This is a genomic window from Roseivirga sp. UBA1976 (assembly GCF_002336325.1).
GTDB lineage: Bacteria > Bacteroidota > Bacteroidia > Cytophagales > Cyclobacteriaceae > Roseivirga > Roseivirga thermotolerans.
In genome coordinates this window covers 1-40,564 of sequence record NZ_DDDQ01000169.1, presented here as the reverse complement: position 1 = coordinate 40,564, position 40,564 = coordinate 1, and the positions used below count along the sequence as shown (strand labels likewise).

Annotated in this window: 40 protein-coding genes; 12 read left to right on the top strand and 28 right to left on the bottom strand. The window is 44.6% G+C overall.

Going from position 1 to position 40,564, the window contains the following annotated elements; all coding sequences use genetic code 11:
- The 7 genes from gatA to B3763_RS17715 form a co-directional block, all read right to left on the bottom strand.
- Positions 1 to 1,386: Asp-tRNA(Asn)/Glu-tRNA(Gln) amidotransferase subunit GatA (gatA, locus tag B3763_RS17745; RefSeq protein ID WP_286748216.1), on the bottom strand; the 1,386-nt coding region annotated here is incomplete at its 3' end.
- 6 nt (positions 1,387 to 1,392) lie between these two features.
- A complete protein-coding gene (locus tag B3763_RS17740) occupies positions 1,393 to 1,593 on the bottom strand; it encodes a Sec-independent protein translocase subunit TatA/TatB (RefSeq protein WP_189629318.1) in 201 nt (66 codons plus the stop codon).
- 257 nt (positions 1,594 to 1,850) lie between these two features.
- The gene (locus tag B3763_RS17735) at positions 1,851 to 3,053 is read right to left on the bottom strand and encodes a murein hydrolase activator EnvC family protein (protein WP_286748215.1); all 1,203 of its coding nucleotides are present in this window, start codon (positions 3,051 to 3,053) and stop codon (positions 1,851 to 1,853) included.
- Entirely contained in the window at positions 3,037 to 3,810 is a 774-nt protein-coding gene (locus tag B3763_RS17730) for a DUF4292 domain-containing protein (protein WP_286748214.1), read from the bottom strand. The genes B3763_RS17735 and B3763_RS17730 overlap by 17 nt, the downstream gene beginning before the upstream one ends.
- Entirely contained in the window at positions 3,788 to 5,527 is a 1,740-nt protein-coding gene (locus tag B3763_RS17725) for a tetratricopeptide repeat protein (RefSeq protein ID WP_286748213.1), read from the bottom strand. The genes B3763_RS17730 and B3763_RS17725 overlap by 23 nt, the downstream gene beginning before the upstream one ends.
- Before the next feature lie 33 nt (positions 5,528 to 5,560).
- Entirely contained in the window at positions 5,561 to 7,045 is a 1,485-nt protein-coding gene (locus B3763_RS17720) for an oligosaccharide flippase family protein (RefSeq protein WP_286748212.1), read from the bottom strand.
- A 102-nt stretch (positions 7,046 to 7,147) separates the two neighbouring features.
- Positions 7,148 to 7,933 (bottom strand): enoyl-CoA hydratase/isomerase family protein, encoded by a 786-nt coding sequence (locus B3763_RS17715; RefSeq protein ID WP_286748211.1) that lies wholly within the window; start codon positions 7,931 to 7,933, stop codon positions 7,148 to 7,150.
- Between the two features lie 165 nt (positions 7,934 to 8,098).
- Here B3763_RS17715 and B3763_RS17710 point away from each other — a divergent pair, with 165 nt between their 5' ends.
- The gene (locus B3763_RS17710) at positions 8,099 to 9,550 is read left to right on the top strand and encodes an NADP-dependent isocitrate dehydrogenase (protein WP_286748210.1); all 1,452 of its coding nucleotides are present in this window, start codon (positions 8,099 to 8,101) and stop codon (positions 9,548 to 9,550) included.
- Positions 9,551 to 9,603: 53 nt separating this feature from the next.
- On the opposite strand, the gene B3763_RS17705 is transcribed toward B3763_RS17710, so the two are convergent.
- The 5 genes from B3763_RS17705 to B3763_RS17685 all read right to left on the bottom strand — a co-directional run bounded on the left by B3763_RS17705 (position 9,604) and on the right by B3763_RS17685 (position 12,712).
- Positions 9,604 to 10,662: an adenylate/guanylate cyclase domain-containing protein gene (locus B3763_RS17705; protein ID WP_286748217.1), complete on the bottom strand. Its 1,059-nt coding sequence runs from the start codon at positions 10,660 to 10,662 to the stop codon at positions 9,604 to 9,606.
- 26 nt (positions 10,663 to 10,688) lie between these two features.
- On the bottom strand, positions 10,689 to 11,048 hold the full coding sequence (locus B3763_RS17700) for a nuclear transport factor 2 family protein (RefSeq protein WP_286748209.1): 360 nt from the start codon (positions 11,046 to 11,048) through the stop codon (positions 10,689 to 10,691).
- A gap of 120 nt (positions 11,049 to 11,168) precedes the next feature.
- Entirely contained in the window at positions 11,169 to 12,131 is a 963-nt protein-coding gene (locus B3763_RS17695; RefSeq protein ID WP_286748208.1) for a sodium-dependent bicarbonate transport family permease, read from the bottom strand.
- A 33-nt stretch (positions 12,132 to 12,164) separates the two neighbouring features.
- Positions 12,165 to 12,455, bottom strand: coding sequence for a hypothetical protein (locus B3763_RS17690; RefSeq protein WP_286748207.1), 291 nt, complete (start codon positions 12,453 to 12,455; stop codon positions 12,165 to 12,167).
- The gene (locus B3763_RS17685) at positions 12,452 to 12,712 is read right to left on the bottom strand and encodes a hypothetical protein (RefSeq protein ID WP_189629329.1); all 261 of its coding nucleotides are present in this window, start codon (positions 12,710 to 12,712) and stop codon (positions 12,452 to 12,454) included. Before B3763_RS17685 ends, B3763_RS17690 begins: the two co-directional genes overlap by 4 nt.
- Before the next feature lie 87 nt (positions 12,713 to 12,799).
- Here B3763_RS17685 and B3763_RS17680 point away from each other — a divergent pair, with 87 nt between their 5' ends.
- Positions 12,800 to 13,723, top strand: a complete 924-nt coding sequence (locus B3763_RS17680; RefSeq protein WP_286748206.1) for a LysR family transcriptional regulator — start codon at positions 12,800 to 12,802, stop codon at positions 13,721 to 13,723.
- On the opposite strand, the gene B3763_RS17675 is transcribed toward B3763_RS17680, so the two are convergent.
- The 5 genes from B3763_RS17675 to B3763_RS17655 all read right to left on the bottom strand — a co-directional run bounded on the left by B3763_RS17675 (position 13,720) and on the right by B3763_RS17655 (position 16,531).
- Complete coding sequence (locus B3763_RS17675; protein WP_286748205.1) at positions 13,720 to 14,025, bottom strand: SemiSWEET family sugar transporter; 306 nt, start codon at positions 14,023 to 14,025, stop codon at positions 13,720 to 13,722. The two genes, B3763_RS17680 and B3763_RS17675, sit on opposite strands and share 4 nt — an antisense overlap.
- Positions 14,026 to 14,092: 67 nt before the next feature.
- The gene (locus tag B3763_RS17670) at positions 14,093 to 14,734 is read right to left on the bottom strand and encodes a hypothetical protein (RefSeq protein ID WP_286748204.1); all 642 of its coding nucleotides are present in this window, start codon (positions 14,732 to 14,734) and stop codon (positions 14,093 to 14,095) included.
- Positions 14,735 to 14,929: 195 nt separating this feature from the next.
- Positions 14,930 to 15,535 carry a short chain dehydrogenase gene (locus tag B3763_RS17665; protein ID WP_286748203.1) on the bottom strand — a complete coding sequence of 202 codons (606 nt, stop codon included), beginning with the start codon at positions 15,533 to 15,535 and terminating at the stop codon, positions 14,930 to 14,932.
- 23 nt (positions 15,536 to 15,558) lie between these two features.
- Positions 15,559 to 16,212, bottom strand: a complete 654-nt coding sequence (locus tag B3763_RS17660) for a type II secretion system protein GspG (RefSeq protein ID WP_189629334.1) — start codon at positions 16,210 to 16,212, stop codon at positions 15,559 to 15,561.
- Positions 16,151 to 16,531, bottom strand: a complete 381-nt coding sequence (locus tag B3763_RS17655) for a GyrI-like domain-containing protein (RefSeq protein WP_286748202.1) — start codon at positions 16,529 to 16,531, stop codon at positions 16,151 to 16,153. The genes B3763_RS17660 and B3763_RS17655 overlap by 62 nt, the downstream gene beginning before the upstream one ends.
- Before the next feature lie 286 nt (positions 16,532 to 16,817).
- Between B3763_RS17655 and katG the strand changes: the two genes are divergently transcribed.
- Positions 16,818 to 19,055 (top strand): catalase/peroxidase HPI, encoded by a 2,238-nt coding sequence (gene katG / locus B3763_RS17650; protein ID WP_286748201.1) that lies wholly within the window; start codon positions 16,818 to 16,820, stop codon positions 19,053 to 19,055.
- Between the two features lie 693 nt (positions 19,056 to 19,748).
- Here the strand turns inward: katG and B3763_RS17645 are convergent.
- The 6 genes from B3763_RS17645 to B3763_RS17620 all read right to left on the bottom strand — a co-directional run bounded on the left by B3763_RS17645 (position 19,749) and on the right by B3763_RS17620 (position 25,615).
- Positions 19,749 to 20,534, bottom strand: coding sequence for a WG repeat-containing protein (locus B3763_RS17645; RefSeq protein ID WP_286748200.1), 786 nt, complete (start codon positions 20,532 to 20,534; stop codon positions 19,749 to 19,751).
- A gap of 141 nt (positions 20,535 to 20,675) precedes the next feature.
- A complete protein-coding gene (locus B3763_RS17640; RefSeq protein WP_189629338.1) occupies positions 20,676 to 21,998 on the bottom strand; it encodes a dihydrolipoamide acetyltransferase family protein in 1,323 nt (440 codons plus the stop codon).
- A gap of 75 nt (positions 21,999 to 22,073) precedes the next feature.
- Positions 22,074 to 23,321: a competence/damage-inducible protein A gene (locus tag B3763_RS17635; RefSeq protein ID WP_286748199.1), complete on the bottom strand. Its 1,248-nt coding sequence runs from the start codon at positions 23,319 to 23,321 to the stop codon at positions 22,074 to 22,076.
- 1 nt (position 23,322) lies between these two features.
- The gene (locus B3763_RS17630; RefSeq protein ID WP_286748197.1) at positions 23,323 to 24,498 is read right to left on the bottom strand and encodes a trans-sulfuration enzyme family protein; all 1,176 of its coding nucleotides are present in this window, start codon (positions 24,496 to 24,498) and stop codon (positions 23,323 to 23,325) included.
- Between the two features lie 84 nt (positions 24,499 to 24,582).
- The gene (locus tag B3763_RS17625) at positions 24,583 to 25,191 is read right to left on the bottom strand and encodes an alpha-ketoglutarate-dependent dioxygenase AlkB family protein (protein WP_286748196.1); all 609 of its coding nucleotides are present in this window, start codon (positions 25,189 to 25,191) and stop codon (positions 24,583 to 24,585) included.
- 106 nt (positions 25,192 to 25,297) lie between these two features.
- Positions 25,298 to 25,615 (bottom strand): hypothetical protein, encoded by a 318-nt coding sequence (locus B3763_RS17620; RefSeq protein WP_286748195.1) that lies wholly within the window; start codon positions 25,613 to 25,615, stop codon positions 25,298 to 25,300.
- Between the two features lie 141 nt (positions 25,616 to 25,756).
- Between B3763_RS17620 and B3763_RS17615 the strand changes: the two genes are divergently transcribed.
- The 5 genes from B3763_RS17615 to B3763_RS17595 all read left to right on the top strand — a co-directional run bounded on the left by B3763_RS17615 (position 25,757) and on the right by B3763_RS17595 (position 31,172).
- The gene (locus B3763_RS17615; RefSeq protein ID WP_189629343.1) at positions 25,757 to 26,539 is read left to right on the top strand and encodes a DUF6503 family protein; all 783 of its coding nucleotides are present in this window, start codon (positions 25,757 to 25,759) and stop codon (positions 26,537 to 26,539) included.
- Positions 26,540 to 26,848: 309 nt separating this feature from the next.
- Positions 26,849 to 27,328 carry a nucleoid-structuring protein H-NS gene (locus tag B3763_RS17610; protein ID WP_286748194.1) on the top strand — a complete coding sequence of 160 codons (480 nt, stop codon included), beginning with the start codon at positions 26,849 to 26,851 and terminating at the stop codon, positions 27,326 to 27,328.
- Positions 27,329 to 27,335: 7 nt separating this feature from the next.
- Complete coding sequence (locus B3763_RS17605; protein WP_229838555.1) at positions 27,336 to 27,917, top strand: hypothetical protein; 582 nt, start codon at positions 27,336 to 27,338, stop codon at positions 27,915 to 27,917.
- Entirely contained in the window at positions 27,914 to 28,750 is an 837-nt protein-coding gene (locus B3763_RS17600) for a hypothetical protein (protein ID WP_229838556.1), read from the top strand. The genes B3763_RS17605 and B3763_RS17600 overlap by 4 nt, the downstream gene beginning before the upstream one ends.
- On the top strand, positions 28,737 to 31,172 hold the full coding sequence (locus tag B3763_RS17595) for a leucine-rich repeat domain-containing protein (protein ID WP_286748193.1): 2,436 nt from the start codon (positions 28,737 to 28,739) through the stop codon (positions 31,170 to 31,172). Before B3763_RS17600 ends, B3763_RS17595 begins: the two co-directional genes overlap by 14 nt.
- Before the next feature lie 174 nt (positions 31,173 to 31,346).
- On the opposite strand, the gene fabF is transcribed toward B3763_RS17595, so the two are convergent.
- Complete coding sequence (gene fabF / locus B3763_RS17590) at positions 31,347 to 32,588, bottom strand: beta-ketoacyl-ACP synthase II (RefSeq protein ID WP_286748192.1); 1,242 nt, start codon at positions 32,586 to 32,588, stop codon at positions 31,347 to 31,349.
- Positions 32,585 to 33,178: a TetR/AcrR family transcriptional regulator gene (locus B3763_RS17585; RefSeq protein WP_286748191.1), complete on the bottom strand. Its 594-nt coding sequence runs from the start codon at positions 33,176 to 33,178 to the stop codon at positions 32,585 to 32,587. Before B3763_RS17585 ends, fabF begins: the two co-directional genes overlap by 4 nt.
- Positions 33,179 to 33,403: 225 nt before the next feature.
- On the opposite strand from B3763_RS17585, the gene B3763_RS17580 reads away from it, so the two are divergent.
- On the top strand, positions 33,404 to 33,949 hold the full coding sequence (locus tag B3763_RS17580) for a DsrE family protein (protein WP_286748190.1): 546 nt from the start codon (positions 33,404 to 33,406) through the stop codon (positions 33,947 to 33,949).
- Here the strand turns inward: B3763_RS17580 and B3763_RS17575 are convergent.
- Positions 33,946 to 35,799: a glycosyltransferase gene (locus B3763_RS17575; protein ID WP_286748189.1), complete on the bottom strand. Its 1,854-nt coding sequence runs from the start codon at positions 35,797 to 35,799 to the stop codon at positions 33,946 to 33,948. The two genes, B3763_RS17580 and B3763_RS17575, sit on opposite strands and share 4 nt — an antisense overlap.
- A 106-nt stretch (positions 35,800 to 35,905) precedes the next feature.
- Between B3763_RS17575 and B3763_RS17570 the strand changes: the two genes are divergently transcribed.
- Positions 35,906 to 36,442, top strand: coding sequence for a DsrE family protein (locus tag B3763_RS17570; RefSeq protein WP_189629351.1), 537 nt, complete (start codon positions 35,906 to 35,908; stop codon positions 36,440 to 36,442).
- A 36-nt stretch (positions 36,443 to 36,478) separates the two neighbouring features.
- Here the strand turns inward: B3763_RS17570 and B3763_RS17565 are convergent, their stop codons facing one another.
- Entirely contained in the window at positions 36,479 to 37,516 is a 1,038-nt protein-coding gene (locus B3763_RS17565) for a zinc-dependent alcohol dehydrogenase family protein (protein ID WP_286748188.1), read from the bottom strand.
- Between the two features lie 86 nt (positions 37,517 to 37,602).
- Here B3763_RS17565 and B3763_RS17560 point away from each other — a divergent pair, with 86 nt between their 5' ends.
- Together B3763_RS17560 and B3763_RS17555 are read left to right on the top strand one after the other, a co-directional pair.
- Entirely contained in the window at positions 37,603 to 38,253 is a 651-nt protein-coding gene (locus tag B3763_RS17560; RefSeq protein ID WP_189629353.1) for a DUF4412 domain-containing protein, read from the top strand.
- Between the two features lie 24 nt (positions 38,254 to 38,277).
- Entirely contained in the window at positions 38,278 to 38,715 is a 438-nt protein-coding gene (locus tag B3763_RS17555) for a cytochrome B (protein WP_189629354.1), read from the top strand.
- Between the two features lie 305 nt (positions 38,716 to 39,020).
- On the opposite strand, the gene B3763_RS17550 is transcribed toward B3763_RS17555, so the two are convergent.
- A complete protein-coding gene (locus B3763_RS17550; RefSeq protein ID WP_286748187.1) occupies positions 39,021 to 40,472 on the bottom strand; it encodes a M20 family peptidase in 1,452 nt (483 codons plus the stop codon).
- Between the last annotated feature and the right edge of the window lie 92 nt (positions 40,473 to 40,564).

Genomic DNA, 40,564 nt, shown 5'->3' with positions numbered 1-40,564 from the left:
GAAAAGTTTTTCTTCCTCAAAAGCCGCTCCCATAATTTGCATCCCTATTGGTAAGTTTTTAGCATCATTGCCCATAGGAACGGAAATGGCCGGCAACCCACAAATAGAGGCCTGTACTGTGAACAAATCGGCCATGTACATAGCCAATGGACTAGCGTGACTCTTGTGTTCAAAAGCCGTGGTGGGGGTAGTGGGAGTAATTATGAAATCTACCTTTTGCAGTATTGCTTCCGTGGCCTCTTTAATGAGGCGTCTTAGTTTCTGCGCCTGCGTAAAATAAGCATCGTAATAGTCGGCACTTAACACAAAAGTGCCGAGCATGATCCTTCGCCTTACTTCGTCTCCAAAGCCCTCCGTTCTCGAGTTTTTATACATGGCTTCCAAATCGTTGGAGGTACCACTTCTTAAGCCATAGTGAGCTCCATCGTAACGAGCAAGATTGGTGCTGGCTTCGGCCGTTGTAAGTATGTAATAAGTGGGTAGTATATATTCGGCAAAAGGAAAACTTTCTTCTACTAATGAATGACCTTCTTTTTCTAACTCACGCACCCAGTTTTTATAAGCCTCTTGTATTTCGGGCTGTAGTCCGTTGTGGTCAAACAGTTCGGGGAAATAGGCAATTCGATAAGTACCGTGAGGTTGTGCATTACTATATTGGGCAACCTGACGCGATGAACTGGTAGCATCTTTTTCGTCTCTACCGGCTATGGCTTCCAGTATGCGGGCATTATCTTCAACAGACCTGGAAAATATGCCTATGGTATCGAACGATGAGGCGTAGGCCAGAAGCCCCCAGCGGGAAATACGAGAATAAGTGGGTTTTAAACCATAGATGCCACAAAAGGCAGCGGGCTGTCTTACCGAGCCTCCGGTGTCGGTACCGAGTGCTACATGACACATGTTGGCGGCTACGGCAGCAGCTGAGCCCCCTGATGAGCCTCCTGGAACACGCGCGGGATCTACAGGGTTTTTGGCAGGGCCATGGGCTGAATTTTCATTGGAAGAACCCATACCAAACTCATCGCAGTTTTGCCTGCCAATGAGTATTGCGTCTTGTTGGAGTAATCGCTCAACAGCAGTTGCGGAGAACTGAGATTCGAAACCCTTAAGGATGTGGCTGGCCCCCGATACTTCATGGTCTTTGTAGCATATGAGGTCTTTGAGGCCAAAAATTAAGCCGACCAACGGGCCGGCTGTTTTTAGCTCAATTTTTTTATCTAACTCGCGCGCCCGTTGTTTGGCTTCTTCTGCATATACCTCTACAAAGGCGTTGAGTTGTTTATCTCGCTCAATGTTGGTCAGGTAGTAGTCTACCAACTGTGAACAAGTTATTTTTCCAAGCGAAAGGTCTTCCTGAATCTCATCCAGTCGATGATATTCCTTCATTGAAACCTATTGCTTATCGATTTCCTTACCTGCTTCGTCTACTTCTTTCTTAATCTCCTTGGTAGCATCTTTAAATTCTCTGATGCCTCGGCCAAGGCCACGTGCCAAATCAGGTATCTTTTTGGCACCAAACAAAAGAAGCACGATAAATAAGATGACAAAGATTTCGGGTCCTCCCGGCATTCCTAGCGCTAAAATTGTTTCCATGGACATAAATTTCAATTCGTCAAAGATAGGCAAAAACTATGATTCTAAGCCTAGAAAACCAACTACTTTAATGGTAGTTCCTGATTTTTGCTGACAGATGGCCTAAAAAATACGATAGACTACTTACTTAGGTCGTATGATGTATGTTTCTACGGTCTACTATCATTTAGTCTTCGCAAATAGCTGTGAACAGACCGCTTGTGGCCGGGAGAGTTCTATCCGATCTAAGTAACTCACTCACAAATATGATATGCGGCTTAAGGCTTATTGTTTTTACGCTGCAACCAGGTTTCGGGGTTAACTGTTCCATTGGTGGCATTGATGCGGAACTTCATTTCCGACACATTTTCATTGTTGGTGAGAACTTGCCCTAATACATCTCCTGCCTGCACCTGCTGATCTTTTTTGACGGTTACAGCTTTTAGTTTTGAGTATGAGGTAAAGTAATCGCCATGCTGGAGTATAACGGTGATTCCCTGACCCGGAATAGACATTACGCCAATTACTTTGCCAGGAAAAACGGCCTTGACGGTTGCATTGCTTGAGGTTTGTATGTCTATGCCTTTGTTATTGATTTCTACTCTTTTGAGTGTAGGGTGGGCGTGTAGTCCGTATTTCGAAGAAACAAAGCCTTCATCTACCGGCCAGGGGAGTTTGCCTCGCTGTTGTTCGAAAGCCGTACTCAGGGCTTTCATGTCTACGTTGGCCAGGGCAGCAGCTCTTCTTTCGGCTTCTATTATATCTTCTATGCGGCTGGTGAGTTCGCGTTCGGATTCCCGTTGTTTCTCAAGTTCTTTTTTAATGCGGCTCTCTTGCTGCTCCAGTTGGGCGATAAGCTTCTTTTGCTCCAACTGCAAGCCTTGTAGTTTTTGATTTTCGCTCAACTCATCATTCAAGAGGGCTTGTTTTTGTTCTTTTTGTCGAGCCACCTCAGCTATTTGCTCATTGAGGTTTTGCTGAACAATCTCAATTTGCCGAACCTGTTTTTTACGCGCATCTCCATATTGCCTTATGTAGCGCATGCGCATGAAAAGCTGGTTGAATGTACTGGAGGAGAACAAAAACGTGAGTTGATTAAAGCCGGAACTGGTTTTTTGTGTGGCGTAAATCATTTGGCCATATTCTTTTTTTAAAGCCTGAAGATCCCTTTCCATAGCATTGACAATGCTTTGATTTTCGGCAATTTCAGCATCGAGTAGGTCTACCTCAGAATTAATGGCCTTAATGAGGGAGGCACGCGAAGAGATTTGATTGTTTAGAGCCTTGAGTCTACCCAAAGAGGTGCTTCTTTTTTCGGTAGTCTGATTTAGTATTTTTTCGTTTTCCTTAATTTTTCGCAGTATCTCTGCTTTCTGTTTTTCGAGTTTATCACGCTCATTTTGAGCCAATAAGGTATTGCTCCAGCTCAAGGCCAGCACAAAAAACAGAGTAAGTAAAACAGACTTATTGGCGCTTCTCATATCGGTCTGGGATATTGAAAGGAAAGCTAAGCGATTCGTCTTCAATTTTCACACGGTTGTGTTCAATGTCAATTTCGGCCTCCTGTTTTTTGCCGTCCTGATAGTAGGTGAGAATCATAAGGGCTTTGTAAGCAAAAGGCTTGCCTTCTAAGGGTTTGAAGTCGCCATATTTGAGTTCCAGTGTGTTGTCATTTCTAAGTGTGGTGGCAAACACATTTTCCAGTCTTCTGTTTTTTGAACTTACCATATTGCTAACCCTCAAATCTCTTACGCGCTGAGTGACATAGAAATTGTTGTTTTTTTCTACAATGTCATCGTTTTTGGAAAGTGGTACGGGTAAATCACCAATAATTATGGCCTGAAAAAGAGAGTAGCTAAACTCAAACTGAAACTGTTCGCTTAGTTGCTCAAAACTATAGGCATATATGTTTCGGTTTATTCTGTCCAGAATAATCACAGAGTCGCGCGTAATTTGCCCTCTAGCCCCCTCGATACCCACTCCATTGCTCAGTGTGAACCAAATAAGGCTGTCTCTCTTAATGCGTATGTTGGCGGTAGCTTTGGTTTTATCTTCCTGATTTTTGTACCTGATTTTGGAGCGGGTAGAAATATATTCGTAGTCAATTTCTTCTATAGTAAGCACCTCTCTGGGTGAAAACTTAAACCCTAAGAATCGTTTGTTACAACTGCTAAAAAGCACTAGCATGGCTAGCATGCCCAGATATAATGCCTTTTTAATTGATTTGTCCGCTTGCAATTTTCTGATCTAATTTTTCTGAACCCCCACCGAGTTCTTTTGCCATTTTCCAGTACTTGACTGCCAACGCGTTTAACTTGATCTGAAAGTAGGTATCTCCAAACAGTTCAAGAGTAGCGCCATCGTTCAAATCTTCAAATGTATGAATATAATGTAAGAGTGTAATAAGGGCTTGATTATACTGTCCGTTGGCGTATAACTTTTCGGCCGACTCTTTCACTTTTTTGAGCTCTGCACTTTTTTCGGATACAGGGGCTGCATTTTTTTCCACCCGGCTGAGGAGTATTTCTCCATTTTGCTTCAACGCATCGGGGTGAACTTCCTCCAGGCTCACGGCTTCTTTTAATAGGCTGTCGGCAGTTTCGGTTTGTCCGTTGAGGAAAGCTATTTGGGCTTGTTTGGCCAGTATCTGACTTTTAAGCAAAGTGTTTGCACGAGTCATTCGGGTGGCCTGACCAAGTAAGTCGCTGGCTTCATCCAATTCGTTCAGCTCTATTTTAGCGCTGGCCAGATAAATGTAAAAAATGGCCTGATTAGGGAATAGACTTAGCGCTTCTTCAGCATCAATATTGAGTTGCTTCCAGTTTTCGTTTTCGTAGGCGTGGGTTAATACTTTATCCCATACTTTAAAATCGCCCGGCTTTAAATCTTTGAGTTGCTGATATTTTTCTATGGATTTTGTTCTGAAGAGGGCGCGTTGTGGACCGCTGGTTTGTTCGGCTAGTTTGGTGTAAACGTAGGCTCCGTTTTCTATAGCCAGAGGTTCATTAGGGTATTGGTTTTCCAGAGCGGTCTGTAAACTGTCTATGAGACCAACCGGAGGTTGGCTGCTGTTTTCTAGTAAGAGTTGCCCGAGTAACAGTACTTTATCTGAAAGTGAAGCATTTGGATCGTTAAACGAGCGGGTTAATAGTTGAAACTTGGCGTCCGATTGCCCCTGAGAAGCATAAAGATCGGAAAGTAGCAGGCGCATAGCGGCATTCATGGATGTTTGATTTTCCAGAAACTGTATGGCTTCCGTTTGTTGGCCTGAGCTACTCAGTACATTGGCATACTGGTACTTGATGTCCATATCGAGCGGATAGTCTATGACCAACTGCTCCATGAGTGTAATGGCCTCTTTTTCTTTTGAGCTTTGCATGAGCATTTCAACCAACTTCATGCTTTGATCCAGCGTTAGGCTTTCCTGTTTGCGGAAGAGTTCTATGGCCTCTCTGGTTTTACCCACGGCCTGAAAAACATTAGCCAGCTCCACCAGGTACACCTGATAGTCAGGGGTGTAAGAAGCCATGAGTTCGTAGTAGCGCGCAGCACCTTCGGGGTTTCGGTTTGCTTTTTCCAGTTCAGCAGCCAATACGTAGTAGTACTTGTTGTTGCTCGACAAGGCAATGGCTTTTTGAATGGCCTCCACACCTTTCTTAGTGTCGTTTTTCGCTAAATAAATTTCGGCCTTTTTAAACCAGGCAGCGTGGTTTTTTTCATCTACGTCAATGGATTTATCCAGAAAGGCAATGGCTCGCTCATAGTCTTCGAGCAAAAAGTATTTTTGGGCTTCAATGAGCAAGTATTCTGCATTGGCCTGGTCATACTTGCTGGTCTCTTTTTTAAGCGTACTTTCAACCTGCCATGCCTTAAGGCTAAAGGCACTCAAAATCCAGATAAGTGCAAGAAAAAGGAGTTTGTTAATCTGCTTCACAATCTGTTCACGCAACGACATTCTTTAGCTGTTGGTTGTAAATACTTGATCTAACTACCGTGTAGGATTGCTTACGGTTTTGTAGTTCAACGATTTACCTTCCCTGAGATACATAAATACCGCAAAAATTAGAGTAACAAACAAGTCTAATCCATACGAAAGCCACCCATTAGTCAATTGAATGAACTCCACACCATAAATTACCCCCATGGCCAGAAGCAGATAGCCGGCCAGTGGTTTGAAACGATAGGGGATAGCAAACTCACTTTTGCCTTTTTGGTAGCATAGAAAAGACATTACGGCATAACAAAGCAAGGAAGCAAAGGCGCTTCCGTAGTAACCCAATAGCGGAATGAGGAGTACATTGCCTGCGAGGGTAACCACCGCACCAATAAGCGCAAAATAGGTTCCGAAAATGGTTTTGTCCTTTAGCTTAAACCATACGCTGAGGTTGACATAAATACCATATAATAGTTTGGCTAAAAGCAATACGGGCAATACATAAAGTGCTTGTTTGTATTCGGGCTTGCGCAAAAAAAGATCGCTAATAAGGTCTATGTTCAAGGCTACGGCCACCATCATAAAGATGTTAAACACTACAAAGTAGTGCATGATTTTAGCAAAAAGAGCGGGTGCTTCGCGGTTTTCGGCATGGTTGAAGAAAAAGGGTTCGGCAGCATAGCGGAAGGCCTGAATACCCAACATCATAATTACACTGAGTTTTACAGCACTGGAAAAAACACCCAACTCCGATTCTCCAAGTAACTCAATCATTATCAGGCTATAACCTTGTTCATTGAAGATGCCGCCCAAGCCCATTAGGAAGATGGGAAGGCCATAATTGAGCATGGGTTTGAAGGTTGGCCAGTGGATTCTCAGCCTTAACGACTTGAACTCTGACCACAAAAAGGGTATGTAGAGTAGATTGGCCATTAAGTTTACCTGGAAGATGTAGCCAACTCCATAATCGGTTTTATAGAAACTCTCTACAAAGCCTGAAAGAGATGAGAGGTATTTGCCTTGTAGTATATCCGGGAATACGATTATGAAAAGAAGGTTGAGCAGAATAGTAATGGTAATCACCCCGGTTTTGATGAGCGCAAATTTTAGTGGTCGTTCTTCCAACCGTAGCTTGGCAAACGGAATGGCCACTACCGCATCTATAAAAAGTATAGCGGCCATGTATTGAATGTACTCCGTTTGAATTCCCTTATCGAGCCAGCGGGCTATGCCCGGTGCTCCTACATACAGCAGGCCTGAAAGTAAGCCGGAGACCAGTAAGACTGCCGTAGCCGCATTATGGTATGCCTGGCGCGCATCAATTTTTCGGCTAAAACGAAAAAAGGCCGTTTCCATACCAAAGGTATAGATTACCAGCCCCAGAGCCAGGTATGTATAAAGATAGGTAACGCTTCCATACTCCTCGGTGACCAAACGGGCGGTCCATATAGGTAAAAGCAGAAAGTTGAGCACCCTTCCGAGAATGCTGCTAATGCCATAATAGGCGGTTTGTCCTGCCAGTTTTCTGAGTTGACTCATAGAAAGCCCGGGCTTTTAAGGCCCAACATGTGAGTTGCGTTGGTCATGTATTTTCACCACCATCACTCAACGTAAAAAAAGCAAAAATGGTGTTGGAATCAGTTACTCTCCTTTAAAAGTTGCCGGTCGTTTTTCAAGAAATGCCGTGGTGCCTTCTTTGAAATCAGCGGTTTTGGTACAAGCTGCAAAGCTATTGGCCTCGGTCTGGTAACCATTCTCCTGTTCGTTGAAAACGGCATTGACACAGTCTATAACCAAACCAATGGCTATGGGTGCTTTGGAGGCAATTTTGCCCAATATTTCTTCACACTTCGCCTTTCCTTCTTCTATGGTGTTTACCACGTGGTTGGCGAGTCCAAGACTTTTGGCCTCTTCGGCACCAATCATATCGGCAGTCATGCAGAGTTCAAACGCTTTCGCTTTACCAATCAGCTGGGTAAGACGCTGAGTACCTCCATAGCCCGGAATTATGCCAAGCTTCACTTCGGGCTGTCCAAATTTAGCCGTAGCTGTGGCTACACGCATGTGGCAAGCCATGGCCAGTTCGCAACCTCCACCAAGGGCAAAACCATTGACCAAAGCAATAACCGGCTTATGACAGTTTTCTATGGCAGCAAAAACCTCTTGTCCGCTTTCTGCAAATTTTCTGGCATTTACCTCAGAAAGACTGGCTATTTCAGAAATATCGGCTCCTGCCACAAAGGCTTTGTCTCCGGCACCGGCAATAACCACTCCTCTTATGGAGTTGTCGTCATAAATGGTTTCGAAGGCCAATTTTATTTCGTCAATGGTTTGGGCATTGAGCGCATTCATTTTGTCGGGCCTGTTAATGGTTAGGTAAACAATGCCCTCTTTATTTTCGAAAAGGATGTTGCTAAAAGCAGTCATATTCGTTTGAGCTAGGTGCCAAAGATAATAGCCATAGGTGGTAAACTAAAACGGCACCATCCATTCCTATAAAAAATGATCTAACAATTGGCAGATTTTGGGGTTTAAATTCCGAAAACAAACAATGGTCACTACCTTTGCGGCCGAAAGACTAACCCCAGAAGAATGAGTAAAACAGACAGAATTACAGTTGCCTATGGCGATGGTATTGGTCCTGAGATTATGGGTGCTACCATTCGTATTATGGATGCCGCAGAAGTTGGCCTAACTTACGATGTCATAGAAATTGGAGAACAAGTGTATAAAGCAGGCCATAAGTCGGGCATAAGCCCCGAGTCTTGGGATATACTGCGTAAAAACCCTGTTTTTCTCAAAGCTCCAATCACTACCCCTCAGGGTGGAGGTTACAAAAGTTTGAACGTAACCATTAGAAAATCGCTCGGCCTTTTTTCCAACGTGCGTCCGTTTAGAGCTTACCCGCCTTACGTGCCGTCTCATTTCCCCCACATGGACGTGGTAATAGTGCGCGAAAACGAGGAAGACTTATATGCCGGTATTGAACACCAGCAAACCAGTGAAGTGGTGCAAACCCTGAAGCTGATTTCTGAACCCGGCTCTGAAAAAATTATCCGATATGCCTTTGAGTATGCAAGAGCCTATAACCGCAAGAAGGTGACTTGTATGACCAAGGATAATATTATGAAGCATTCCGATGGATTGTTCCATAAGGTGTTTAATGAAGTGGCTAAGGAGTACCCTGATATTGCTGCCGATCACTGGATTATAGACATTGGGTCGGCTGTTGTTGCAGCTCGCCCGGAGTCGCTCGATGTGGTGGTAACCCTCAATTTATATGGCGATGTGATTTCGGATATTGCTGCTGAAGTGGCGGGTTCTGTGGGAATGGCCGGTTCGGCCAACATTGGTATGAACCATGCCATGTTTGAGGCCATTCACGGCTCGGCTCCTGACATTGCCGGACAAAACATAGCCAACCCATCAGGCCTACTGAATGGAGCTACCATGATGCTTGTGCAGTTAGGCAAGGCCGACAAAGCCGAACTTATTCAGAATGCATGGCTCAAGACATTGGAAGATGGTATTCATACCGGTGATATCTATCGAGCGCAGCGCAGTGTGGAGCGTGTAGGTACCAAAGAATTTGCCGATGCGGTGATAGAGCGACTAGGCCAGAAACCAACTAAGCTGAAGCCTGTACACTACGATGAAAATGTTTCTATTAGTATAGATGTAAAGGAAAAACCGGCTAAGAAGAAAGAGCTTGTTGGGGTAGATGTGTTTATCGACTGGAGGGGCGAAAACAGAGATGCCAATGAGATAGGCGATAAGCTGCTCAACGAAGCTTCTACCGAGCGCCTAAAGCTAAAGCTTATCTCTAACCGTGGGGTGTTGGTATACCCTAATGGTATGCCTGAGACTTTCAAAACCGATCATTGGAGGTGCAGGTTTACCAATCCAAATGGAGAGGTTTTACAAAACTCTGATGTAATTGAACTGCTCCAAAATGTGCAGAAGGTCGGTTTCGACTTTATTAAGACGGAGCACCTTTATCAGTTTGATGGTGAGCGAGGCTACTCGCTAAGCCAGGGAGAATAATTGAAACGAATGTCTGGAGAAAACACGCTGGTCTGCTGGGCTAGCGTGTTTTTTTATGATGCAGGCTCTACGGCATAAATAGCCACCGCCTCTTCCTTACCCTTTAGGGGCATTTCTCCCATAAAATGAAAAACGAATTTCCTACCAAGAATTCGGTCTTTGAGATGTTGAGAAACCAGAAGCGGTTTCTCCAGCTCATTGCATTTGGCCTGAATACGAGCGGCTGTGTTGAGCGTGTCTCCGTGGTAAGCTATTTCTCTTTTGTATTTGCCCACTTCGGTGGTGGTAACTTTGCCCAGATTTACACCGGCTTTAAAAGACGGCACAATGCCATAGGCTTTTTCATAATGCTCTTTGCGCAATTCTATTTGGTGTTGAAAAGCATAAAAAGCTTTAAGGCAGTTGTTGTTTCGAATGCCGGCAGGGGTTGGCCAGGTGAGTATGGCCTCATCGCCCACGTATTGATAAATTTCGGCCTCATAGGCCAATACCACTCCTAAGTCGTAAAAGCAGTCCTGGATCAGGTTGCTATAGGTAATGTGGCCAAGTTTTTCAGCAAGCTGGGTAGAAGATTGCAGATCCAGAAACATAAATATACGCTCTTCTTCATGCGGTTCGTAGAATTCGCCCATCAGTAACTTGGTGAGGTTGCCTTCGCCCAACATTAAATTAACCTGTCGTAAAACCAACATAAACAGATCGAAAACAATGATGTAAAGATACACCACGCCACTACCGGCATCGGTAGCAAACTCCCACAGACCAATCTCAAATTTTAGAATATGTACAGACATTAAGTAGGCCACAAATATCATGGCGACTACAAAAGCCAATAGGTATACCCCCTTGATTATAAGGAGTTTTTTAATGGAGGTCTGCCGATAGATTTTTTCTTCCAGCAGAAACTGAAAGTAGCCTGAGATCATACCAAAGAAGCCTCCCAGTAGTCCGGCAAAGAAAATAGCTACGTCCAGGCTGGGGTTAAAGCGGCTTACCTCTACAGTGCCCACACTCCTGATAAAAACCAAAAATATAAGGCCTGCCATCCATCCCAGTGTATACTGGCGAATGATGGTCTTCTTTCGGTTGCGGAGTGGCTTGGAAAATTGCACGTTCAAAGCTAGTAAGATTGGGCAGTTTAGGTAGTTGGAAGAGGAAGATTGTGCACGCGAAGGAATGAAAGCTTATCCCAATAGCCTCTTTGAAACACTATTTTTCCTTCCGAAACCTGAAAAAAGCCACAACCTCGTAGTCCCAGAGGGTCTTTCCATTCCAAAATAGCCCAGTCTCCATCTTCGAAAATATGCTCAACTATACAAGTCATTTTGGCCGTAGCAAACTCGGTTTCAAAACTGTTGATGATGGCTTTTTTGCCCTTTAGGGGGCTATTGGCTACCTGATGGTTTATAGCCTCTTCGGCATATAGTTGGCCTAATGCCTGGGCGTTGCCTTTGTTAAAAAGCCTAACCCATTCTTCAACCAGTGTTTTTGGAGTCATGTATTGGTGATTAAAAAGTAAAAACCTATGATTTTCTTCTGCTCAGAAGGTAATCATAGGTTTACTATCGTTTCTAAAAGTGCTTTGGTTGCGTAGGCCGGGTTGTTTTTTGTCTGCAAATCAGTTGAGGTGAATGATAGACAAATACAGGGGCATGCCTAAGGTAATGTTGAGTGGAAAGGTAATCGCCAGTGCCATAGGTATATATAAGCCGGGGTTAGCTTTAGGGGCAGCCAGCTTCATGGCGGCCGGCACAGCAATATAAGAAGCACTGGCTGCCAGTATGGAAAACAGCAGTTGGTTGCCAATGTTATCTGTAATGTATTGGCTCACAAAGGCAACAACCGACCCGTTAATTAAAGGCACCAGCACAGCAAAACACAAAGTGAACCAGCCGTTTTTCAAGAATGTGGAGAGTTTCCTGCCACTGGTTATTCCCATATCTAGTAAGAAAACCGCCAAAAAGCCTTTGAAAATATCGGTAGTAAAGGGTTCTATGCCTTGAGCCTGTTTGTCGGAGGCAAGAAAGCCAATGACCAAACTACCCAGTATGAGTACCACACTGCCATTGGTTACCGAATGCTTTAGGATACGGCTGAAAGAGACTTTGTGCTCACTTTCTTCTCTGAAAAGAGCCATAAGCAGTACTCCTATAACAATTGAGGGGGCCTCCATAAGTGCCATTACAGCCACCATGTGCCCATCGAAAGCTATTTGCTGCATTTCTAAAAAGGAAACGGCCGTTACAAAAGTTACTGCGCTTACCGATCCGTAGGCTGCGGCTATGGCCCCCGCATTTTGTACCCCAAGTCTCTTTTTTAGTAGAAAAAAGGAGTATATAGGTACAATAAGAGCCATAACTACCCCAAAAACCAACGACCAGAGGATTTCCGCATTTATAGTTTCGTGAGACAACTCCTGACCTCCTTTAAATCCTATGGAGAAGAGAAGGTATATGGAAATGAATTTGGACGAATTGGCTGGTATTTCCAGATCGCTTTTTAGCTGAACGGCCAACAGACCCAGAAAGAAGAAGAGCAAGGCCGGGTTGGTCAGGTTATCGAACAATAATTGTAATTCCATGAAGGCTTGGCAAATCCGGGCTGTAGGCCCGGTCTATCGGGTTAGTTTAATGTTGAATGAGACCGTTGCTTCAATATGGCAACCCAGCTGTTCTGCTAACATAAACCGTTCATGAAGTTCTTGCTTCTGTTGCTTTAGATGGTCTATATAAGCTTCTGTATCGGCATTGGATTTTAGCTGATTTGGTTGCTCAAAGGCCCTGAGGTTTTGAAGGTTTATTTGCTTTATCAATCCGTCTACCATGGCAGCCATTTGTTCAAAGGCTTGTGAAGGAGACAGGGTTTGGTTCATTAACTGTATTTGATTTTCTTTTTCGTGAATCATGACTTTTGATTGGTTTTACTTGATTGTATCAGGTGAATAATAGAAGCGAAGAAAACGATGGCTCCTGAGGCTATGGCGGGGGCCTTTAAGGCGCTGGCATAGGTGAAGACCAGCATAATCCAGCAAGCTAAAGCCAACAAAACTGTCCCTATGAAAACCAGGCTTTGACTTACTATGAAAGCTTCTGATTTGACAGGAGAAGCATTTTCTGACTTGGCTCGCTTTTCAGTCCATTCGGTTGTCGATGTTGTGCGCATAGTTCTTTTTTTAATGCGGCACAAAGATGAAGGCTGTGATTGATAAATTTTTATTTATCTTTCATATGTTAATCATAAACATAATTTATGGATTATACCCTGCATCAGCTCAAGGTTTTCCTTAAAGTAGTTCATACACAAAGCGTTACCAAGGCTTCAGAAGAGCTTTTTTTAACTCAGCCAGCAGTTTCTATTCAGCTCAGAAAATTTCAGGATCAGTTTTCTGTACCGCTATTTGAGGTAGTAGGTAGGCAATTGTACATCACCGATTTTGGAAAGGAAATAGCTGTGGCTGCAGAAAGGATTCTCAACGAGGTAGAAGCCATTAGTTATAGAACCTTGGCCTACAGCCAGCAATTGGCAGGTCGACTCAAGGTTTCTGTAGTTTCTACAGGGAAGTACGTAATGCCCTATTTTCTGTCTGAATTCATGCGAAAACACAAGGGTGTCGATCTGATTATGGACGTAACCAATAAAAGTAGGGTGATCTCTAACCTGGAGGAAAATGAAGTTGATTTTTCGTTGGTGTCGGTTTTGCCTGCCCACCTGAGTATCGATAGGCTAGAGTTGCTTCAAAACAAGCTATATCTGGTGGGCAGTCCGCAACTCAGGGCTTTGGCCGATTCTGATAAAAAGGATTTTCTGCAACAATACCCTCTTATATATAGAGAACAAGGCTCGGCTACACGCAATGCCATGGAGTCGTTCATTCGTTCAAAATCCATTTCTACTTATAAGAAGCTGGAGCTTACTTCTAATGAAGCCGTTAAGCAGGCAGTAATTGCAGGACTTGGTTATTCTATTATGCCCCTTATAGGGCTCAGAAATGAGCTCAGAAATGGGCAATTGGAAATAATTCCATTGAAGGGCCTGCCGATTGTTACCCGTTGGAATCTCATTTGGTTAAAAGGCAAAAACCTCTCTCCGGTAGCACAGGGATATTTAGATTTTCTAAAGCAGAAGAGAAAGAAACTGGTGGAGGAGCATTTTCACTGGTACGAGCAATATTAATCTCTGGGTTTTCGGTAAGAGAGTAACTTCATAAACAGAATGATGCCCGCCAGTAGAGCCGTAATTATATTGGCGATTATGAGTGGGCGATTATCAATGGATAATCCATAGGCCAACCAACAAAGAGTACCTAAAAACATCATGGCAAACGTTGTGAGGCTCAGGTCTTCGGTGTGCCTTGTTCGAATGGTTTTTATGGCCTGAGGCAAGAACGCTCCGGTGGTAAGTATTGCAGCCAGTATACCCAAATTTTCCATAACTCTGGTGTATCTAAGGAATTGGCCAAAGGTAGAATAATTCATAATCTACGATATGAAAAGTAAGGAAAACTAATGCACCGTGTTGCATCGCTGCATTAGTTTAGCTGGCTTATTGTAAAGCAATGGGTGTTTGAGGTCTCTTGTGGTGCGCGTATTCAAGCAAGGTTGCTACCTCGGTTTCTGCATTGAAATGAATTTTGAGCCACCCTATATGATACTGACCATTCTGGTAGAGCTGAATAGCCAATACTTTGCTACGTCCTATCCACGCACCTTCATGGCTTACCGAACCGCTATTGGTGGTCTTGCGTATGGCTATGGCGCCATGTTCACTGGTCCACTGTTCATTAGGTTTGAGGCTAAAGTCCAGTGTGGTGGGGGGATTCTCTGCAATAAGAAGCCCCATGTTTAAAAAGTTATCGTCAGAAAATGGCCCCGATTTGACTTTATGAGGGCCAATTGGGTTTACGCCAACATAGAGTTTATCGCCCTGCTGGTTGGCCGTAAGTTCTGCAAACACGGTAAAATCTACTATGCCGTCTTTGTTCATGTCTATGGTCAGAGGGTTGCCACTTCCCTGTTTGGCTGTGCGCCCGTCTATCACCCGAATAACTTCAGAAGGTGCAATGGGTTGGGGGTCATCGTTAGAGCAGCCCCATAGCCCAATGGTTAGCCCAAGTAGAGCCAAAAGGCTAAAGAAAGGCCTATCCGACAACTTACGGATAAGCCTGTTACTGAATGTATAGTACATTTGAGTTTTTGAGTTTTGCTTTAGACAACACCTCTCAAAGAAGGGTTGTAAGTCGTGTTCGAAAACTCTTTAAAAGAAAGCCGATTTATTAGGGATGGAGAAATAATATCGATAAATCAGGCCTAAAGCCGATTCTTACAGACAACAGAATAACCCTAAAAGAATGGGAAACTTCGGGCCTCTCTGGTATTAGTCTTAGTTTTCATAGATACGAATCACTTCTCCATGACCTTTCCCCATAACGCTTCTTACGTATGCATTCACGGCTTTGCGCATGGGCACGGGGTTGTGGCCCGGAAAGTAATCCTTGTATTTCGCATAGGCATCTTCTACCATGCCCAATGAAACCACATTGAGCCTGATACCATTGTGCATTTCCAGAGCGGCCGCTTTCACAAAGCTGTGAATGCCACCGTTTACCATAGCCGCACTGGTAGTCTTTATTACCGGGTCATCAGCCAAAATACCGGTAGAAAGAGTAATGGAGCCGTTGGCGTTTAAGTGCTGTCTTCCGATTCTCACCAGGTTTACCTGCCCCATTAATTTACTCCTCAGACCAATGTAATAATCCTCTTCGCTCAGCGAATCGAACGGAGCCCACTTGGCCTCACCGGCTATGCATATCAAGGCATCAATAGGGCCAGTTCGTTCAAACATGTTTTTAATAGAAGCGCTATTGGCAATGTCTACCACTACATCTCCGGCCGACCTTCCGGCAACCAATACCTCATGCTCTTTTCTGAAATGCTCTGCAACAGGCTTTCCTATAGTGCCATGACCACCTACTATTAATATTTTCATAATTCAGTTGGTTTAAAAAATGGTTAATCACTCTTATCGTACACAATTATGTCATCTTCAGTTCCAAAGAGACCGTCTTTACCGGCCGATGTGAGCGTGTAAGAAGAGTCGGTACGTTCGTACTTGTAATTTTGGTTCCAGGCATCGTTCAGCCAGCCTTGCCAAATCGGTTTACTTTGTACAAATGAAGAGAAACTGTCAGGAAAGGTGTCGGTGTTGTTTTTATACCATTTCAGGGCTTCCTGGATTTCCTGCATTTCATCGCGGGTAAAACCCTCATTGAGATACTGCTTACGAACATATTGATTTCCATTAATTACAGAGAGTTGAAACAAAAAAATCAATGTAGGAATAATGATGATCACCGTGATTAATCCAAAGATAAGCTGAATCATGGCTTTCTTTTTGCCCTCCGATTTAGAGACCACCTGATAAATTTCGATAAAGGAGATGATCGCAAAAGTGGGGTATATAAAAAGTGCAAAATACGGTAATAGAAAAATAAGGAGAATGGGCAATAGCAAGTTTAGCAGGCCCGAAGTATACCTACCCATATAAAGCTGACCGGTGCCAGGAATAATTGCTGAAAGAATAAACGGAATTAGACTATTCATTTTATCGAACAGCAACGAATATATCCACTTCTGCCTGCTCCCAATTGTGGCTTCGTTCGTCATACACTTCAAAATCGAAGGTATAAGCTCTCTTCAAGTCGCTAGACCAAATGTTTTTCCAGCTATCTGCCATACAATCGGGCATTTTACCTTTAGCTTGTATCAGTGCATAGGTTTGTTCGGGTATGGCCAGCTTGCTCAATCCTTCTGGTGCCTCAGTGCCACTTTTTACACGACATCCAACAAAATAGTTGAACGCTCCCGTGTGGTCGCTTTCGTAATCGAAGTATACTGCGTATACAGCCTCATTTAGCTTATTCGGTATGGCCTGAGCTAGTTCTTGTGTTTCAAACTCTTGCCAGAGACTTCCACAGTCTTGCATGGACTGGCCATTTTGATTGCTTGTTTTTGTTTTTAGCCTAAGGCCGATTAGTTCAAAAGATGAGTGTGTCATAACAAGTGAAAACAATAATGATCAATAATACAAAAATGAGGGAGCATTACGTATGCCGGAGATAAAAACTAGTACCGTTAAAAGCTTGGATGGAAAATCCTTCATTTCATTTATCAGGTTGATAGGGTATAGATTATATAAATATGATACGGTCGATTATTTATAAATTTTATTGCAAATTGAAGTCACTGTTGAAATTTAAAAAACACGATATATGGAAAATCACAACCCACACGGCAGCGCAAGCTACAATACCAATGACGCGGCCAATTGCCCTTTTCTAAGAGGAAAGCTCAATCATAGTGCCGGAGGAGGTACCTCAAATCAAGACTGGTGGCCCAATGCTCTTAAGCTGAATATTTTAAGGCAGCATTCCAGTCTTTCAAACCCAATGGGAGAAGACTTTAACTATGCTGAAGAGTTTAAGAAGCTGGACTACGAGGCACTAAAAAAGGACCTTCATGCACTAATGACTGATTCTAAAGACTGGTGGCCTGCCGATTGGGGGCACTATGGTCCGTTGTTTATACGCATGACCTGGCACGCGGCCGGTACTTACAGAATTGCCGATGGAAGAGGTGGTGGAGCCACCGGTTCACAGCGTTTTGCCCCGCTAAACAGCTGGCCCGATAATACCAATCTGGATAAGGCAAGAAGATTGCTATGGCCTATTAAGCAAAAATATGGTAACAAAATATCGTGGGCAGACCTGCTCATTCTAACCGGTAATGTGGCGCTGGAGTCCATGGGATTTAAAACCTTTGGCTTTGGTGGTGGTAGAGAAGACATCTACGAACCTGAGCAAGATATTTATTGGGGTTCGGAGGGCGAATGGTTGGATGATAAACGCTACTCAGGAGACAGAGAGTTGGAGAATCCGCTGGCAGCCGTTCAAATGGGCCTTATCTATGTAAATCCGGAAGGCCCTAATGGTAACCCCGATCCCATTGCAGCCGCTAAAGACATTCGCGAGACATTCGGACGAATGGCTATGAACGATGAGGAAACCGTGGCTTTGATAGCGGGAGGTCATACGTTTGGTAAAACGCATGGAGCGGGAGATCCTACCAAATATGTTGGCCCTGAGCCAGAAGGAGCCACTATGGAAGAGCAGGGTTTTGGATGGAGAAATACTTTGGGCAGCGGACACTCCGAAAATACCATTACCTCTGGTTTAGAAGGTATTTGGACCGATACACCAACCCAGTGGAGTATGAAATACCTTGAAAACCTCTTTAAATATGAGTGGGAGCTGTACAAGAGCCCGGCAGGAGCCTACCAATGGAGGCCTAAGAATGGTGGTGGCGAAGGAACCGTACCCGATGCTCACATAGAAGGTAAGTTTCATCAACCATTTATGCTCACCACCGATTTGTCCTTGCGCATGGATCCGGAATATGAGAAAATCTCACGCAGATTCTTAGAAAATCCCGATGAGTTTGCCGATGCATTTGCAAGAGCCTGGTTCAAACTATTGCACAGAGATATGGGGCCTAAAAACCGATACCTGGGGCCGGAAGTACCCACCGAAGATTTGATTTGGCAAGACCCCATTCCGGCAGTTGAACATGATCTTATCGATGCGGCTGATATTAAGCACCTGAAGGCAGAAATACTGGCTACAGGTCTGTCAGTTTCTGAGTTGGTGTCGACAGCCTGGGCTTCGGCTTCTACCTTCAGAGGTTCCGACAACCGTGGAGGAGCCAATGGCGCCAGAATTAGGTTTGAGCCTCAAAGAAGTTGGAAGGTAAATAATCCCGAGCAATTAAATAAAGTGCTCAATGCTCTGGAAGAGGTACAAAAAGCGTTTAATAGTGCACAGTCGGGCAATAAGCAGGTTTCTATGGCCGATCTGATAGTGCTTGGTGGCTGCGCGGCTATCGAAAAGGCGGCCAAAGATGCAGGCGTAACCATTGAGGTGCCATTTACCCCGGGCAGGGGAGATGCTCTGGAAGAGCAGACCGATGCCGAATCGTTTGAGTGGCTAAGACCAAGAGCCGATGGTTTCAGAAACTATCAGCAACAGAAGTATTCCGTATCGGCCGAAGAGCTGTTGGTCGATAAAGCACAATTGCTAAAGCTTACACCTCCGGAAATGACAGTATTGGTGGGTGGAATGCGTGTGCTCAATACAAACTATGATGGCTCTAAACACGGAGTGTTTACCGACAAGCCCGGAGTGTTGAGCAACGACTTTTTTGTCAATCTTCTCGATATGAACATTAGCTGGAAAGCAACCAGTGCCAATCAGGATTTATTTGAAGGTAGCGACAGATCTACCGGAAAAGTGAAATACACCGGTACCCGGGTAGACCTTGTGTTTGGTTCAAACTCCGAGCTACGGGCATTGGCCGAAGTGTATGGTCAAGGCGATAGCAAAGAGAAGTTTGTCAAAGACTTTGTAGCAGCCTGGAATAAAGTAATGATGAATGACCGGTTCGATATAGCCTGAAAAACGGTACAGGACTAGAGCGAAAGGTGTCTCGAGGGGTAAAGCCTGAAAGACACCTTTTTTGTTTGGTCGTTGGTGGTTGGCTGTACAGTCTTGTATGGGGGAGTGGATCCTTTTTATGCACGACTCATTGCATAGATTGAATTCAGTCTAAATTGAAATTGACTGATTATCAAACATTTAAAGTCTTATTGAGGTATATTGAGAGTAGCGTAAACGAAATAATGATATGTCTATACGATTAGCTTCCAGTTGTTCTCATTGTGAGTCTCTCACTTCAGATAATATATGTTCGGTTCATAAGCTTAAAGTCAATGAAAACTATACCTGCGATAGGTTTTCACTCATACCAAAGCTTGATACTTCCAGGCATTGCGGCAACTGTGCCCGTCATCAAACCGATGCATGTGCACATCCAAACAAAGCGAGTGAGGGCATGCTCTGTTCAAGCTGGGCTCCGCAGGCGTAGCCATTAGTAAAACATAACAATAGTTAGCAGCCTTAAAGCACTTCGCTACCTGTAGTTCCCGGCTTCGATCGGGAATTTTTTAATTGTCCCTATAACCCGGTTCAGATACCCTGTTAAAAACTATAGTTAGCAGAAGACCGGGGCCATCGAGAATAGGTGGCTACCCATATCACCTTTTTAGAGCATGTGTCAGTGTTTTATGACGGGCTGCCGTTCAGGTGGTTTTACTTTTTTCTGTTGGCAGACGAAAAGACTACTTCCTTACCGTTGGAGTCTATTAGTCCTTCCTTGTTACCTTTCACGTATTTGGCATAATTCGAGAGACCTGTCGACCCAAAATCGAAAATGCGGTCATAGATTGGTTTCACAATTTCTTTTCCCGATGAATCAATAAATCCATACTTTTCATCCTTTTCTATTTTTGCCCATGATATACCGCAAGTGCCAAAATCAAAAATTCGGCTGTAGATTGGGGCGACTACTTCTATGCCCGATGAATTGATGAAACCAAACTTTCCACCCTTCTCTACTTTAGCCCATGAGATTCCATTAGCTCCGAAGTTGTAGATTCGGTCATAGACTGTGGGCACAACCTCTACTCCCTGGGCATTTATGAAACCTATTTTACCTCCTTTTTCCACTTTGGCCCATGAAATGCCATTAGAACCAAAATAAAATACTCGATCATATATAGGGGGAACAACTTCCCGGCCCTGGCTATCGATAAAACCAAACTTACCGTTCTTTTCTACCTTGGCCCAGGAAATACCATTAGAACCAAAGACGAAAATTCTGTCGTATTTGGGCTCAACAATCAACTTGTGGTTGGCGTCTATAAATCCGAACTTATTTTCAGACTCAACCATAGCCCAGGAAATACCATTTGCTCCAAAATCATAGATTCTGTCAAACTGTTTGAGTGTTTTGAGGCTTTCTTCCTGCGCAAAGATTTGGGCGGAAATGACCAACATGAATAGGCCGGGTAGCCAATTGGTGTGTTTTATTTTCATAAGGAGACCAGTTTTAAAACCATAATTTAACACATTTTTTTTAGTACAAATGGTCATTTGATATTGCTCCTTAAAAGAACAGGGCTTCATGTGACATGAAACCCTGCTTAATTCGGTCTATAGCTTAAAGAGTGCTTGTATTTATAGCCCTCTGTTTAAATCGAACTTTTCGAGGTAGTCGGCTACTCTTCGAACGAACATTCCTCCCAATGAGCCATCTACAACCCGATGATCGTAGGAGTGGGATAGGAACATTTTGTGTCTGATTGCAATAGCATCTCCATTTGGTGTTTCTATTACCGCAGGCTTTTTAACTACGGCTCCAAGCGCCAGAATACCCACTTGCGGTTGCATAATGATGGGGGTTCCCATTACGTTGCCAAAAGAGCCAACGTTAGAAACAGTGTAAGTGCCTCCTTGCAAGTCGTCTGGCGAAAGCTTGTTTTCACGGGCTTTCTTAGCCAGCTGATTTACTTTCTTGGTGATACCCACAAGGCTTAACTGATCGGCATTGTGAATTACAGGAACAATGAGATTGCCGGTAGGTAAGGCTACAGCCATACCTATGTTAATGTCTTTCTTCTTGATTATCCGCGTACCATCTACCTGTACATTCATCATTGGGTAGTCCTTAATGGCTTTTACTACGGCTTCTATAAAGATGGGGGTAAAGGTGATTGGCTCTCCTTCGCGCTCTTTGAATTGCTGTTTTACGCGGTTTCTCCAATACACAATATTAGTTACGTCTGCTTCAACAAATGATGTAACATGAGGAGAGATACGCTTTGAATCGACCATGCGCTCGGCAATCATCTTACGCATACGATCCATTTCAATGATCTCATCTTCACCAGAGATGCTCACCGGCATTGGTTGAGGGGTACGAGCCGGAGCGGCTGCAGGCTGGGCAGCAGGTGCCGGGCTGGAAGTAGCCTGTCCGGCCGCTGGTCTATTTTTCACATAGGCCAGAATATCTTTTTTGGTCACACGGCCTTCGCGTCCGGTACCCGGTACCGACTCAAGCTCTGCCATGGAGATGTTTTCCTGACGGGCAATGCTCATTACCAGTGGAGAATAGAAGCGGTCTGAACTGGTTTGTCCATTACTTGATTGTCCGTTGCTGGAGGCTGAAACTGCTGCAGGTTGAGCTTCGGCTTGAGGTTGGGGTGCTGAAGCCGTGGCAGCGGGAGCAGTAGTCGGCTGGCTTTCGGTTTCCACTGCGGCATCCGTTTCAATTTTAGCAATGGGAGCACCTACGGCCACCACATCGCCCTCTTTCACTAAAATTTCTTTAAGAATTCCTCCGTGAGTTGCAGGAACTTCTGTGTCTACTTTATCGGTGGCCACCTCCAAAACCGATTCATCGGGTTCTATGGTGTCTCCCTCTTTCTTTAGCCAGGTGAGCACAGTACCTTCCATTATACTCTCGCCCATTTTTGGCATTACCATTTCTACTATAGCCATTTCCTTATTTTTAGTGAATTAAAACGTTTGCACTAACTCGCAAAAGTAAACGAATTACCAAATATTATCAAAGTTTTATTGGTTTAAACTTTTTCTAACCAAATTTAATATTGCAATTTCTGTCAATTCAATATTTAATAGCCTGTTCTGAGTTAATTGCAGTTTTTTGGTGATGGTTTTTTCGCCATCGGCAAAAGCAATCCAAACTGTACCTATTGGTTTTTCGTCTGTTCCCCCTCCTGGGCCGGCAATTCCACTCGAAGCAGCACCAATATCGGCATTAAATAGCTTGCGTACGCCTTCAGCCATTTCTTTTACACAGGCCTCGCTTACGGCTCCATAGGCCTCCAGAGTTTCTTGGCGTACACCAAGTATTTGCATTTTAAACTGGTTGTGATAGGGTACAACTCCACCCTGGAAATAATTACTAGAACCGGCCACTGTGGTTAGTTTGTGTTGGGCGTAGCCTCCAGAACAGCTTTCGGCCAGTGCTATGGTTTTGTTTTTGGTTTTGAGCAATTGGCCTACGGCTTCTTCCAGAGAGGTTTCATCGTAGCCGTAAATAAATTCTCCTGCCAACGGAAGAAGCCTTTCAACCTGCTGCCCGACTTCCTCTACCAATTGTTGCTTGTTTTCACCTACGGCTGTCAGTCTTAGTTTTACTTGCCCTACACTCGGTAGATAGGCTAATGAAATATGTTCGGGTAGGTTGGCCTCCCAGTCCTTTATAATATCGGCCAAAAACGATTCGCCAATACCCACCGTTTTGATGAGCTTATGATAGATAACCGGGGTTTGAAAGTGACGGGATAACTTAGGCAGCACCAATTGCTTCATAAGATTTTTCATCTCGTGCGGAACACCGGGCAACGAGACAAAGACTTTTCCGTTGCGTTCGTACCATGTGCCGGGCGCAGTTCCAAGCTCATTGTGCAATACCTGGGCTACTTTAGGCACCAGGGCCTGTCTTTTATTAAGTTCAGTGAACTGTCGGCCCCTTCTTTCAAAGAAGTTTTTTACATGGTTTAAGACCGATTCGTTGAGTACAATTTCACTATTGAAATACTCCGCCAACATGGGCATAGTCAGGTCGTCATTGGTAGGGCCAAGGCCACCGGTAATTATCACCATATCGGCTCTTTTTTCGGCCTCGGCAAAAGCCGTTAAAATGGCCTCTCTTTGGTCGCCAACAGTTGTTTTTCGCACTACTCTAACCCCTAGTTGATCCAACTCTGCACTAATCCATTGTGCATTGGTATCTGTGATTTGCCCATAGAGAATTTCATCTCCAATGGTGAGAATCTCGGCCAGTATCTGTTTCATTTTATGCTTTTTCTAAAGCTTGTTGAATGTCTGAAATAATGTCGTCAATGTGTTCTAAACCCACTGAAACGCGAATGAGTTCTGGCGTGATTCCTACCTTTAATCGCTCCTCTTCGGTTAGCTTGGCGTGGGTGGTAGATGATGGGTGTGTGGCAATGGTTCGGCTATCGCCCAGATTGGCAGTGAGTGAACAAAGGCTAAGGTGATTCAGGAAATTGCGTCCGTTTTCTAACCCACCCTGAATACCAAAGGCAACCAAGGCTCCGCCCTTATTCATTTGTTTCTGAGCAATATCGAATTGAGGGTGGCTTTTAAGGCCGGGGTATTTAACCCAGTTTACTTTGGGGTGAGTTTCCAGGAATTTACTCAGAGCCAGTGCATTTTCGCAGTGTCGTTCCATGCGCACAGCCAGTGTTTCCAGACTTTTGGAAAGGACCCAGGCATTGAAAGGCGAGAGAGCTGGTCCCGTACTTCGGCTAAAGGCGTAAATTTCTTCAATAAGGTCTTTTCGACCAACAGTAATTCCTCCCAAAACGCGTCCCTGACCATCTATAAACTTAGTGGCTGAGTGAATCACCAAATCAGCTCCGAAGCGGATAGGCTGTTGAAGGTAAGGGGTAGCAAAGCAATTGTCTACAATAAGTATTAGTCCATGCTCTTTGCAGAATTGCCCGGCAAACTCAAGGTCCACCAAATCTACACCGGGGTTGGTTGGTGTTTCCAGGTAAAACAACTTGGTGTTGGGCTGCACGGCATTTTTCCAGTCGGCAGTGGAGTTTACCTCTATATAGGTGGTTTCTATGTTCCACTTGGGCAATATTTTGGTGAAAACGGTATGAGTAGAGCCAAACACCGAACGGCAGCTTATGATGTGGTCTCCCGCATTGGCCAGGGCTGCAAAAGTAGAAAACACGGCAGCCATACCTGTAGCAAAAACATAGCCTGCTTCTGCACCCTCCATTTGACATAACTTGTTGGCCAATTCCTCAAAATTGGGATTGCTGAAGCGGCTATAAATATGGCGGTCGTTTTCACCGGCAAAGGCAGCCCGCATTTCTTCGGCATCATTGTATATAAAGCTGGAAGTCAAATACATGGGCGTGGAGTGCTCCTGTGCATGGGTGGGTGCAATCTGAGTTCTTATGGCCTGTGTTTCGAATTTCTGGTCTTTGCTCATGGCTGTGCTTGTGTGTTCAAAGTTAATTGAGTTTTATAGTTATGCTAAGACAAAAGCATTGTTGTTTGCTCAAAAATAGCTTGTCTAACCGACTATAGTTCTGAAGGTGAGATTAATTCGTGCACCATCGGCTCTTTTGCTGGGAGGCAGGGCATGCTGCCAATAGTCTTGTGTAGATCCCTTCATGAGTAACAGGCTTCCATTTTCCAATAGTTGTTCTACTTTGTTGCCCGAGTGTTGGTGTCGGAATACAAACTTTCGTTCGGTTCCCAGGCTTATGGAGGCTATAGCGCCTTCTCGTTTTAACTCGGGCTCGTTGTCGCTGTGCCAACTCATGCCCTCTTCTCCCGAATGATACAGGTTAAGCAAGCAGGAGTTGTATGTTTCTCCGGTAGCCAGTTCAGCCTTTTTTTTCAGCTCAATGAGTTCGTTAATCCACGGCAAGGCCTTTTTTGTGGTCTTAGAGTAGGTGTAGTCAAAGGGTTTGTCTCCATACCAGGCTACTTTTCGTTTAGTAGTAATCCGCTTGCCAAACATGAGCAACTCATCGTTTCTCCAGGCTATTTTCTCGAGCAATTTGCGAAAATAACGGTAGGCATCGTCAGGATGTATGAGAGCCCGGTAGTAATGAACTATACCGTCTTCCGGCAATATGTTTTCTTCCGGTTCGGGAGTGAAGTCAAATAATTGCATCGCTCGTGTTCAGGGGTTTGCCAATTGAATGGTTGCAAGTTGATCAAAAAATGCGTGAAATCGGTTCGGTTTTTAAACAACTCATGTGCCCGGGAGGCCAAAGAAGTCATCGGCCGCTTTTCATTCTGGCTAGAGCAATTTCGGCCAGAGCAATCCATTTGTCCATGTCGGTGGTCAAAACAAACCAGTCCTTTAGTGGCGGTTTGGTTTTGAAAGGGTTGAGAAGAGTATAGTTATGAATGCCCTCGGAAGCCGGGTCGAAGTCTCTCCCCAGCCGGAAACACATTTTGTTGTCCCAGTTGAATAGAAAGTTTTTGCCTTTGTATTGCAGGCCACGAGACGACATCATTTTGCCCTCCGTCACGTCAGCTTGGGTAGCAAAGTGACTGACGAGTGTTTCGAAAAATTGTTCTGCCTTATTCATATTACATTGTATGAGTAAAATATGCTGTTCTTCCGCTGTGTTTGGTTGCCTGCATTAACCGTTTGTAGAATAATGGGCTGTATGTTGGCTAACTGACACACTATGAGTGGTAAGAACTTCAACTTTGTAAAAAGTTAAGCTATGAAAAAGATTGTGCTTTTTTCTTTAATGACGCTGCTATGGGCCTGTGAAGGGACAAAAGTAGAGCAGAAAAAGGAAGAAACAGCTAAGGTAGACTATACCGCGCACCACGTTGAAGCCATAGATAAAGTATTTGAAGCTCATGGTGGCTATGAGCAATGGAGCAAGCTCAAAACCCTTGCTTACGAAATGGGCGGAAGCAAAACTCTGGTTGATTTGCAAAACCGCTATACTCGTATTGATTCGGAAAACCAGACAGTAGGTTTTGATGGCGAAAAGGTATGGGTAAATCCGCCCAGCGAAAATGCTGACCGTCAGCGCATGACTTACAACCTGATGTTTTACTTCTATGCCTTCCCGTTTGTGGTTGGTGACCCCGGAGTGAATTATGAGCCTTTGGAGCCAATAGAGCTTGCCGGACAGACTTATAACGCTGTGAAAATAACCTATAACGCAGGTGTTGGAGATGCCCCGAATGATCAATACATCATTCTTTCAGATCAGGAGACCAACCAGATGGAATGGCTAATGTATACCGCAACTTTTGGAGGAGAGCCTAGCGACCGGTTCAACCTAATTCGCTATAGTGGATGGCAAGAAGTGGGGGGTGTTAAGTTAGCTACGTCTTTGCAGTGGCATCGGTTTGCCGATGGCGTGGCCGGAGCCCCTCGCGGTTCGGCCACGGTGTTTGAAAATGTGCGCGTATCGGTAGAGTACCCTTCGATGGATAATTTTAGAATGCCTGAAGGTGCTGTGGTGGCCAAAGACCCGGCCGGAGAATAGTTTTGTAATAACCCCTCTGCCCGGAGGGGTTATTGTTTTATTTGTGTGGAAGGTTGAGGCCCCACAACCAAGAGTGGTGGGAGTTATTTCTGCCAAACTTTCCTGTCAATTTCAGCTTACACTTTTATACCTCCGATAAAAGCATTTTCATTGTCAAACTGACAATGATTTTCTCATTTAGAAAATATTTTCATTTTCGACATCCACTTTCAGTGCCTTTTACGTTTAACGCGCTGATTGGAACACTATTTGTCCGATCGAAACAGAAAAATGAAAAAAAAGAGCAATTCTAAAACCCATTAAATTCAGATGAACAAAACAATCAGAAACCTAGCGCTACTTGCGCTTCTCCTCGTTTTTGTGGCTTCTTGTAAGAGCCAGAAAGCAGTGGTAGATGCCACTCCGGATGAGCCGGAAGTAGAACAACCTGCTCCTAAACCAGACCCTAAGCCGGAACCGGAGCCCGAACCCAAAAAAGATGTAAGAAGTGCTCCGGAACCTTCGCTGGACATGCGCCTCAATAATTACTTTGAAGCCATTGCCAATGCCAGTTCAACCGATGTGGCCAACCGAAATATTCGTGAAGCACTAGGGTTGTTTAACAGTGGCAATGCCCCTGTTCTCATTATTTTTTATCAGGCCAATGGTGCTGAAGACTATGACGAGCCAACGGACATTACCAAGTACCTCAATTACATTAAAGACACAGGTAACAATGTGCACAAAGTGAAAGAAGTGGTTCGCGACCCGAGCGGAAAAATCAAAGAATTGGTGTTAGTGAGAAAATAAAATGAAGATGAACAGACGATATAATCAAATATTGGCCGTTGCCTTATTGACAGTGCTTACAGCATTTTCGGCTGTAGCTCAAAATGCAGTAGATCCTAACAGGGAAAAGGCCATCGATTCACTAGCCTTAGAAAAGGTTAGAGATTTGGGTAAGTATATTAAAATTATTGGCAACAAAAACACTCCTTATACCGAAGCTACCCGTGTGATGGACAGGGCAGAAGAGCTCTTTGCTCCGGGCAGTGAAATGGGGGTTTCGTCTTTAGCCAAAGAAGAGATTGAATACTATAAGGTGAGAGAGTACTTCAGACGCCTGATGGCTCTTAACTACGACAAAGTGACCATTGAATGGTACGATATTCACTACATCTCTAAGCTGGAAAGACAACCCGATGGTCGTTATGTAGGGGTGGTAACCATTTACCAGAAGTTTGAAGGTAGAAATGGTGATAAACTCGCCTATAAGGATACCACCAAAAAGGACATTACCATCTATGTGGAGAAAAAAGAGACCCAGATTGCCGGACGAACTATTGAGTTCTGGGATGTAATTTTGGGTGATATTCGAGTATCTGAAACAACCATATGATAAAGCAAGTACTGCTCATTTCGGGCATATTCATTTTCCTGGCCATTCAACCACTATCTGCACAGATTATTACCGATAATCAAAGAGTGGAGGAGCAATTACTGGCAAGTACAAAACAGCTCAATCAGTTCTTCAGCCGCTTTAATGGTGAAGAAGATACCAGGGGAAGAGAGTTTGAACCGGATGACAGGCAATATCGAAATTCAAGATTAAGAAAAAGATACCTGAGCATTCTCTTCGATGAAGAGAATGCCGGGTTTTCCGAATCTCTCTTTCAGGAGTTTGTAGATAGGGTAACCAGTGATGCTGATCCGGTTTTTTTGAGCTTACGCTCAGACAACTGGTTTGCGGTGGTCAATACCACTTTTGCCTACAAGGGAAAGTCCGTTCCGCTCACACTCTATATGCAAATTCAGCAAGAAGGGCTGGGGTATGAGTGGGTGATTTCCGACCTTTCTTTCGAACCTTACAAGAGCCTGTTTAACAAACAGCGTGGTCAAACTAAGGAGTTTTTACACCCCATGAGTCACGAGCTGGACTTTATGAATCTGCGCAAGGCTATGGTGAAAAACGGAAGCCCTGAGTCCTATACACTCGCAGACTTTAAACCCGATTTTTTAACCCTCTTTCTCTATGAGGTTAAGATGGGTCACCTTGTATTCGAAACTGTAAACAGGGTTAATTTTCATTTCTTTACCGTTGATGGCTGGTATTTCTCACTCAGTAATTTCAACAGGCCGGGCTACAATACCGGTTGGCTCATTTCAGACCTGCTAAAAATTAATGCACAGCAGAAACAAGATCTGTTAAAGTTGTTGTATGACAAGAATTAAGGTTTTTGCTTTACTAGTACTGATGCTGGGCTTTCCTGGTCTTCAGGCACAGGAATTTGGCCCCGGAACTCAGTCCGATCCTAAGATCGAACAGGCCAAGGGTATGGTCAATACGTTGGCCTATTATTTCAACCTTATTGGAGGCCAGCGAACCTCTCTGGCCGAAAAAGAGACCATAATCAATTCCAGCTACCTTAAACTGTTTGCCAATGAAAAAGTGCAGATAGAAGATGATTTGCAGGAAGACAGGTCTACCGTCATCTACAAAGATGTTCAGGCATATTTGAAAGACATTGACTTCTTTTTTGAAGATGCCCTTTTTGAGTTTGAAATCGATACTGTGCAGCGCCTGCTCAAAGCCGATAGCACCCCTTACTATCGGGTGGAACTCATACGCAACCTAAGCGCTGTTAGTTTATTGGGCGATTCGGTAAATACCACACGCAAACGGTACATAGAACTCAATCTCGACACCAAAGGACAGGAGCTAAAAATTGCCAGTATATACACCACCAAAATGAGCAAAGAGAAGCAATTGCGCGAGTGGTGGGCAGGCTTAACTCTTGCCTGGAAAAAGGTTTTTCAAAAGAAATTGGGTGTTTTTTATGATAGCCTCTCCAATGATGAACTCTTTTCGCTGGTTACCATGGATTCACTCGATATAAGTGGTAATGATCTTATTCTGGATATAGAACCCATTTACCAGCTTACCGCACTAAAACACCTGAAGATAAGTAATACCTGGGTGAACGACCTGCGGCCATTGCTGTCCATTAATAAGCTGCAATCGCTCGATGTTTCCAATACCTCAGTTTTCGATCTGCAATACCTCAAATACCACAAAGACATTCGAAAGCTCAATTTGAGCAACTGCCATGTAGAAGATTTCGGTGTTCTCAAACAGTTCGAAAAGCTATCAGAGCTCAATCTGAATGGTATAGCCGGGACCAACCTTACATTTTTGGGCGATCTTAAGAATTTAGAGGTTGTCAGACTTCAAGATGCCAAAGGCTTAAATGGATTTGATTTCGGCCGACTCGCGAAGGTGAAGGCTCTTTATTTAAAGAACAGCGATCTCACCGGTCTCAATGGTTTTGAGCGACTTACCCTGTTGGAGGAACTGGATATTTCAGGTACAGAGGTGCAAAGCCTTGATGCGCTGGGTCAACTCAGGCAACTAAAAACCATTCGGTTGGATAATACCGAAATTCACGATATCACTCCTCTCATGGGGTTGCCCCAATTAAAGCGTGTGTACGCCAATGGAACCAGCATGACTAACGAAATGGTGGCTGAATTTACAGCAAAGAGCAAGGCATTACTCATCACCAACGCAGATCAACTCCTTGCCTGGTGGCAAAACATGCCCGTGGGCTTGAAGGCCAGATTGCAACCACTTCTCGATACCATGTTTCCTTCAGTAGAAGAACTATCGGCTCTCACACGCACTGACTCTTTGAATGCCGAAGATGCCGGTCTTCAAAATCTGGAATTTTTGGAGCGATTTCAATCCTTGCAATACCTTAACCTGAGCGGAAACCGAATCAATCAACTGGATGGAGCGAGGTTATCGAGTCGCCTGGTAGAAATTCAAATGAATAATACCGACCTGAATGCCCTGGTAAACTTGTCCAGGCTACCGCAACTGGAAGTGTTTGAAGCAAGGAACACCGCGCTGAAAGACCTAAAGCCGTTTGTGGAGACTCCAAAAATCAGGTTAATAGATGTAGATGGTGCTCAGGCAGGTACTAAAGAAGTGGCCGAACTATTGGCCCGAAGGCCACAGGTGAATATACGCTTTAAGACCAAAGAGCTAGTGAACTGGTGGTCGTCTATGCCGCAAAGTGTAAAAAAGTCTTTGAGAGATCAGGCTGCTCTGGACGATAAGCCAAATCCGGACGAGTTGCATGCACTAATTGCCAGAGAGCAGCTTGTTTTCCAAAACATAGCGTTGACCGAGAGCTTTCAAGCAAGCCTTGATCATTTCTACCGTTTAAAGTCCCTAACCCTTCAGCAGTCTCGAGTGTCGCAAGTAGCTGATTTGCCGCAGTTGCCTGCATTGCAGGAGTTGGCGCTTTTGCAAATGCCTATTAAAGACTTAACGGGGCTTTCAGCAAAATACCCGCAGCTTAAACGACTCAACATTACCAACACGGCCGTGGAGGATTTACGACCTTTGGAATCGTTGGTTAGTCTGGAGTATATCAATTTTTCCGGAACACCCGTCAAACGATTCAGAGGACTGGAAAAGCTGACTAATCTAAAAGAAATAGACTGCTCCAACACCAAAGTTTTCAAGTTGGATAAACTTACCGCCCTTAAGAAGCTTGAGAAAATTACCTGCTTTAATACCGGGTTGCGTCAAAACGATATTGATAAACTTCTGGAAAGCCTCCCCAATGTGGAAGTAGTGTTCTATTAAGGCATCATTCATCGTGCTTGTTTACAGAGAATTACCTACCAACAGTTGGGCTACCCATTATTCCGGGCCAACTTTTAAAAAGCCGGAGATGTAGAGGGTTTCTACATTTGATGTGCCTTACACACACGGCTCTGGCGGCCTGGTTCAGCCGCCAGAGAGAAGGTGCACAAGCGATTATTCAAAGCGTTTAAAGATAGCGGTGGCAATATGCCCGCCAAAGCCAAAGGTGTTGCTCATGGCGTAGCGAATATCGTGAGTCTGCGCCTTGCCTAAGGTCAGATCGAATTTCTTGTCCCAGTCCTCATCTACTTCTTTGGTATTAATGGTCGGAGGAACGGTACCGTCTTCAATTGCCTTAATGCTGGCAATTGCCTCTATGGCTCCCGCTGCTCCAAGCAAATGGCCTGTCATAGATTTAGTGGCCGATAGCTTTAGGTTTGGCTCTGTTCCAAAAACTCTTTCAACGGCTATTAACTCGCTCTGGTCTCCAATAGGGGTGGAGGTGGCGTGAAGGTTAATATAGTCAATGTCATTGGCGGTAATTCCGGCATCTTCCAGTGCTTCATTCATGCCCAGAAAGGCCCCTTCACCCTCAGGGTGTGTGCCGGTGAGGTGATAAGCATCTGCAGCCATTCCGCCCCCTGCCACTTCGGCAATTATGTTGGCTCCGCGAGCGCGGGCATGTTCATACTCCTCCAGAATCAAAGCCCCGGCTCCTTCGCCCATCACAAAACCATTGCGGGTTTTATCGAAAGGCCTGGAAGCTGTGGTTGCTTGCTCGTTGTTGGTACTTAAGGCCCTGGAGGCAGTAAAACCACCGAGTCCCGCTGCGGTTATCGGTGCTTCAGAGCCACCGGTAATTATCATGTTGGCCTTGCCCCAGCGGATGTAGTTAAAAGCATCGATTATGGCGGTAGTGCCTGTGGCGCAGGCCGAAATACAGGTAAAGTTGATGCCCCGCAGCCCATATCTCATAGAAATGACACCCGAAGCAATGTCTGCAATGATTTTAGGAATGAAGAAGGGGTTGAATTTTGGATTCTCTTCACGCTTTACGTAGTCAATCATTTCTTCTGTAAAGGTTTCGATACCACCATTACCCGAGCCCCAGATTACTCCAATCTTATTTCTGTTCAAAGTTTCAAAGTCTATTTTGGCATGTTGCACCGCTTCCTCAACTGCCACCAATGCATAAGATGTAAATCTGTCATACTTGCGCGACTCACTTCGCGGAATATGGTCTTCCAGGTTGAAGTTTTTTAGTTCGCAGGCAAAATGCGTTTTAAACTTGCTGGTGTCGAAGCGGGTAATTTCTCCCGCCCCGCTTACCCCTGCTTTCAGGTTGGCCCAGTAATCGTTTAGATTGTTACCGATTGGGGTCAGTGCCCCCATTCCGGTTATTACCACTCTTTTCATTGCTTTAATTCCTTTTCGACTATTGTTTTTAAATGATTTAAGAGGCCATGAAAGCCTCTGGCGTTTTGTGTGCTTTTAGCCAAAAGAATGGATCCCTCAATGCCTGCTATTATCAGATTGGCCACATCGCTCGCCTCTATTTCTGCCTTAAATTCACCGGATTGTTGTCCTTCCAGGATAATTCCTTCCAACTCATACTTCCAGTTTTCAAAAGTTTTTTTAACCCTTTCTTTTAGTAGTGGGTAGCCGTCATCAGCTTCTACAGAGCTATTCATTAGGGCACAACCGCCATTGTTATAGACTTGCTCAAAACTGTTTTCATAAAACTGAAAGAACCTTTCCACTTTGGTCCAGGCGTTGCCCGTTGAGGCCAGAGCTTTATAAAGTCCCTTCTGAAAGAATTTAAGATTATGTTCAAAGCAGGCCAAGGCCAGCTGGTCTTTGTCTTTAAAGTTGCCATATATAGCTCCCTTTGTTAAACCTGTGGCAGTTGTAATATCACTCAGTGAGGTTCCGTATGCTCCCTTTTTGTTAAAGATGGGGGCAACCCGCTCTATTATAAACTGTTTGGTTCGGTCGGCTTTGGACATGCAGTACAAAAATATACCAATCGGTATAAATATTCAAATTTTCAATGAAGATATGCGATTTGCCCCTGAATCACCGTTAGTCAATCATTTCAGTATCTAAGTAATTGGACTGCTTAATGAAGCCGCAAGAAGTAAATTTCTGGAGCCTGCCTCCAAACCATATAAATGAGTAGTGCGGTAAATAATAATATGCTTACTTTTCTACATCGATAAATAATTAAGGGTATGAAAATCAGATTTTTAGGAGTGTTTTTTTTGATGCTGTGCTTCCATCAGAGCTTTTCTCAGCGAGAGTGGGCCAACCCAATTATCAAGGACTATGGGCGCATACTGGACCTCGAAGAGGTAGATGTGCGGCCCGATGCTTCTATGGAGTATAAGATTGTGATAGAGCTTATTCATAAAATGGATAACCCTGAACGTATTAACTTTTCGGCTACAAATGTGGCCAGGCTCATTAATCTTCATGCGGTGGGTGGTGTGTCTAAAGACAAGTTAAAGGTGGCGGTGGTTATTCATGCCGAGGCCACCAACTCAGTAATCAATAATGAGGCATATCGGGATAAATACGATGGAAAAGACAATCCATACTTTCCCTTGTATGAGCAGTTGGCGGCCAATGGAGTGGAGGTAATCGTGTGTGGTCAATCGCTCAATCTCTATGGGCACGATAAATCTAAAGTTATTCCTCAGGTAAAGGTGGCCACTTCCGCGTTGACAGCCGTAAGCACCTTTCAGCTGAGGGGGTACGCCTATTTTAAATGGGATTAACCCATGGCAATGGTATAGGCTCGGAGGTATTGGTCTACCAATTGATGCCAATCGAAGGTTTGAGAGAATTCTTCCAGCTTATTGCGTTTTATGGCGCGGTAGTTATAGTTGGTTTTTGAGAACTGAAGCATCATTCGTGTAAGGTCATTTACCACTTCATCTTCCGATTTGTTCTTACGTTGAAGCACAAAAACACCTGTTTCTTCAGAATCGTCATTGATGTTTTGGGTGTAACTACCAAAACCCGAAAGGTCGCTGGTAATGGTAGGTACTCCCCGGGCAATACATTCCAGGGGTGTATAGCCCCAGGGTTCGTAGTAGCTTGGAAAAATACCAAGGTGGCAACCCCTTACAAACTGTGAGTACTCCAAGCCAAACAGTGGGTTGGTAGGGGCAATGAATTCCGGATGAAAAACCACCTTCACTTTATCTAATGGACTGTTGAACAGCTGTTGCTCTCTCAGCCCATTGAGAATAGGGTCTTCCTGATCATTTTCCAGCAAGTGGGTGACAATCAAAGGCCATTGGTCAGTTTTCCACGATTGAATAGCTCTGCGGTACCGTAGGCGCCAGTAGTCCGACACAAATTGATTGAGGTCGGGGAGTTGATAATTATCTTTGGCCGATGCTGCACTTTTTAGAAGGTTGGAGGCAATCTCTTGCTCTACCGATTTGCAGGTGTTTTTAAGTTCTTCTAGCATGGCTTTGGCTTCCAGTACCACAGGGTTAAAAGATTTAACCCTGGCATTGGTAATAAAAAACATCACTATGGTCACATCCACACGCTCTTGTATGAGTCGCTCGTTGAGCTTCTTTAGGGCTTTAATGGTAATGTCGTAACCTTTGTTTTCATATTCATAGCGGCCGCTGGTAAAGAAGAAAAGAGTTTTGTCCAGGTCGAAGGGGGAGGAGTTAAAAAAGTGGCCGATTACAAAGTTTTCAATGTTCTTCTTGTACTTTTCGTGCCGTATTTGCACCCTGTGCAGGTTTTGAAACCGCTGAATGTTAATGCCGTTTGGGGTAATGTGATGGGGTTTTTGCCCCAGAAGTGCCTCACATTCCTGAGCCGTTATCTCGCTCACCGTAGTAAAGCAGTCAGCCTTTTGAGCGCCTTTCTTTTCTAACTGATGAATAGAGGGAATTCCGTAGCGCTTGGCCATAGCCTCATCATCAATCTCGTGCATTATGTCGTAAAAATTTTTGTGTGTTATGGCTAAAACCCTGCCCAAGCGGGTGGCATGTGTTGTAAAAATGGTTTTTACCTTTTGCAGCTCTGTACCTACCTGAAGTAGGGCTGGGCATACCATCCACTCGTGTCCGTGAAAAAGAATTGGGTTCTTTTCCTTTTTTTCCAGAACCTGAAAGAACTGAAATACCATATCGCACCATTGCAGGCATACATCGTAAAGTGAATCATCACTACCCACCGGTATGCCAAACTGGTCGTTCAATTGTTTTTTAATGCTGCCCAGGCGGCTGAAGGCATTTTCCGGATTGAGTAAAACAGTTTTGGGCCTGCCACTCACCAACCAAGTGCCATAACGCACCTCGTAGCCTTTGTTCTCCAACTCGGCCACGGCCTGGCCTATGGGAGAATCTCTTTCTGCAATGGCTTCAAACTCTGCGTCTACCCCATCATTGACCAAGGGTCCCAAAAGACAATAATTCGATCCAAACTTTTCGATTGTAGCCGGAAGCTTGGATCGAATTACTGTGTATATGCCTCCCAATTGGTTGCAAATTTCCCACGAAGCCTCAATAAGTAGTTGGTTGTTGGGTGCCTGAGCCATGCGCTTAAAGTTTGTTTCAATATATGGTATGAGCGTATGCTTATCAAACCTCAACACCACGAAGCACTTATTTTTAACCGTGGTTTAACACAAGACAGCCATTCTTCAATATGCGCTGTAGTTTTCTGGCTATTTTTTGTTAATTGACCTCAAACCCAAAAACACAATGACCAAGATATTTTGCATACTCCTCATTGGCCTTGCGTCCTGCTTCGCTATACAAGCTCAGGAAATGGTGAATCCTGTGATTCAAAGTTTTGGTGCTATTATGAATGCCCCGCATGCCACCGAAAAACCCGATCCAACTATGAAGTACAAAGTGGTAATAGATATTGCCACAGGAAGTTCAAACCCCAAAGAGCCTATGTACTCGCTGGTGAATGTGGCCCGCTTACTCAATTTGCATGCTATGGGAGGAGTGCCCAAAGAAAATATGGAAGTAGTGTTGGCTATACATGCCGGTGCTGTTTGGTCGGTGCTAGACAATGAAGCTTATAAAGCCAAATACGAAGTAGATAACCCCCATTTGCCGCTTTTTAAGGAGCTGCAAGAAGCCGGGGTGAAAATCTTTGTGTGCAGTCAATCCATGATGGGCAGAAACATTGATCATACACGGTTGGCTCCGGGGCTGGAAACAGCCACTTCAATGCTCACCACCATGACCACCTATCAGTTGAAAGGATTTGCGGCACTAAAATTCTAATAATAAACCAAGGAGACACCGGGGTGTGGCCGACTCTTAAAAGCGAGTAATTATGCTGACGCCCGGAAGCCCTTCGGTGCCTATTTTGGGCAAAAGCCTGCAGGCGTCTTCCAAGCTAATTTCGCTGTCAATCATTCGTTCAGGCTTAAGTCGGCCGGAAGCTATTTGTGCCATCATCTCTGGATACGCATGAGCCTGCATACCATGGCTTCCCAATATTTCCAATTCGTTGGCCACTACTAGTTGCATGGGCAGCCTGGGTTCAAAATCGTTGCCTGCCAGTAACCCCACCTGCACGTGGCGTCCGCGTTTTCTTAAGTTGGCCACCGAATTGTAAGCAGTGTGTTTGCTACCCAAAGCATCAATAGAAAGGTGAGCCCCTCCATGACTTGCTTCTTTTACGGCCTCAACCACCTCCACTTCGCGTGCATTTACCAGTACATCGGCACCCAAGTGCTGAGCCAGAGAAAGTGCTTTTGGCTGAATGTCTATGGCAATTACCTGTGCTCCGGCTGCTTTGGCAATCATAAGGGCCGAAAGGCCAACACCACCACAGCCATGAATAGCTACCCATTCTCCCTGTTTTAACCTTCCCTGATGAACCACAGCCCGATACGAGGTGATGAATCTACAGCCCAGGCTGGCTGCAGTTCGGAACTCCATACTGTCTGGTAGCTTTACCAGATTCACATCGGCATAGTGAATACTCACATACTCCGCAAAACTGCCCCAATGGGTAAATCCCGGCTGAAATTGGTGGTCGCAGACCTGATGATTACCGCTGGTGCATTGTTCGCAGTGGCCACAGCCGCCTACAAAAGGCACGGTTACCCTGTCGCCCACCTTAAAGCGTTTTACACCCTTGCCGGTTTCTACAATGGTACCGGCCAGTTCATGTCCCGGTACATGGGGCAAACGAATGTCTGCATCGTGTCCCATCCACCCATGCCAGTCCGACCGGCATAAGCCGGTAGCATTGACCTGTAGTACTACTCCCCCGGCTACCACCGAAGGATCCGGAACGGTTTCTATAGATATGGGGCCACCAAACGTATCAAAAATCGCAGCTTTCATCAATCCTGAAAATTATTCCATCATTTCACACCTCAATCGTCTACGGTGTTTACATGATCGTTACATTTGAATATAAATCAATAGTTATGAAAAAGTTATTTCTCCTCCTAAGCATTTGCTCAATTGTAGTCTTGAGCTCCTTTACCTCTGAAACTAAACGTTTTGAAGGCGACATAATCTACAGCATTACCTATGTGCAATTACCAGACGATTTGAAAGGCTATGAGTCTATGCTTCCCGGTGAGATCACCATGACCATTTCCGGCAACAAATCAATGTTGCGTCAGGAGGTTATGGGGGGTAGCCAAACTATTATCTCAGATGAAACATCGGGCACGGGAGAAATAATGATGGATATGATGGGGCAAAAATTCCATATCAAGCTAAGCAAAGAAGACATTGAAAAAGAAGAAGAGTCCATGGGTGAATCAACCGTAAAATCGCTTGAAGGCTCAAAAACTATTTTGGGTTATAAGTGTCAAAAAGGCCAGCTTATTAATGGTGGACAAACCATAGACGTTTGGTATACCAAACAAATCGATGCCACTCATAAGGAATTTGAAAAGCTTAATGGTTTTCCTCTGGAGTATGAAACAGAGGAGCAGGGCATGAAAATGCGCATAACAGCCACCAAGGTAGCCGAGCGTAAAGTAGATCCAAAAGAATTTGCCGTTCCCGAGGGATACACCACTTACACCATGGCTGAGTTCGAAAAGCTTATGGGGGGCGGCTATTAATTTTCAACCTTAAACAATTATCTCATGTATACAGGACTTTTACATGCACATTCGGGCCTCCGGTGGGTAGTGCTCATTCTACTCATTGCGGCCATTTTCAACGCCTTTGGTAAGAAAAATGGAGGCGTATGGACGGCCAAAGACAAAAAGATTACACTTTTTGCTATGGTGTTTACCCATATCCAACTGGTCTTGGGTATTATACTCTATTTTATGTCGCCTAAGGTGCAGTTTGTTGAAGGGTTTATGCAAAACCCGGTATATCGTTTCTTTGCGGTAGAACACATCACGCTCATGATCATTGCTATAGCCCTCATCACCATTGGCTACAGCAAGGCTAAAAGAGCTGCCACCGATGCAAAGAAATTTGGTGCCGTGGCCACCTTCTATCTTGTGGGCCTTATTTTAATACTTGCTTCAATTCCCTGGCCCTTCCGAAACCTGGGCTCAGGCTGGTTCTGATAAAAGCCCCTGCCGGTAGCCATCTAGCTGCTGGCAGGGATTTACCTTTCCTCTTAGTTTTAGTCTTTATAGTGGCCCTTTCAAGGCGCAACTAGAACATGGCCTGTGTCCAAGGTGTCGGGCATATATCTATTCTGACACATAAGCTATTTGCTTTTTTGGGCGTGCCCCAAGGGTCGGGCTATTTGCTACTACTCCTCACCCGAGTAACTCGGGTTGCGGGGTATCCGCTGCTATCCCTCACGCTATAGCCAAGACTCAGGAGGTACCCCCCATAGTTGGGCGATTAAAGAGACTTCCGGCCTCTAGTTGCTGTTTATAATCAGCTGTCGGTAAAAACGGATGGCGTTGGCGTAGTCTTCCAACAAAATATGTTCGTCAATACCATGAAAGGTATTAATGTTATCCTCGTTGACGTGGTAAGGTACAAAGCGATACACATGTTTGCTGATTAAAGAAAAATGCCGGGCATCAGTGGCTCCAATTACCAGGTTTGGTGCAGTGTGGGTATCTTCAAAAATTTGCTTTATGCTTCGGTTAATCCACTCATAGCCTTTACTGTCAGTGGGCGAAACAGGCGATGGGTTGGAGTTGAAACCATAAAACCGGGCCTTTACCCTGTTATCATCAATCACCTCAATAGCATGTTTCAATACTTCCTCAGCCGTTTGACCCGGAATAATTCTAAAGTTTACCAGAGCGCGGGCTGTAGTGGGAATCACATTTTCTTTAATTCCTGCTTCGAAAATGGTTGGAGCAGTGGTGGTTCGCACCAAGGCATTACCGGCATTGCTTGCGTTTTCGTAGGTGGTTACAATCAGTGAACTGAATAGCTTTCGGTTGGCAAATGCCATTTTGTTAATAAAGCCCATTTCTGGCCCAAGTTGTTCTATAAAACCCTGCATGGCATCGGAGATTGAGGCCGGCAGTGGCTCGGCTTTTAGTTTGGCAACCGCTCCGGCTAGCACATCTATAGCTGTTTCTTTAGCCGGTTGAGAGGAGTGGCCGCCCTCCATATCTACTGTAAATTCAATGGTAGTGGAGCCCTTTTCTGCCACACCAATCATGGCTACGTCACGGTCGACTCCCGGCACCAGTCCTTGCGTAATGGCGTAACCCTCATCCAGTACGTATTCTGCTTCAATCCCCTGATTTTTCAAGAAGCTTGCTATGGTTTTGGCTCCCAGTTCGCCTCCCACCTCTTCATCGTGTCCAAAGGCCAGGTAAAGTGTTCTTTTCGGTTGAAAACCCTCGGCCAGTAAGAGCTCTACAGCTTCCATAATGCCCACCACCGAAAATTTATCGTCAATGGTACCTCGTCCCCATATTTTGCCATCCTTTATTTGCCCTTCAAAAGGTTCCACCGTCCATTTCTCGGGAGAAGCTATCGGTACCACATCAATATGCCCCATTAGTACCATGGGCTTTAATTCTGTGTGCGAACCCTTCCATTTGTAAAGGTGGCTAAAGCCGTTAAATACCCTATGTTCCAGAAGGCTATCGGCCAAAGGGTAGGTTGTTTTAAGGAATGCATTGAAAAGGTTAAACTGCGAAGAGTCAAATTTGGCCGGGTCTTCGAAGGAGATGGTTTTTAGTCTCAGCGCCTCTTGCAAATGAGCGGTAGCACTAGCCGGAACGTCTATCTTTTCTACCAGGGCAACCTCCAGCTGTTTGGAGCTAAAAGTAAAGGTTTTAAAGAGAATATAGCCTACAAGTGCTGCTAAGAGTAGGAGTACTGAAACCAGTAGTTTTTTCATACTTAAAGTTAGCCGAAAACCTGTGAAGCTTTAAATAAAACTGAGTTCGATGTACGAAAAGAACGTCATGCCGGAAAAACAGGCCTTAAACT

Bases quoted from the DNA above. Each gene is read 5' to 3' on its own strand.
- B3763_RS17565 (WP_286748188.1), bottom strand. From the start codon at position 37,516: ATGAAAGCTGCGATTTTTGATACGTTTGGTGGCCCCATATCTATAGAA.
- B3763_RS17685 (WP_189629329.1), bottom strand. From the start codon at position 12,712: ATGCGCACAACATCGACAACCGAATGGACTGAAAAGCGAGCCAAGTCA.
- B3763_RS17720 (WP_286748212.1), bottom strand. From the start codon at position 7,045: ATGAGTCAACTCAGAAAACTGGCAGGACAAACCGCCTATTATGGCATT.
- B3763_RS17620 (WP_286748195.1), bottom strand. From the start codon at position 25,615: ATGAATAAGGCAGAACAATTTTTCGAAACACTCGTCAGTCACTTTGCT.
- B3763_RS17700 (WP_286748209.1), bottom strand. From the start codon at position 11,048: ATGACTCCAAAAACACTGGTTGAAGAATGGGTTAGGCTTTTTAACAAA.
- B3763_RS17595 (WP_286748193.1), top strand. From the start codon at position 28,737: ATGACAAGAATTAAGGTTTTTGCTTTACTAGTACTGATGCTGGGCTTT.
- B3763_RS17555 (WP_189629354.1), top strand. From the start codon at position 38,278: ATGTATACAGGACTTTTACATGCACATTCGGGCCTCCGGTGGGTAGTG.
- B3763_RS17560 (WP_189629353.1), top strand. From the start codon at position 37,603: ATGAAAAAGTTATTTCTCCTCCTAAGCATTTGCTCAATTGTAGTCTTG.
- B3763_RS17625 (WP_286748196.1), bottom strand. From the start codon at position 25,191: ATGCAATTATTTGACTTCACTCCCGAACCGGAAGAAAACATATTGCCG.
- B3763_RS17610 (WP_286748194.1), top strand. From the start codon at position 26,849: ATGAACAAAACAATCAGAAACCTAGCGCTACTTGCGCTTCTCCTCGTT.
- katG (WP_286748201.1), top strand. From the start codon at position 16,818: ATGGAAAATCACAACCCACACGGCAGCGCAAGCTACAATACCAATGAC.
- B3763_RS17670 (WP_286748204.1), bottom strand. From the start codon at position 14,734: ATGTACTATACATTCAGTAACAGGCTTATCCGTAAGTTGTCGGATAGG.
- B3763_RS17635 (WP_286748199.1), bottom strand. From the start codon at position 23,321: ATGAAACAGATACTGGCCGAGATTCTCACCATTGGAGATGAAATTCTC.
- B3763_RS17710 (WP_286748210.1), top strand. From the start codon at position 8,099: ATGAGTAAAACAGACAGAATTACAGTTGCCTATGGCGATGGTATTGGT.
- B3763_RS17665 (WP_286748203.1), bottom strand. From the start codon at position 15,535: ATGAAAATATTAATAGTAGGTGGTCATGGCACTATAGGAAAGCCTGTT.
- B3763_RS17660 (WP_189629334.1), bottom strand. From the start codon at position 16,212: ATGACGAACGAAGCCACAATTGGGAGCAGGCAGAAGTGGATATATTCG.
- B3763_RS17690 (WP_286748207.1), bottom strand. From the start codon at position 12,455: ATGATTCACGAAAAAGAAAATCAAATACAGTTAATGAACCAAACCCTG.
- B3763_RS17615 (WP_189629343.1), top strand. From the start codon at position 25,757: ATGAAAAAGATTGTGCTTTTTTCTTTAATGACGCTGCTATGGGCCTGT.
- B3763_RS17655 (WP_286748202.1), bottom strand. From the start codon at position 16,531: ATGCAAGACTGTGGAAGTCTCTGGCAAGAGTTTGAAACACAAGAACTA.
- B3763_RS17735 (WP_286748215.1), bottom strand. From the start codon at position 3,053: ATGAGAAGCGCCAATAAGTCTGTTTTACTTACTCTGTTTTTTGTGCTG.
- B3763_RS17715 (WP_286748211.1), bottom strand. From the start codon at position 7,933: ATGACTGCTTTTAGCAACATCCTTTTCGAAAATAAAGAGGGCATTGTT.
- B3763_RS17695 (WP_286748208.1), bottom strand. From the start codon at position 12,131: ATGGAATTACAATTATTGTTCGATAACCTGACCAACCCGGCCTTGCTC.
- B3763_RS17640 (WP_189629338.1), bottom strand. From the start codon at position 21,998: ATGGCTATAGTAGAAATGGTAATGCCAAAAATGGGCGAGAGTATAATG.
- B3763_RS17675 (WP_286748205.1), bottom strand. From the start codon at position 14,025: ATGAATTATTCTACCTTTGGCCAATTCCTTAGATACACCAGAGTTATG.
- B3763_RS17630 (WP_286748197.1), bottom strand. From the start codon at position 24,498: ATGAGCAAAGACCAGAAATTCGAAACACAGGCCATAAGAACTCAGATT.
- B3763_RS17570 (WP_189629351.1), top strand. From the start codon at position 35,906: ATGACCAAGATATTTTGCATACTCCTCATTGGCCTTGCGTCCTGCTTC.
- B3763_RS17680 (WP_286748206.1), top strand. From the start codon at position 12,800: ATGGATTATACCCTGCATCAGCTCAAGGTTTTCCTTAAAGTAGTTCAT.
- B3763_RS17580 (WP_286748190.1), top strand. From the start codon at position 33,404: ATGAAAATCAGATTTTTAGGAGTGTTTTTTTTGATGCTGTGCTTCCAT.
- B3763_RS17550 (WP_286748187.1), bottom strand. From the start codon at position 40,472: ATGAAAAAACTACTGGTTTCAGTACTCCTACTCTTAGCAGCACTTGTA.
- B3763_RS17605 (WP_229838555.1), top strand. From the start codon at position 27,336: ATGAACAGACGATATAATCAAATATTGGCCGTTGCCTTATTGACAGTG.
- B3763_RS17645 (WP_286748200.1), bottom strand. From the start codon at position 20,534: ATGAAAATAAAACACACCAATTGGCTACCCGGCCTATTCATGTTGGTC.
- B3763_RS17740 (WP_189629318.1), bottom strand. From the start codon at position 1,593: ATGGAAACAATTTTAGCGCTAGGAATGCCGGGAGGACCCGAAATCTTT.
- B3763_RS17600 (WP_229838556.1), top strand. From the start codon at position 27,914: ATGATAAAGCAAGTACTGCTCATTTCGGGCATATTCATTTTCCTGGCC.
- B3763_RS17585 (WP_286748191.1), bottom strand. From the start codon at position 33,178: ATGTCCAAAGCCGACCGAACCAAACAGTTTATAATAGAGCGGGTTGCC.
- B3763_RS17725 (WP_286748213.1), bottom strand. From the start codon at position 5,527: ATGTCGTTGCGTGAACAGATTGTGAAGCAGATTAACAAACTCCTTTTT.
- fabF (WP_286748192.1), bottom strand. From the start codon at position 32,588: ATGAAAAGAGTGGTAATAACCGGAATGGGGGCACTGACCCCAATCGGT.